Raw genomic sequence first — 57671 nt, 5'->3', positions numbered from 1 at the left:
CGGACGTCGTCGGCATCAGAAATCCCCACGTCTCGGAGAAGCGTTCCGATAGTGTCGTCCGTCAACAACTCCTTCGAATCCATCGAGACGACTGGGTTCGCCTCGACGCCAGCAACAGACGCGGATGGCGTGGAGAGTACGGCTAGGTCGAATACGGCACCGCCGAGCGCGGCGGGTCGACCGTTTTCGAAGAGAACGCCATATCCGTCGGGGAACTCCCAGTTGAAAAGCGAATTACCGACGCTTGCAACGGTCAAGGTTTTCGTGTCAAACGTTTCTCCTGGCTCGACTGAGCGTCCGCTGACGGCGTCGAGACCCTTACCGAAGACGTCGGCGAACGACTGGCCCTCGGGCACTAATACCAGTGTCGGCGCAGTTGTCGGTTCCTCCTCGGCCGAAGAGCCAGACGACCCATTCTGTGACCGAGGGACCCAGGTGCGACCGGGGTACCATCCAGTCTCTGCGACCCACATACTCCCGGGGTACCACATGCTCCCGGGGTACCACATGCTCCCCGGATACAATTCTTCGTCAGTCAGCCACATACTTCCCGGATAGAAGGTTTGACCTGGGACTTCGAACGCGTTCACTCCCTCGGTCTCTCCGAGAGTGAGTGTCTCCCGTTCGAGCGCAGCGCCGCTGAATACCGAAATCGGTACGCCGCTATCGTGCGTTCGCAATCCTGCAGGCGCCAGTAGCGTAATCGCCGCCGGGTCGATCTCATCGTCCATTTCGAAAACAGCGAGAGGCAGACTCCCTGAGGTGAGCCTCATTCCCGACGTGAGCGTTGCGCCCTCCTGGAGTCGACCCTGGTTCAGTTCCTTGGTGTATTGTCCAAGTGCCGTTCGTATGACGCCGTACTCAGACACGCCCTTCGTCCTGCTGTAAGACGAGAAGTGGCTGGTGACGGTGATCTCTAGATCGCCGTTCGGCCCTGTTCGAGAAACACTAGTGGAATCCCGCAGTGTTTCACTCAACAACAGCCCTTCTTGCTCACCTGGTGGCAACGTGACGGCAGTCGCCTCAAACTGCTGGCTTGTCACGTCAGAACAACCTGCTATCGACGTGGCTCCCAGAACGGAGAGGCCATAGAGAAAGTCGCGTCTACGGGACTCGTTTCGATTGAACATATGAAACTTTAGTTTGTCACTTGATTTAAAATAGGGTGATATATGTTTTTAAGTTCACACTTTTATTCGATGATTTACACTGTATTCACCGAAACTGGCGTATCCTGTTGGGTTGATTCGTCGCAGAAGGGCTGGACGAAACAAAGCTCTATGCTGCATCCACCCTCTATATTCAGGACGCCGTTTGTATCAACTTCCGAGGATTTCAACAAAGCCATATATTTTAATTTCCGATTCGTCGTGGACGTCAGGCAACTGCTCGAGCCAACTGGACTATCCTCATGAGAAAGCTCCGGTTCTCCGTGTGCGACGTGGTGCATGCCCACTCTGTATTCAGCAGCCCCTTCATCGACCACGCAATAGGTAGCAGTAACGGCGTGACCGATACGGAGTAGTGTCTACAGCAACACTGTTGGCAGATGCCAGAGGTACCAAGTCAGTAAGTCGTGCGGCGTCAACGATCAGTAGTAGCTCTCACAGTCAGCCACGCTGACTTACGGTTCGTTTCTGACTAGTCGTTCGTGGTCCCGTCACAACACATCTCGCGGTCGGCAATCCGATCGATACCGCGATGAGCAAGCTCGAGCGTTTCCATCGCGACGGATGGCCGGTCTGCAATGAGCGTCGGTCCGACCCACCGCACGGGAATCGCAGCCCGGCAGCTCCAGCCCGCAACCGGCGTTCCCCGGTCGTTGAGCAGGCAAATCCGCACATCTTGTGGGGTGACCGTCCCGGCGAGCCAGTCGTGCAACCACGTCCAGAGGGACTGGTCGTCTGTCACACCGCGGCACAGTTCAAGTCTCGGCGAGTCCGTCTCCCGCTGCTCGGGTGTACTCGCCGCCATCGAGGCGGCCACTGGACGGCGGTCATTCGTTGCCTCATCCTGCGCTGATCGCGAGGCGGTCTCCGTCGCAATTGTGACGTCTACCGAGAGCCCACGGACCTCGGTGAATCCCAGCGCTGGAAGCGCTTTGCAGGAGACACAGAAGTGATTGGCGCGATAGGGATCACTGCCGCGAGCGTTCACGTCTCCTCTTGTTCCTTGTCACGCACTTGCTTCTCCTGTCGACGCGTGCCGAACAGCGAGTCGATTCCCTGAGGAACGCCCACGCCACGTGGAAGTGTCCCGGTTGGAACCGCCTCCACCCCGCCAGTAGGTTCGGAGTCCGCCTCACTCTCCTCGTCGGATTCCGCAAAAGCGATTCTGCCAAAGCCTTCGTTCACGATGACGAGTCGTTCGATAGCGACCTCGTCCGCTTCGGCGGACAGCTGCGGTCCTTCGTACTGGGACGGCCACGCCTCCCGAAACTTCCAGCGAGCTGCTGGTTGGCCTGTCGCATCTAGCAAGACGACTGCGGCGGCCCGACGAGCCTCGTCCATTTTCCCCTGCTCGACGAGCGTCCGCCACTCGTACAGTTCGATCGAACTGTCGGTAATCCCTGTCTCCAAAATCAGGGGTCCGTACTCGTTCAGACCAGGAAGCTTCCGTGGTGTCGGGAGTTCGTTCCCCTCCCGGTACGTGATCACGCCCGACGAAGCGGTCGGAACCCGACAGTGGCTGAACCCTGCTTTGACGATGCCGTCGATTTCGAGGATGAAACGAAGTTGCCGGTACGGGTCCACTCTCTCTGCCATGGTTAGGCCCCACCCGAGCGGTGGTTAGCGGCTCCCGTTTCGGAATTCCTAGGGATAGTCTGAAAATACATCTGAGGTACACTCGCTGGGAGGTATGATGAATGTTTGCTCTGTGAATGCATCTCACACGTAGGGCAACCAGTGCAATATTTGCGCGCTCTATGCAACACGGCCTCAACAGACTGTTCGCGGTCGAGCAATGCAATACGACCAGTGTTCGATTTTCGTCTGTAGCACAGAGTACTGAATGCGCCACAGTCCATCGCCCGCGAAACCGTCGTCGATGACGTCCTCAATCCGGGCGTTCAGATGGGGTTCGATACCGGCTAAGGAGTACCCACCCACCGATAGCCATCACGACGCACGGATTCATCTGCTGATCGCCGAGGAGGCGCTGGCGACCAAGAGCCACCAGTATGATGTGTGCCCGAGTTACGTATTAACAACCGTTTTGCATGCCGTCGACCGACGATCGAACAGTAGATGTTACACACAGAAGCACTGGGCTTGTTCGTCGGGGCGGTCGCTCTCGGAGCCATCCACGGTATCGAGCCGGGGCACGGCTGGCCGGTCGCGGCGTCGTACGCCCTCGACCAGACGAACAAGTGGCTCTACGGGTTCGCCGCGAGCTTCATCCTGGGCATCGGCCACCTCATCAGCAGTATCGCCATGGTCGCGGTGTTCTTCTACGCGAAGCGTTACTTCAGCCTCACACAAGTTAACGAGCCGATCGAGCTGGGGAGTGGCGTGTTCCTCGGCGGGCCGGTGAGCGTCGTCGCCGGGCTCCTACTCATCCTACTTGGCATCCGAGAGTACCGCAACAGCCACTCGCACTCCAGACACGGGCACGAGGCCAGTTACGACCACGGTGACCACAGTCACAGCGATGCAGCGCCCCACGAGAGCGTGCTGAGCGACGTGGGCCACCACAGCCACGGGGACGGCCACGATCACGGTCTTCAAGAGCACACGCACGACCACAGCCACGACCACAGCACTGGACTCCTCGCACGACTGAAGAGGTACGTTCCGCTCATCGGGGGCCACTCCCACTCACATGGGCGTCTCGACGAAGCGACCGAGCGAGGACTCCTCGGCATCGCATGGTTCGCGTTCCTGCTCGGATTCGCGCATGAGGAGGAGTTTGAGATTATCGCATTGTGTGCTGGGTCGACCTATTGTCTGGAGTTGATGAGCGCCTACGCGCTGACTGTCATCGCCGGTATCGTGGGGCTGACGATGCTGCTCATCGCGGGATACGAACACTACGAGGAGACGGTTGAGCAGTACACCCCGTATCTTCCCGCGTTCTCCGCGACTGTTCTCATCGTCATGGGAGTCGGTTTCGTTATTGGGGTGTTCTAACCAGTCCAGTCGCTTCACGCGCTGTATGCAAAGCGGCCACAACCACCGGCTCAGATTTCGGTAGAACCGAGATGCGTGATACGGAGTGCGCGTGACTCAGCGAGGAGGACTTTCGAAGAAAGCTTACCAGGAATACTTTCGCATTGGAATGATGCCCTGCCGACGAGCCGTTCTCGGGACACTCGGTGTCACACCAGCCAGTACCCTCACGGGCTGTCCGTGACTCCAGTCTAGTGGTGGAAACGTCGACTTGACCGGCTTCAACCAAATAAATGCGTCCGACACTGTCGAGATCGGATTCTTCGAGGATGGTACGTCGGAGGAAGTAGCGAAAGCATGCAATTCGCCTCTGGAGGTCGAACCCGATCGTGAGATGACGCGCAAGGCAGTCGTCGAGAGCGGATTCGGTATCGCGCGTGCGAGGGAAACTCCGGAATGACCAACCAGACCCATGTTCACTTCATCACATCCGGGCCGGTACAGAGATACTCACCTTCGACAGCCGAGAAACAGACGAACTGACTCTGCGGTAACTGCATCCGTTGTTCGTGTCACCTCTCTTCTGGCAACATGCCGGTAGGTTTCTAGCGCCGCGAAATGCCTGAGAACAACTCTCAGGAACACATCGATAGAGGGGTGTGGTGGCCCCTGTATGGAGATTCACACACCGAAAGTATTGCAGTATGACAGCAGTGGTGTTTTCTCAACCAGTATCGATATGTCCAGTTCCTACTCTCATTCTTCTGCAAAATATTGTTTGAGGGGCTCTGTAGGGTATTTCTCGATAGGACCATATCGATAGGGGTGTGTCGGTGCAGCCAAGAGAGGAGTTAGTGTTCGATAGCAAATAGTTCTCAGTAGGGAGCTGTTCTAGTCCCAGTCGTACCCCCACTCGCGAAGCTCGTCCACGACGAGGTCTGGATTGTCCATAGCAACGACGAGTGCCGCTTCGAGTGCATCGGTTTTGTAGACGTCCTCTCCCAATTCGTCCTCTAGCGTTCGGAGGAACGCTGATTCACGCTCTTCGATATGTGGCCTGAGGAAGATCGGTCGCTGTTTCCGGTCCTCCTTAACCGAACTCCGACGGAACTTGTACGGTATCGTTTGGCCGCTTGACGCCTCCGACCCGGCCACGGTGTCTTCGAGATCGCTCTCAGTTTCGAGCCGTGGGGTGCTATGGTCGTTCTCTGTCGTCGATTCGTCTGCTGTATCGTCGGTCTCTGCGAAGGGGTCGTCCCCAGTGCCAGATTTCATGCTGTGACCTCCGTCTCCGTGACCGTGTGTAGCTGCTGTGCGAGTGTTTCGAATTGCTCGAGCGTCTCGAGTTCGTAGTCGCGCTCCCGCGTTCGATGCTCTTCGACGTACCGGAACGCAGAGCACTGCTTTCGCCAGCATCCTTCGAGAAGTGAGGACCGGTCTCTCAATACAACCGGGATATCGTACCCGGACTCTTCGAGACGGGACAGCATCTCCTCCTGGTCGTTGGTCCCTTTGAAGCGGTTCGGAACGGCAGCCAGCACACCAACGTTGATACCGAGCGTCTCTTCGAGCCCGTCGACGAGGTCTGCGAGCCCAGTTACGGACTGTTGTCCCTTTCCACTCGGCTCGAATGGAATGACCAAGTTCCGCGTGGAGTGAATCGCGTTGTAGAGCTTGACGTCTGCCGTTGCAGGGGGGTCGATGATGACCGTGTCGTAGTTCGACGGGATGTCCGCATCCTTCAATACCCGGAGCAGCTGGACGTTCGGGTTCCAGTTCTCACCGAAATCTGCTGCTTCTTCTTCACGACGACGCAGGTGCTTCGAGAGTACCTCGAGCGAATTGTGTGCCGGGACGATATCGACGCCCTCTGACTCCTCAATCAGGTTCTCGAACGGACCGCGTGGCCGCTCGACCAGGTGACGAACCAGACTGTCGGAGTTCGAGTCCGTTCGCGACCCCGCGACGTCGAAGAGATACGAGAGGCTCCCCTCCTGGGGATCCATATCTATCGTGAGTACGTCGTTTCCGGCTCGGGCATCTGCCACCGCTAGGTTGGCGGCGAGTGTGGTCTTGCCCACACCGCCCGCCTCGCTGTACACGGTATAGGTCAGCATACTCGGTCAATTGTGGCGGGAGGGTATAAAGATAAGTCAGACGGTATAGCCATATAGAATAACTATACTATGATATCAGGCACTTTCTCGACCGTTTAGTTCTCGTAACACGTGCACGTCGGTTGCTGGTTCGAGGGTTGAAAGTCGTCTACACCGATCACTTGTGTTCAAGCCCCCTTTCCAGTATACTGCTGAAGTCCGTATCGCCGTGTATCGACAGAAGACTCGGGCAAATCAACCATCAAAGTACACATTATATTGGTGACAGCACAAACAGCGTTCCCGGATGCAGTATTTCGAGTGTATCGAATGAAGAGGGCCGTTGGTCGGCGTATATCAGCGACGCAGAATGCACACCAGGTCTCTATTTGTCTGAATCAACCGGCCCTTTGTACTTCGACTTCACTTTGTCGCCGTCTCTCCATTGCCAGTAATAATAGCGATTGTCGTTGATCTCCTTTATTGTGACCGTCGCCTTCGATGGAACGTCGGGTGGCAGCTCATCTGGCCGTTCCTCGAACCGGTCATCGTCCGAAGTCTCGTCGAGACGGTCATCGCGCGTCTTATATTCAGCTAACGCCTCGGCGTATCTGGCAACCTCACGGAGGCGTTCGGGCGTGGATTCGTTGAGCGTGTTTACCAGCTCTGTCGGTAGACTTCCATGAGGGGTCGGTGGTTCGTAAGCCATCGATATGCTCCTGTTTAACCAACATGGCGGCGATTTTCTAAGTTTTGTGGGTTAAGAACCGTATCGACCTACCTCGAGAATACACATCGATAGAGGTGTGTGGCTGGTTGTGCCAGCACCATTATATTCGAAATCTCAGAGGCCGTAACCAATACCGAAGCTGGCAACGTTGAAATTCTAAACCCCATCTTCAGTTGGAGATTCATATGCTGAAAGTGCGCATATTAGCGGCTCTATCGAACGATTACACATCGATAGAGGGGTGTGAGAAGTAGTTGTATGGATTGCGGAAACTACTCGCGACACTCAACGCTATCTAGCGCTCGTTTCGTAATTGTGCGTGAACGACAGTCTGGACTTCGTCCGGAGAGAGCATCTCGACCCTGGAGTCCTCGCGGAGCGTCTCGAGAATCGTCTGGGGCCGTTCACCGAACTGGAACTCGAGGAACATTCCGGAGGTAGGCCCGTGACTGCGACGCTCGAAATCGACCAGGGAGTATGTCGTCATCTCCTTCATCTTGTTGACGTACGTCTCCTGGTGGTACTGGTCAGCGTCGATAGACTCTGTCAGGAACTGATACACTCGGTAACCAGTCGTACTCCGTGCGGTTTCGTCATCGGATTCTGCTGCGACGGCAGCGGTAGCGTAGAGGCAGAGTTTCTTCTGGGTGCTGATTCCACGGACGACCTCGAGCACACGGTTCTTCTCGACCTTGTCTTGAGCCTTCCGAACGTGCTCTTCGCTGACGCGTGTCGACCCCTCCCTTTCGGCGAGATTCCCTGCAACCCGGACGAGATCGATTGCCTTCCTGGCGTCTCCGTGAGTCTGAGCTGCAAACGCAGCGGCGAGTGGGATGACGCTTTCATCGAGGACGCCGTCGTAGAACGCGTCCTTACGACGGTGGAGTATATCTTTGAGCTGGTTAGCGTCGTAATCAGTGAAGTGGACGTCTTCCGGCGTGAACGAACTCAAGGCACGGCTGCCGACTGACTCCATCATCTTGGTGTCGTTCGAGATGGCGACGACCGAGATGTGTGTCGAGATATCCTCGTCACCGCTGGCACGGGAGAGCTGATAGAGGAGGCGGGAGAACGCAGGCTCTTGTTTATCACGACGTCCGACCAGCATATCCAGTTCGTCGAGGACGATAACGACCGAATCGAAGTTCTCGTTGATGATGCGATACAGCTCGTCCCATTTTTCTTTCGTTGCGACGCCGTGTTTCGCGACTTCCAGTTCCACATCTGCCTCCTTAGCGGCCTGTGTCGCGAGTTCGTAGACGCCGATTCCGAGCGTATCGAGGTCCTGGCAGTTGATCTCGACCGTGCCGAATCGGATGTCCCGTGTGCGGCAGATTTGGCTGATGTTCTTGCAGACGGCTTTGGTAATCAATGATTTGCCCGTGCCCGATGGACCGTACAGGAACAGATTGGGTGGCCGGTTGTCACCAAGCGCAACACGGAGCATCTTGGTGATCTCCTGCAGCTGTTCGTCTCGACCGACGATTCGGTCTTCTTCGACGACGTGGTTGGGGTCTAGCAACTCCCGATCGCGGATTACCCCGTCCTGTTCGTCGAATTCGAGGAGCATCTCCTCGATAGACGTCTTACCGGTACTGACGTCGTCCGCTGTGGATGGAACGTCGGTTTCATAGCCGTCGGTTTCAGAGTCCGGAATATCGACTGGGGTTCCCAAATCAGACACGTCTTCTGAAGCGCGAAAATCATCCGTTTGCGATTTTCCCTCTTCGGATGTAGATTCCTCACGACTTCCAGTAGAGAGGTCTACCTGGGTCGATGATGAGGAATCCGCCTGCGGGGAGCCATCATCCGAGGTGGGGTCCTCAGAGACCATATCGGAACACATACAGGCGATGACCAAAAGTGTTCGCACCTCTATCGATGTGTGATTCGCGGACAGAGTTTCCGATAAGTGGGTTCCACCGCAGTGAGAGGGAAAGAGATACGGAAAGTAGCGAAGGTGTAACGATGTGTATGAACGAGTGCGAACCGGCCGTCGAGTGATTCCGTTACCTAGCGATGAGTCGCCGTGAATGATCTATATGAGGACCCACACCCCTCTATCGATGTGTTCGAGAGGGGGGGAGTAGGGGGCTCTCACGAGGTGACTCGACTGATTGTTACCGACAGAAGAGCCGGTTTGAAGGAGTTATAGGTTCTTTACGACTGTCTCCACGTTTATTTCTTGTGTGATGGTCTGGTGATTTCGCAGTTTCTCTTCTCTTCTTCTAGCTTTCTAGACTAGAACACTCACACACACACCTCTATCGATGTGTTCGATGTGTAGATTCAGTCGATGTCACTGATCGCCTGCTTTCGCTCGAGTTGCTGGATAGGCGCTCGGACCAATCATCGGTTATCGTCCGTTATTACGCCTCTATCATCTGTTTCTTCGCGTGTTCGTCGCCCGAGGGTGAAATCTCTCGCGTTGTTCCGGACGTACACGTTCAAACCGAACACATCGATAGAGGTGTGTCTGTCCAGGTCCTCTCTACATCTCGATCGTTTCACCTCGCTCCTTACCTCCTTTTTTGTCAAAACCTACACTGTCTCCGTAATCTGGGGTTACAGCTCGCCGAACTGCGACTGATCTACGAAGCAAAACACATCGATAGAGGTGTCTATCGCATATAGTTCCCGTCCCAAGCACGTCCGACGGAAAAGTAATCAAGCAGTGGTCATCGAAACGCTACCCGCACAGTGGTTGTTGTGTCGATCTCCTCAATGTCTGTGCTCTCAACTCGCTCCGACTCGCTTCAAATCTTAACCAACAAACATCGTCAACCGACGCTACTGTAGTTAATCCTGTAATCGACGTCTCGCTCTCTCTTTGAACGAAGTGACTCTCAGCATCGGACCAACGTAATTAGAGCAAGCAACCATGAAGGAACGAGGTATTGCTGAATCAACCATCCGACTGAAGATGTCGAATCGGATAACTGATTACTTACGGGAAACTATCGAGTTTATACAGATATTTGAAAGGATTGAAACTCGTTCGGGTTCGTTCTGCAGACGACTTACAGCGGATAGAAGATGGAATATCTTGGGTTCCGTCACTGGGAACTACGCACTATCTCTACATTTACCAAACTTATAAGCAATGTCACAGAAAAGCAGTGATTTCGGGTTGCCAGCCCGGCACTATGCCAAGCAACCGTGTGGTGGCTCGGATAGGTCCCTTGTGGGACAATATGTTCGACGAATCCATCGGGTCTATGTTTTGTGGTTTCGTCAAAATCCGTGCAGGCTCCGCTCTGCCTGGAAATATCAAGGGAATAGCTCAGAACAAACCGGATTCGAAGCCTTCCTGGGTAAATCAAACCTACATTCATCTGGAGTCGATTGGGTGGAGTGTAATATACTGGTGGAATCAAACAATGCGGTTCGCTTCGTTCCAGACCTTGTCAGTGGGAGGTGAATAACACGATTGAGTGCGGTGACGTGAGACACGATTGAGTGCGGTGATGTGAGGATTGTGGGTATTGCTAGGTCGTGCGTTAGTGTTCGGCTATAATCGAATCAGCGAACGTCGTCATTGCGCTCTCTGGCTCGTCGGTGACCAGACTCACGATGACGTGATCGAGGCCGTACTCCTCGAGACGGCGAAAGTACCGACGGAACCAATCGATGCCTGCCCGATAGCCGAGGTGAAGCGGCTCGGGTTCCGCACCAACATCGTCCGCGAACCCGACACGAACGGCGATTACGAACGGTTTGTCGGTCGTGAGCTCGCGCCACTCCTCGAGATAACTCTGGAGTGTCCCGTCGGGAAGATGGTAGAACAGCCAGCCGTCACCGTGTTCAGCGATCCACTCGAGTGACTGGCGGGCGTAGCCTGTCGGGATGAGTGGCAGCGTGTCTGTCGTCGGTTTCGGGAGCACGTCGAGTTCCCCGTCGAGTCGTCCCCAGGGGCCATCGATTACCGGATATTCCTCGCGCCAGAGCGTGCGAAGCACCTCTACACTATCACGGACTGCCTGACCACGGCCGTCCGGGTCGACGCCGAAGGCCGGATACTCCGGGTCACGGTCACCGGATGCGATACCGAGGACGAGCCGTCCATCGGACAAGCGGTCAACCGTCGCCGCAGTCTTCGCGACGTGAATCGGGTGCCGTAACGGCAACACGACGCTCGCTGTGCCCAATGCAATGCCCTCCGTGTGCGCAGCGAGATACGATAACAGAGGCCACGGGTCGAATGCCCCACCAGCGTCACCGAACCGTGGCCAATACGTCGGGACGTCTCGCGCCCAGATCCCATCGAATCCGACCGATTCAGCGTGTTTCGCGAGTCGGAGTTCGTCTTCGACGACCGGCGTGGACTCTCGTTCGCCAGTGAGCGGAAATCCGATACCGAACGAGAGTCCATCCCCACCGAATAATCGCCGGTAGCCGGCGTTTTCGTAGGCTAACTCACTCATCGGTCAGTCTATGTCGCTGCGACATAACTACGCTGGGATGGCGATTTTCGAGACAGCCCCGTCCTCATCGCGCACCGATCTAGCCACGATGAATGACTCGGTCAGATTGTACCGAAAACAGTGAATACATGCTTCCATAACCCACACGTGACAGCGTACTCGTCGTCAACAAACGCGTACCCTGCAGCGTGAATTCAGCATAATGGACATCGCCGACGCTCATTCAGAATCCGACGCCGTACTAACAGCGGTCGAACAAGCGGTCATCGCCGACCGAACGTTTCTCGAGACCGTTCTGCTCGGTGTCCTCGCCCAAGGACACGTCTTGCTTGAGGACGTCCCCGGAACGGGCAAGACGTTGACCGCTCGGAGCCTCGCGACGGCACTTGGGCTGTCGTTCTCGCGGATCCAATTTACGCCCGACCTGCTTCCGTCGGACGTCACCGGAACGCACGTCTTCGATGAGCGTGATCGAACCTTCGAGTTCAACGAGGGGCCGATCTTTGCACACGTAGTGTTGGCCGACGAGATCAACCGGGCGCCCCCGAAAACCCAGAGCGCACTTCTGGAGGCGATGGAAGAGCAGCAGGTAACTGTCGACGGGGAGACCCACGAGTTACCGGATCCGTTCTTCGTCATCGCGACGCAGAATCCGGTCGAGCAAGAGGGGACATTTTCGCTCCCCGAGGCGCAAATCGATCGGTTCGCGGTCAAAGCGAAGATGGGCTATCCAAGTTACGAGGGCGAGGCCGAACTCCTCCGTCGACGGGAGAATCGGGAGGACCGGAGCCCATCCGTCGAATCGGTCCTCTCGGTCGACGAGGTGCGAGAGCTCCAGCACGTTCCGGAGACAGTTCGCGTCGACCAGGACATCCATTCGTACATCCTGGATATCTGCCGCGCGACGCGAAACGACCCGAGAGTGTCCATCGGCGTCTCGCCACGCGGAACGCAACGCCTGTACGAGACCGCTCGGGCCCGTGCGGTCATCTCGGGACGTGAGTACGTGACCCCGGACGCAGTGAAATCGATCGCGGTTCCGGTGCTCGCCCATCGACTAGTGTTGACACCAGACGCTCGCGTCGAGGGAGTCGAGAAGAGTGCTGTAATCGAGGACGTGCTTGACGATACGCCGGTCCCGACCGTGGATTAACGGAGCGTCTCGACCAACAGGAACGCTGCGACCAGCAGGAACCCGAGAGCGACGACCGGTTGGCCGCTTGTTCCAGAGCGATAGAGTCCGTACCCGACACCCGCGGTGAGGACTCCGACGGTAATGCTCGTAGCGACGCGGACAGTTTCGAGACGGGTCGTATCGGCTGCTCGGCCGAGCTGGTTCCCGATGCTGATCGAACTGTTCCCGATATCCCCGGCGAGCACCGCACACGTAACGCCAAGGAGCACCGGGAGGACCGGGGCTCCCTGGATGCCGGCGGCAATCGCACCGATGAACAGTCCGAACGTGCCAAGCGGGACGGCGGCACGCAGTCCGCGCAGGAGTGCAATCACGAGGAGGAGGAGCCCGGCTGTTCCGACGGCGAGTGCGGCCCAGGAGTACAGGCCACTCGTTGCCCAGGCGACGACTGCGACACCCAACGATACGGAGCGACTGAGCGGGGCCGGTCCCCGGTCGACTCTCGTCATTTCGACCACCGCCCGATGAAGCGAGCGAGCGCACCTTCGAGATGCGTGTCGGTTTCCCAGTCGATGACTGGAATCCCCGCACCCCGGAGCCGCGAGAGACGGAGGGCCCGTGCGATGCGAGCGAGCCGGTGGCCCGGCGTGCGGTCGGCAGTCGGATCCGGGGTGACGATAGAGACGGGATACCCGTATTCGTCCAGTCGTCGAGCCAACCCAGCGCTGTGTTCGTCACAGAGCGGCGAGAAGAACATGACCTGCGTCCCGGCGGAGAGTCGCTTGCGGAGGCGGTTCTCCCACGGCACTGAACTCGGTCGAGATTCCTTGGGAACCGGCGAGAAGGCATCGTGAGTCGCGAGCATCTCGCGGGCGGCGGCAGTGTGGCCGGCGCCAGAGCTCGGAGAGAGCCAGCACGAATCGGAGCCATATGCAGCAATACCGACTCGGTTGCCCGTATCGACGAGCGTCGCGAAGACCTGCCCGGCGGCGTCGACCGCGCGGTCGACGGCATGGGCTGTGTGAGGGGCTGCAGAGCGGTACGCTGCTTCCCGCACGTCGACTAGAAGGAGGACACTCGTCGAGCGCTCCTCGCGAAAATCGATGGTGGTCAGTTCGCCCGTCCGGGCGCGACGGTTCCAGTCGATACGGCTCAACGGGTCGCCGGAACGGTAGTCGCGTGTCGAGTGGAACTCGACGCCTGGGCCGCCACCCGCTGTTTCCACCTGGCCGACGTACTGCGTCGCGCGGTCGCGAAGCGGCACCCGAACGTTCAACGGTCTCAGCGCAGGGATACACGTTATCGTGGACTCGAAGTGATGTGCCTGCTCCTGTTCCAACTCGGCTGCGAGGTCCCGGCCCGCGACAACCGTGTCTCCGAAATCGTGGACCCCTCGTCTGGCCGTAACTTCGTACTCGAACGTCGCGCTGGATTCCGGGCTGAGTGCCGTCCCGAACCGCGGTGAGCCGTCGGTGACTTCCAGTGCCTCCGGCACACCGTCGACGATGCGGAGGTCGGCCAAGGTTCCGCCGCTCTCGTTCGAAACGGTCACCGACACGGCGACTGTGTCTCCGGGATCTGGTCGGTGGTCGCTGAGCGTCCGCTCGACCGTCACGCGACCCGGCTCCAGAGCGCCGGAACGAGCGAATGCGGCATAGGCGATTCCCACGACGCCGGCGAGTAGGACAGCCGGTTGTTCGACCAGCATGCCCGCTCCGATTCCGACGAGAGCGATGACACTCACTCCCTGCCAGTGACCGGTCGGATGAATGTCACGCGTGACGACACCGTCGCCGTCACCGGTGGGCTTCGATGCTGAAAAACCGGTAGACGAAGATTCCGGGGAGGATTCTGACTCGTCGACACTGCGCTGGTCGGTCCCTGTGCTGGCGTCAGGACTGGACGTGACCCCAGTGACGGCGGCTATCGCGTCCACTGTGTGTCTGATGTTTCGCTGTAAGGTGATCTCCCCCCGGGCCACGTTTCGAAGTCGGGCGCTTATCGACTGTTTCGGGGTATCTTCGTCGGCAAGAAACGCGCCAGCGTAGACGTCGTCTGTCCACGACTTTGCGTTCAGCTGCTCTCTGGCTTCTGCTTCCGAATAGCCACTGTACTGCGTCAAGGCGGCGATTGCGGCCATGGAGAGTCCTTCCCGAATACGGCTCCGGACTGCGTAGAAGTTCTTCAAGCCCAAAAACTGGTTCAGCGCGGACTCGAACTCCTCGCCGGGCGCTTGTGTCGCGACGGGCAGTTCTGGGGTCGGAAATTCCGCTTCGTCCAGCCGGGTCAGCGCGCTGGCCCGAATGACTCGCAGCGCCTGTAGAAGCGGTAGCACGCCGAGTGCAGAGATGACGATTCTGTCGGGGCTGGCCGGAATCGTTCCCGGCGAGACGATGGCGATACCCGCGAGAACGAGCGAGACGACACCGGCGACGAATGCTGTGTCGCGGTAGTTCATGCGTCGTCTGTCTCCTTCGCTTCAGCGTATCTCGCTTCGATCCGTCTGAAGATGGCGACGGCGCTCCGTTCCCGGTCCGTGGACGGCTCCAGGTCGCCGTATCGGACGTCTTCGAACAGTCGAGTCAGCGCGTCGACGTCCTCGCGACCCAGTCCTGCATCGACTGCTGCCTCGGCAAATTCCCCTGGAGTGCTGGTCTCGGGGGCGGCGACGTCGAGCAGGTCGGTCATCTCCTGCCATGCGCGATACACCTCGTTCTTGGTGTCTGTTTCCGCTTCGATGCGGTCGGCAGCCCGCCCCGCTGCTCGTCCCACGGCGGCGGCGTCTCGGTCACTTGCTTCGACCACCTCCGCCCCGCTGTCGGTCTCGGCCGGCTCGATACCTCTCCGAGCGAGGATGACGGCGACGCTCCCGATGACGAGCCCGAGGGCCAGAAGCGCCAGGAGCAGTGGGGGCTGCGGGCTCGTTGACTCCGTCCCACCACCCGACCCACCACCCCAGAATCCACTGCCCGGGTCCAGTGCGGGCAGACTGGGTGCGAGTGACGACGTCGTCAGGAAATTGAGCACGATGATGACCAGCCCGACCAGGAGCACGCTGACGGCGACGAATCCGATGGCTTGGCGCCAGAACAACAGGATGTAGGCGATACTTATGATAATCGCGAGGACGGCGAGTGCGGTAGATAGCTCCGTGAGAAACGGGATCTGGAACGACCCACCGGCGGTCAGGTTCGTCGGCGGCGGTATCAATCCTCCGGGATTGCCACCGCCCCCATCACCGCCAGCGATACCGCTCGAACCAGCCGTCTCGAACGAGGTTGTCGTATCGAGTGTCGCTGCAGCGAGCGCGACAGCGACGGTCGCCAAGATTGCAACTACCGCAGACCGCACCGAGTCTTTCATCTCAGGGCCCTCCGACGGCCCTCGGGAACTGCCGGCACCGACTGTCCGGGACGTACCGGGCAGTCCCATCCGCAATCGATGACTGCAGGCGGATCGCTTTGTGTTCCACCACCGTGATGACCTATACAATGTTGGTTCAGTCAGACGCAAGAACATTTCCATTTCTCGCACCCTGCCCAGCGTTCGAGTACCGAAACGATACTTCGAGGTTAACCAACAAAACGTGACGCTGGTAGGTGTTGTTGGTTAAGGTTTGGAGACTGAGCAGATGCCACCCTCGTGCGCGAAGTGAACTACGGTGGGCTGTGTGATGGGTCACCCATCATCTACCATCACATTTAACTCTGAATCACTCAGTTGTCATACCATGAGGGACGACTACGACTTCGACAGAGATTGGCAGCTGCTCGTTGACGGCGCGTTTCGAGACGCCGACGACGGGGAACGCCTGCAGGTAGCTGACCCGGCGACTGGCGAGGTCTTCGCCACAGCACCCGATGGAACCGAAGCGGACGTCGACGACGCTGTCGACGCTGCGAACGCCGCAAGTGACGAGTGGAAGTGGACGGACCCCGCAGACCGCGCGTCCGCGCTCTACGAGATTGCAGACACCATCGAGGACCATCACGACGAGCTCGTCGCGCTCGAGACACGTGAGAACGGGAAGCCACTCGATCAGTCTGTCAACGACGTCGTGGCTGCGGCCAAGACGTTCCGGTACTACGCCGGCGGGGCAGACAAGTTCTTCAGCGACACCGTCGAGCACAGCCCCGAGCAGGTCCGCCAGAAGGTGTTCGAACCCTACGGTGTCGTCGGCGTCATCGTCCCGTGGAACTGGCCGCCGATGCACACGGCGGACTTCGTCGCACCGGCGCTGGCAGCGGGCAACACGGTCGTCCTCAAGCCCGCCCCGGACACGCCGCTGTCGTCGCTTCGCATCGCCGAACTGGCCGCCGACAGCCTTCCCGATGGCGCACTCAACGTCGTCAGTGGCGGCATCGACCCGGGCATCCGGCTCACCAGTCACGAGGACGTCGACATGCTGACGTTCACCGGGAGCGACAAGAACGGCGAGAAGGTGCTCGCTGCCGCGGCCGAGAACATCACGCCGACGATGATGGAGCTTGGCGGGAAGAACCCGGCCATCGTCTTCGAGGACGCCGACATGGACAAGACCATCGGCGGTGTCATCGCCAGCACGTTCTACAACAGTGGACAGGCCTGCTCGGACGCCGAACGGATTCTCGTTCAGGAGAGCGTCTACGAAGAGGTCACGTCGAAGCTGGCTGACGCGCTCGAAGCGCTGGTCGTCGGTGACGGCTTCGACGAGGCCACACAGATCGGTCCGATGGCCAACGAGGCCCAGGTCGAGAAGTTCGAACAGTACCTCGACATTGCGCAGGGTGAGGGCGCAACCATCCTCGCACAGGCCGAGCCACCGTCCGATGCTGCCCTCGACGGTGGGAACTGGGTCGCACCGACGCTCCTCGACGACGTCGTCCAGGACTCGCGGTTCGCGTGCGAGGAAGTGTTCGGTCCGGTGGCCGGCATCATCCCATTCAGCGACGAAGCGGAGGCAATCGAGATCGCCAACGCCGTCGACTACGGCCTTACGGCGACCATCTGGACGGACGACGTGAGCAAGGCCCACCGCGTTGCGAGTCACGTCGAAGCCGGTCAGGTGGCCGTCAACGCCACGGGCGGCGGCGGGCTCGGGCTCCCCTTCGGCGGGTACAAGCGCTCCGGCGTCGGCCGGAAGAAGGACTTCACCGAGACGATGCGGGAGTTCTCGACGGTGAAGGCCATCCGCATCGACACGACGGACGACCGGCCGTCGCTGTAACACCCAGATTCTTTTCTGCTATTCCACTTCCGAAGCCGAGGACGCGTCGCCGCCGACACGGTAATCGACGTCTTCGAGAATCCCCAGCGCCTCTGAGATATCGTCGGCACACGCGGCTGCCACCCGCTCGACGAACTCTGCGGCCAGTTCCGCGTCGTCGGCACCCTCCAGGTCGCCGTACCAGCCGGACTCGTACATGATGCGGACGTCCGGGATGATGGGATAGGCGCGTCGGTTGCGGCGGAGGTCGTCCATCTGTGAGGCGTGCTCTTCATCCGCGGCATCGGTCGCCCGTTCCAAGTGGACGGTGTCGGGCCGCCGTGCGAGTACTGGTAGCACTTCCAGCGGGCCGCCGTGAGTCAGGTCGTGGTAGTCCTCGTACAGCTCCTGTGCGGCATAGGAGGCCTGTGAGATGACGAATCGGACGTCCGGGAACTCCTCCTGGAGCCGGCCAGCGGCGGTCTCGATGGACGACGTGTTCCCCTCGTGCCAGTTCACGACGACCACCTTGTCGGCGCCGTGCTGGATGAGACTCTCACAGACGTCACGGAACAGCGCCATGAACGTCTCGGACTTGAGATGGATCGCCCCCGCCATATCGGCATGGAACGGGGTGACGCCCAGCGAACCGAACGGAACGAGGAGGCCGTCCAGCTGGGTCGCGACGCGTTCCGCGATCTCTCGGACCGCGTAGGCGTCCGTTCCGACCGGGAGGTGCCCGCCGTGCTGTTCGACGCTTCCGGTGGGGATGATAACCAGTCCGTTCTCCTCGAGGTGGTCCTCGATCTCGTACCGGGTCATCGCTTCGAAATCGTTCGTCCGCTCGAACGCTGAGTTGGTGTCTTCGGTCATGTCAGTTTCCTCTATGACTCCTGTCAGCAACTCTCAGCACCGGGGCGCAAAAAGCTACCTATGGTCGCAGTCCACTGATTCGGGGACGGTGGCCGGATTGTCGGGGCCGAAGCCCCATCCGACGACCACCGTGGCCGTCGCCTGACTGGTGTCGCCCACCAACGCTGGACCTACCACTCGGCGACCAGTAGTTCGTGCGGGCAGTCCGTCAGGCGCTCCGCTCCGTCGTCCGTGATGACGTACGTGTGCCCGTAGAACTGGCCGAGGAGCCCGTCGTCGGTGATCGGGTTCGGTTCCAGCATCACCACCGCACCGGGCTGGAGCGATTGCTCGTAGTCGTAGGCGCGGATGTGGTCGGGCCCGACGTGCGGGGAGTTGCTCACGAGGTCGATGCCGTGGAGGTGGGTCGGCCGGGACTGGTAACCGTTGTCCCGGAAGAACTCCCCGGCCTCTTTGATGGCTTCGAGGTCGTTCCCGGGTTCGAGCTCGGCGGCCATCCGCTTGTATCCCGGCAGCGTAATCTCGTCGAACATCTCCCTGACCTGGTCGGTCGGCTCGCCGACGCAGATGGGCGCGCCGATCTGTGCGGTGTATCCCTCGTATCCGATGGCGAGTTCGTTCAGGATGATGTCGCCAGCCGCCAGTTCACGCTGGGACGGTCGTGGGTTCCCGAACACCTGTGCCGGGTCGTCCATCGGGGTCGACCCGATGATGAGGAAGTCAATCTGCCCGCCGCCCTCCAGCGCTGCAGATGCGGCGGCGGCTTCGAGTTCTTTCTCCGTCACGCCGGGTTCGGCCCGGTCGCGGATGGCGTACAGCGCGTCGACGCACAGTTCGCCGGCCTTGCGGTGGTACTCGACTTCCTCGTCGCTCTTCCGGTACATGAGCTCGTGGAAGAAGTCCGTCACGAGGTCGACCGACCCGTCGGTCAACGTATCGCGAATCGTCTCGACGTGGTTCACCGGGGGGTAGTCGTCGAACTTCCAGTCGGCCTTCGCGATGCCGACCTGTCCGTCGGCACAGTCGCGGTCCGCGAGGATGTCACAGACTACGTCGCCGAACGCCCCGCTTTGGGACGGGCGGACGTCCTCCGGGTAGACTGCCTGCCGGACGGCCTCGGCGTGGGTGCCGCCGAACGAGTAGACGAGCGCCGGGTCGCCCTCTAGCGGGACGACCACGTACTCGACCATCGAGTGCCAGTTCCAGTGGCCGGTGAGCCACAGCATCGCGCCGCCGTGGCTCCAGTGGTACGGACCGCCGGGAACTACCAACGCGTCGAGGCCGCGGTCGGCCATCTTCTCGCGCGTGATGCGGTAACGTCGCTCATACTCGTCGTCGGAGAACGACGGATAGACCGCGTCCTCGTAGTACGGCGTGTTTCGCATGTCCCCGAACGCCTCGCTGTCGTCCAGGCGGTGTCGCGCGTCCTCGAAGTCGGTGCCTTGTTGTCTGTCGTCGGTGTCGCGTGTCATGTGTTCGAGATCCCCATTTGGGTCGCCGATTGCTCGTCTCGTCTCGGCCCGTAGTCGTCTGTCTCCGACCCTGACGGTACTACAGACCGCTCCCTCTTAGTTACCAGTTCCAGGGTGCCTTCGTGGGCGGGTCGACCACGCGACGAGTGCGGTCGATGGCGTCGACCCGTTCGAGGGTGGCCTGGTCGACCTCGATCTCCGACGCCGCGAAGTTCTCACGGAGATGCGCTTCGCCGGTCGCCTTCGGAATCGGAATCACGTGGTCCTTGCTACAGAGCCACGCCAGCGACAGCTCCGAGGGGCTTATGCCCGCGTCGTCTGCGATCTCCGACAGCTCCGGGACGTCGAAGATTTCGCCACGCATCAGCGGACAGTACGCCACGAGGTACATGTCGTGTTCCTGGACGTACTCGTGGAGTTCGGGCTGCTGGCAGAGCGGATGCATCTCCACCTGGACCGCGAGTGGCTCAACATCGAGGATCTCGCGGGCCTCGTCGAGCAGGTCGGGCGAGAAGTTGGCCAGCCCGACGTGTCGCATGGCGTCCTGGCCGAGTAGTTCGTTGAACGCCGACAACGTCTCCTCGGCGTCGTACTTCGGGGCTGGCCAGTGGACGTACAGCATGTCCACCTGGTCGACCGCGAGTTTGTCGAGGCTCTCCTCGACGCTGTCGAGGACGTCATCGTGTGCGAGATTGGGTTCGGCGACTTTCGTCGCCAGGAAGACGTCGGAGCGCGGGACGTCAGACTCCGCGATGCCCTGTCCGACCTCCGCTTCGTTCTCGTATTTCTGTGCCGTGTCGATATGTCGGTACCCCATCTCGAGTGCGGTCTGGACGCTCTGAACGCAGTCGTCCGAAGTCTCGTAGCGCATCGTCCCGAGACCGACCGGTGGTAGTTGTTCCGTCGGCATGCTGGTACGTACAGATGGGAGCTACATCAACGTTCGTGCGGGACTCGCTCCACAGGTGGCTCGTCCCATCGACGGCCAGGAGCGAGCTACCAACCGAAGTCGTATCCGAAGTGTATCAGAGACCGCCAGCGCCAAGTCAGCACCGCCGGAAGAATCGATCAACTACCGTCCGGTCACCGACGAACTGATGGCTGTCCCGGTGGTGTACTCCGCGTCGTCGGATACCATCATGTGGGTGTCACCTGTAGTCTGTCGAGACACGCCCAGGTGACGTTGAGTCTTCGGGTGGTCTGCCCGACGCTGTGGCGACAGGTCTATATCCCATCTTTCCCTCTATCAACTCATGCGACGGTGTCCAGAGTGTCAGACTGCCGTGTCACAGACTGAGACGTGTCCGGCATGTGGTGCGGAACTGGACGGCGCGGCGGCCGAGACCCCAGTCCACGACGCGGAGCCCGTGCCCGACGTCGATTCGGACCCCACGGGTGGCCCAGATATCGCCGACGCCGATGCGAACCCGGTGGCCGGCGGGGATATCACCGATGCCGACTACGACCCGGAAGCCGAGCGAGAACGGTTCCAGCGCCGGTTCGGAATCGACATCGGAGACCGAACGGTCGACGAGTACCTCGACCATCTCGACCAGCAGGATTATTCGCCGACGCCGTGGTTCTGGCTGCTCATCGTGACGGAGATCGCCGGCATCATACTCGCTGCAGCCACCTTGTTCGACGTGATCGAACTCGGTGTCGAGGGTGGCATCGTGTTCGCCATCATCTCGGTGGCGCTCGCAGCGCTGGTCTTCGCCGACACGCGTGTAGTCGGGCAGTTCGAACGGTGGGCCAAGATCCGCTGGACGTACATCTTGATGTCCGCCATCCCCGTCATCGCACACCTCACCGGGATCTTCTACCTGCTCCTCCGACGGCTGAAACACGAGCAGGCAGTCGAGTACCGCCGTCGCCTGATGAACGCTGGCTTCGATATCGGATTCGAATCCGCCGACGACTGACGCTGCTGGCGTCGAGTGCTGTTCTAGACTGTTTCCAACATGCCGAGCAAACCGCGTCTACTTCGGCGCGGTCAGCGGTTCGAGGTGTGGACGGCCTGCCCGAGCGCGTGCTCGGCGGCCTCCATGACAGACTCAGAAAGCGTGGGGTGTGAGTGGATTGTCGAGGCTACGTCGGTAAGCGTCAGCCCTTGCTCGACGGCCAGTCCGATCTCCGCGATAACCTCCGAAGCCTCAGGACCGACCATCCGGCCGCCGAGTATCTGTCCGGACGCATCGTCGGCGACCAGTTCGACGAACCCCTCGGCCTGGTTCGTCGTCAACGCGCGACCGGACGACTGGAGCGGGAACTTGCCCACGGTCGTCTCGTACCCCGCTTCCGCCGCCTCGTCGGCCGTGAGCCCCGCCGTGGCAATCTCCGGGTCGGTGAAGACGACTGCCGGGACCATCCGCGGGTCGTAGGTCACGTCCTCGCCGGCGATGACTTCCGCCGCCGTGATTCCCTCGGCACTGGCTTTGTGTGCGAGCATCGGTTCGCCGGCGACGTCACCGACCGCATAGATGTGGTCTGCCTCGGTACGACACTGGTCGTCGGTCTCCAGGAACCCGTTCTCTTCGGGCTCCAGACCGATGGCGTCCAGTCCGAGGGTGTCGGTGACCGGCTCGCGGCCGACCGCGACGAGTACCCGGTCTGTCAGGTATCGCGACGTCTCGCCCTCGGCCGTCTCCGTCTCGACCTGCATGCGGTCCTTCGTTGGCCACCACTCGGTCGCGGCCTCGCCGAACTGGAAGGTGACGCCACGCTCTTCGAGCGAGTCGGTCACTGGGTCGGTGAGGTCACTCGGATACCCCGGCAGCGCTTCGTCGAGCATCTCGACGATCGTCACTTCGGTACCGAGGTCTGCGAAGACCCCGGCGAGTTCGAGGCCGATGTAGCCCGCGCCACAGATGACGATCGACTCGGGGATCGACGAGAGTGATAACGCGTCTCGGGACCCGAGGACCGGGAAATCGTCGAAGTCGAACCCCGGAATCTCGATCGGCCGCGACCCCGTGGCAATAATACAGTCGCTGAACGTCAGCTTCGTTTCGTCCCCGTCCGGCCCTCTGATCGAGACTTCGTGGGTATCGACGAAGTTGGCGAGCCCATCGACGACCGTCACACCGTTCGTCTCACACAGTGCCTCGACCCCGCCGGTCAGTCGGTCGACGACACCGTCCTTCCAGGACACCATCTGTTCGACGTCGATCTCGGGGTCCGCCCGGACACCCATCGTCTCGGCGTCGCCCGCGTCACGGGCGATGCCCGTCGCGGTGATCAATGCCTTCGACGGGATACAGCCGTAGTTGAGACACGTCCCACCTACAGCGTCCCGTTCGACTAGCGTCACGTCGAGTCCACGCTGGGCTGCCCGAATCGCCGCGACGTATCCGCCCGGGCCGCCTCCGATGACTAGCACGTCTGTCTCTGTCGGGATGTCCTGAAGCTCCATCGTCGTCTGGCACGGTATTCCTGGTCAGGACAGATAAGTATGCCCCTCTCCCGGTCCGAAACGACTGGGAAATGGCGACCGTCCGTACTCAGCCAGTCAGGGAGATCTGATAGTCGTCTCGATATCCCTGTCGATATCGTCGTCGATTACCTGGTTGACGTAGCAGGCGCGTTCTGCCATCTGGACGACCCGCTCGACGTCCTCGGCGCTCTCGGCCGAGACGACGTCGATATCGGTCTCGATTCGTTCGATGCGTCCCTCCGGCGGAGACGCCTGAGAGGTCACGTTGACTTCCTCGATGTCCACACCACGTCGGTCGGCCATGTGGCCGATCATCAGTGTCAGACACGAGGAGAGGCTCCCGACGAACTGCTCGACCGGCGAGGGTGCGGTGTCCTCACCGCCAGCCTCCTCGGGCTCGTCCGCGCGCCACTCGAAGTGTCGCGAACGGACGGTCGCCTGCATCCCACCAGTCGACTCCGCCGTCGCGGTCCGGTCGCCCTCGGGGCCCGCATCTGTCTCGAGGAACGGCCCGTCGGAGGTGGGCTGTGGCTGTCGACCGAAGGAGACCAGTCGGAGCGGATGGCCCAGCGCGTCGGCCAGCGAATCCAGGAACCGGGCGCCGTCCGCCCCGTCGACCGCTCGGTGGTCGAAGGTCAGCGAGAGGCCGATCTCCCGCACGGTCTCCTCCGTCTCCGGGTCGTACCGCGAGCTGATGTCACAGACACCCAGGATACCGACCTGTGGCGGGTTCAGAATCGGGTCGAAGGATTCGACGCCGAAGTGGCCGAGGTTCGTGACGGTGAACGTCCCGTCAGAGAGGTCGTCCATCGTGTACTCGCCCGACTGAGCGAGCGAGACGAGGCGCTGTCGCTCCTCTCGGAGTTCCGTCATCGTTCGGCGGCCTGCGCCCTTGATGACCGGCGTCACCAGCCCGTCCTCGATGTCGATTGCGATGCCGACGTTCACGTTCCTGGCGAGTTTGTGGACGCCGTCCTCGTAGATGCCGTTGAGTTCGGGATGTTCGCCCAGCGCCTCGGTGACCGCCGCGAGGACGAAGTCGGTCACCGAGAGGTCCAGGTCCCGGTCCTCGGCGAGTTGCTCTTTGATGTCGAGGAGTGAATCGACCGGGACGCGTCGGTTCAGCGTCACCTGTGGGCTCTTCGCGGACTCGGTCATCCGCTGTGCGATGGTCCGACGAAGGCCCGCCCCGCCTCGCTCCTCGTAGATGTCGCGGCCCGATACGGACGTGACGTCGCCGGATAGCGCGCCTTGTTGTGGTATCGCCGTCTGTGACGCGGCGGTGCCGCCGGTGAGACTGTCCGCCGCTGCGACGACGTCTGCCTCGATGACAGCCCCGTCCGGTCCGGACCCCGTGAGGCCGGCGAGACGGGCTTCGTCGATATCGTTCTCGCGTGCGTACGAACGTGCCCGCGGCGAAATTTTTGCGTCTTCGACGGACCCAGCAGCTGCAGTCGTCGCCTCCGACGTGGTGGCCGACGCTGCTGTCTCGTCGTCGGCTGTTGTCTCTTCAGCCCCTTCGTCTTCGGCTGCCTCGCTGCCGTCGCCCTCGTCGCTTTCGACCTCGAGGTCGTCGGGGACGCTCTCGCCCGGCTCACCGACGTACGCGATGGGGTCGCCGGGGCCGACCGCTTCGTCGAGGTCGACGAACCGCTCGAGGATACAGCCGTCCTCTCTGGCCTCGACGTCGTTGGTCGTCTTCTCGGATTCGACGATCGCGATGACGTCTCCCTCCGCGAACTCCTCGTCGTCGCCGACTGGCCACTCGACCACGACACCTTCCTCCATGGTCATGCCCAACTGTGGCATCCGAACTATGTAACCCATGTTCGGTTGTTCCGAGGAAAGCATATAACCCTTCGGGGCTGCGACGGACCGCTACCGACCACCGAATTGAAACGCACTAAGTTCGTTTCAACACCGCGGGACACTCACGCGGAGACGACAGACGGGGTGACGTCGACGTCGAAATCGACGGAGTCGAGGATGAAGCAGTGGTTCTGCGTCCGCTCGAGTAGTATCTCGGCTTTCTTGTCCGGGTCGGTCACGTAGAGGTCGACGTCGAGGTGGAACGATTCCACGACTGTGGTACCGTCCTTCGGCCGGAGTTGCAGCCGTCCGTCGGCCTCGAGGCGCTCGAAGGCGACGTCCGAGTTCCCGGCGATCACTTTGAACGTCGCCACGAAGCAGTTCGTCAGCGCGACGGCGTAGTAGTTCTCCGGCGCAGGGCCGTCGAAGTCGCCGCCGAACTCCGGTGGGATACCCACCTCGAAGTCCCCACGGGACTCGGTCTCCCAGCTGTCCCCGTCGTCGGTCGCTGTCGCGCTCGCGTGGTAATCCTCCGAATATTCGACCATAGTATCGGTATGGACCGGAACCGTATATGTCTAGTCACGACAGCTAGGGATGGACTCTTGTCACCCTTCTGTCGGACGGCGGGGGCCAGCTGCTCGGTACCGCCACAATCGTTATATGATAGTGGCTTACACCCACACGTACAGGCGGCAATTCAACCATCGACTCAGGCTCGCCAGCTATAGTCGCGCAACAGTGAGCGTACGGAATGTCCCGGCGCTCGTCACACTGCCGCCTGTGCACTTTCAGTTGCCCGAGTGGCGGGCACCAGTCCCGTCACTCACCTTCTTCTCGAACGTCGACCACGAGTAGTCGCGAGTCCAACCTCCGGCTTCGGGCGACCGTCCCAGTCGAGCCACCTCCTAGTCTGTCGCCGGCTCGGTGTCGGCTGCCTGGGAGTCGGTTTCGCCGTCGTCGAGCGAAACCACTCCGGCCTTCATGATACGGGTGTTCTCGACCTGTTCGACCCGAATCTCGACCCCGTCGTACGAGATGACCTCGCCGGCCTCGACGAGACGGCCCGCGCGGTTGAAAATGAAGCCCGCGATGGTCTCGAACTCCTCCCCTTCCGGCAACTCGAGGCCGAGTGCCTCGTTGACCTCTTCGACGTTGACTTCGCCCTTGACCACGACGGAGTCCTCCCCGACGTACTCGATGGGCTCTTCTTCTTCTCCTTCGAGGATCTCTCCGACGATCTCCTCGGTGAGGTCTTCCATCGTCACCAGACCTTCGGTCGTCCCGAACTCGTCGATGACGATGACCATATGCAGACGTTCGGCGCGCATCTCGGTCAGCAGGTCGTCGACGTTCTTCGACTCGGGGACGTGCAGCGTCGGCTGGATAAGGTCCTCGAGCATCACGTCCTCGGGGACGGCCTCACCGTAGTTGAGGTCGCGAACGAGGTCACGGATGTGCACGACGCCGATGACGTTGTCCAGACTCCCTTCGTAGACTGGTACCCTGGCGTGGCCGCTGTGGATGCAGGTCTCTATGGCTTCCTCGACGGTGTCCTCCTTCGCGACGGCGGTCATATCCAGCCGGGGTGTCATCACCTCTTTGGCAATGGTGTCGTTGAAGCGCAGGGTGCGCTGGAGCATCTGGCGCTCCTCTTCGTCCAGGACGCCCTCGCGTTCGCCCGTCTCGATGATATCCCGTATCTCCTCGCGGGTGACATACGAGGTCTCGATGGCGGACCGACCGCCCGTAATCCGGTTGACCTGCCGGGAGAGGTAGTCGAACAGCACGACGAGCGGAATGAGTACCTTCTCGGCGAGTTTCAGTGGCCGGGCGATGGTCAGCGCCCACGACTCCGTGTTCTCGACAGCGTAGCTCTTCGGCGCGCTCTCGCCGAACAACAGCACCAGGGCGGTGATACCGAAGGTGGCGATGGCGACCGCCTCGCCTTGCGTGAAGTATATCGCGAGCAATCCCGTCGCAATCGAGGACATCGCGATGTTGACCAGGTTGTTCCCGACCAGGATTGTCACGAGCAAGCGGTGTGGGTCGGCTTTCAGTTCCTTGAGCGTCTCCGCACCGGGGATGCCGTCTTCGACCAGCGCCTCGGTACGGTGGGCCGGTAGCGAGAACATCGCGATCTCCGAGGAGGAGAAAAACGCCGAGAGCAGGGTGAGTACAACGATCATGACTGCTCCGGCAACGAGGATGGCACTATCGGGGACGACACCGATGCCTGGGACGGACTGGAGTGTCGGCAACGACACTAGTGGGTCGAAGACCATCGACGTACTCAGTTCTGAAGGCCGCGGAATAAGGTTTGTCATGGGGGCGAACTGGACTGTTCCGCCGTCACGGCGTCCGTTGCTCGAACAGCCGGTCGCCGGACGACGTACAGACGGCGGCGACGACGTCGTAACTCGTACAGCACGACGATACGGTTTCGGTGCGGAGTTCGACGGCGCCGCCGTCGGGACACTCAGGCAGGAACAGCCTGAGCCCCGAGAGGACCGCCGCGCGTTCGTCACTCGACAGTCGGTCCCACGCCGGCAGCCAGTCGTCGAGGACCCGACCGGCGGCGACGTCCACCCGCATCGCAGTCTGGGAGGGCCAGCGGCCGAGCTCGTAGCCGTTGGTCCGGAGGGCGACCGCCTCGTCGAACCGCTCGACCGTGACGGACCCGTCGTTCATTCGTAGCGTCGACAGGACAGTGTCGGTGTCGACGTCTGTCTCCAGGTCGTCGATCGCCGTCGACCAGGCACGGTCGAACCGCTCGGTCAGACAGAGGTCGTCGATGTCCTCGCAGGGCTCGAGTACCCCGGCGTCGAGGAACAGCGCTTCGATATCGACGTCGGTGTCGGTCTCGCCGGTCTCGCTGTGCTCGCCAGCCGGCGCTTTGCCGAACCACGCGAGGAGCCACGGCGGCATATACCGCTTGGTCAGTTCCGGCGTTCCGGGGACCAGATAGCCGCGGAGCCAGATGAGCGCCACCGCGATCAGGAACACTACCGAGGCGCTCACGGCGCCAACGGTGGACGACACGGTCCAGAGAACGGCGCCGAGGGCGACACTCAGCAGCACCGCGAGGACGAGATTGACGACGGTACACGGGGTACAGCGGTTCGAACCCGTATATTCAGGCCGTCGGAGCGAAGCGAGTGGACGCATAGACGTGTCTCGTAGATTGCGGCCGCGCATACGTATAGATTGGTGTGGTGGCTGCGGTGGTCGACCCGAACGAGGGGAACCGGGCCGACCGCGACTACCCGTCGCGATGACGCGTCCGATTACTGGTCCGGCATGAAGTCGTGTTCGACGGTCCCCTCGAACTCGCTCGCGACGACGTCGTGTTCGAGCACGCCGATGCCCTCGATCTCGACTTCGACGGTGTCGCCGTCCGAGAGAGGGCTGACGCCGGCGGGCGTCCCCGTCGCGATGACGTCGCCCTCTTCGAGCGTGATGAGCGACGTCACTTCGGCGATGAGCTCCTCGATGCCGAAGATGAGGTTGTCGATAGTCGACTCCTGCTTGGTCTCGCCGTTCACGCGGAGCTCGATGGCCGCGTCGTCAGCGACGTGCTCCGGGTCTGCGACCACGGGGCCGATGGGCGCCGCGTTGTCGAAGGACTTCCCTCGGACCCAGTTCTGCTCGTTCCGCTGGTCGTCACGGTTCGAGATGTCGTTGACGCAGGTGAATCCGGCGACGACGTCCATCGCGTCGTCGGGCTGGACGTGCCGGCACTGTTCACCGATGACCACGCCGAGCTCCGCTTCGTGGTCGATTCGCTCCTTCTCTGGCGGAAGCGTGACCTCCGCGCTGTGGTGCGAGAGCGTGTTGGGTGTCTTCAGGAACAGGAGCGGCCGGTCCGGAACGTCGGAGTCTGTCTCTTCGGCGTGGTCCGAGTAGTTGAGGCCGACACAGACGATCTTCGACGGTTCGACGGGAGGCAGGACAGTGACCTCGTCAGCGTCGTACGTCTCGCCGCTGAAGGTGATTTCGCCGTCGTCCCACTCGCCGGTTCGGACTGTACCCGCGGGGTCCATGAATCGTGCTTTTCGCATAGGCGATTCGATGACGAACGGGTGTAAAAAACTTTGGGACGCGCCGGTCCTCGCGGGCCGGGGACTTTTTAGTAGTTGCCGGGGAAAGTCCTTGTATGCGCAAAGCACTGGTGGTAGTCGATGCGGCAGATGGCGTAGACCGAATCATGCGAGAAGCGGCCGAACACGCGGTCGGGGTCGACGGCTCGCTCGTCCTGTTGCACGTCACGACCGACGACGAGTTCGAGGACAACCAGGACGCGATGACAGAGGTCACCGGGATGGAAGGCGGTACGTACGACGTCTCACAGGCCTCGGAAGGCGCTCGACAGTTCGCCGACGACCTCGCGGACAAGGTGCTCCGGAACATCGACGTCGAGTACGAGACCGTCGGGAAGGTCGGTAACAAGTTCGAGAACATCATGCAGGCCGCGCAGGACTACGACTGCGACCACATCTACATGGCTGGGCGAAAGCGCTCGCCGAGTGGAAAGGCCATCTTCGGCGACACGGCACAGCGGGTCATCCTCAACTTCGACAACCCCGTGACCGTCCTGACGCGAGACCAGTAGGCCTCGCTCAGAAGTACTCCGATTCCAGCACGAACAGCCCCTGCTGGGGGTCCGTACAGTAGATGTAGCCGCGGTCGTCGACCACGACGTCCTCGAATGTCGAGACGAGTCCCGTCCCCGGTCGCGGCGTGCCGACGCGCGACTCGGGGTTTGCTGCGACGTAGTGACCGACCTCGGACGGCTGGAGCGGGTCCGAGATGTCGAACAGCCGGAGGCCGGCGTTGAAGTAGGACATGACGACGTACTCGTCTGTCTGCAATCGGGCCGACTCACCGCGGGCGTGGTGCTGGTTGTGGGGTCCGAAGCGACCGGGGCGCTCGTAGTACGAGTCGTAGGGCGCGTCCGACTCAGGCGTCGGTAGCGGGAACGAACTGACGATTCTCGGCCCGACCTGACGCTTCCCGTCGAAGTGCGGGTCCTCGACCTCGGAGATGTCCACGAGGACGACGTAGTTCACCGGTTCACCGCCCTCGCGCTCGAACGGCGTCCCCTCGTTGATCGCCTCGGTGTTGACGACCATGAGGTCCCGGCCCGGGACTGGAATCGCGGAGTGCGTCCCGAGCCAGCTTCCGAAGTCGCCGAAGTCGAGCCGCCCGAGCAACTCGGGGTCGGTCTCGTCAGAGATGTCGAGAATCAGTGCCCCGACGCTGCCGTAACTCAGATAGAGCCGGTCACCGCGACGGTAGGCGGGACCGTGGGCGTAGTAGCGCTCGTCGGCCGTCTCGTGTGGCGCCTGTCCTGGCCACCACCACTGCGCGACCTCCTCGGGCTTGGTCGGGTCCGAGATGTCGACGACGGTGAGACACTTCCCCTCGAACCCGTCGAGGCCGGCACACATGTACATGTAGTCCCCGCCGGTGTAGAAATTCCGATGGGTCCCGTCCCCGTCGAGTTCGTACTGTCCGAGGAGCGTCGGGTCAGTCGGGTCAGACTCGACGTCCCACACGTAGGCCCCTGCCTCGTAGGGGTCTGCGGGGTCGTAGTCCGGCAGTCCGTACTCCGTCGTATTGACGGGGTCGCGAATCCGCGGCGATTCGAGCGACGTCACCATCAACCCGTCGGCCACCTGGACCTGCAGCGTGAAGGTGTTCTTCGGCCCCTCGATGTGCCGGACAAATTCCGGGTCCGTCGGGTCGGTCACGTCGAGAATCGACCAGCCGCTGGTCCAGAAGTCGGCCAGATAGAGGTACCGTCGGTCGCCGACGACCTGCTGTGCGATTTTGAACGCCGGTCGGCCGTCGAGGTCGTGGAACCCCACGAACGACACTCCGCGCTGTTCGATCGGTTCGCCTACCATGGCACTTCGTAGCGGGAACGAGCACATAAATGTGTGTGCGGACCGTCGGGTCGTGTCAACGCGGGGTATCGGCGTGTGACCGACGGGGGGGTCCCGCAGTCGGGGACGAGCGATTACCTGACGCGGTGGACCGGTTCGTCGCCTTCGAAGACGTTCCGGATGTTGCGAGCGGTGAGCGAACTGATCTCTCCCATCGCTTCCTCGGTCTTTCCACCGATGTGCGGCGTGAACGTCACCCGGTCGTCCGAGAGCAGCGTGTCGTACGGCTCCCCGGCAGACGGTGGTTCCGACTCGAGCACGTCGAGCGCGGCGCCGCCAATCTCGTCGGCCGCGAGCGCGTCGGCCAGGGCGGCTTCGTCGACGATGCCACCGCGCGCGGTGTTGATGATGCAGGCGTCAGAATTCATCGCTTCCAGCTCCGACTCGCCGATGAGGCCGCGCGTCCCCTCCGTAAGCGGGAGGTGCACCGTGACGAAGTCAGAGCGCGACAGGAGGTCGTCGAGGTCGGCCACGTCCTCGACCCCGTACTCCTCCTCGAACGCCGAACGGTCGGCCATGTCGTGGGACAGATAGGTGAGGTCGAACCCCTGGGTCCGTTTCACGACCGTCTGGCCGATCTCCCCGAGCCCGATGATACCGATAGTCTTCTCGGCGAGCTCGCGGCCGATGTCGCCGCCCCACTGCCGGTCTCTGACAGTGGCATCGCCGGCAACGAGGTCCCGGTAGTAGTTGAGCATGTGCAGGACGACGAGTTCGGCGACGCCGTTGGCGTTCGCCCCCGGTGCGTTGGCGACGACGACGTCGCGCTCCTCTGCGACGTCGAGGTCGATGTTGTCCACGCCGGTTCCGTGCTTGGCGATAATCTCGAGGTTCGGCGCGCGGTCGAACACCGCCTCGTCGATCTCGGTGTAGCCGACGATCCACGCGTTGACGTCCTCGAGGTGGTCGAACAGGACGTCTCTGTCGGCGGCTTCGTCACGGCTCAACTCGACGAACTCACAGCCGCAGTCGCGGAGGAGCTGCTTGCTCGCTTCAGAGTACCGTCCGAACATCGGCGTCGAGACGAGTACAGTCTTGTCTGAATCCATGTGATGACTCATCGGCCCCCTTCTCGGTGATTCGACTTAGTGACACTGGTTCCCTCGGCCGTCCGAACCCCCTCGTGACAGGTACCTTTATTACTCGATTTCGCGCATAACAGACCATTGCCATGCCAACACACGACATCGTAGTGGCCGGTGGTGGACACAACAGTCTGACGACCGCGGCGTACGCCGCTCGTGCTGGGTACGACGTCGCCGTCGTCGAGGCCAACGAGGTCGTCGGCGGGAACACTCGAACCCAGGAACACACCGTTCCGGGGCTGAAACAGGACACCTGCTCGACCGCCCACAACCTTATCCAGGCGAGTCCGACCCTCAAGGAGGACGAATTGGGGCTGTTGAGCGACTACGGGTTGACGTACCTGCACCCGGACCCGGTGCTGACGGTCCCGTTCGACGACGGGACAAGTATCACCATGTGGCAGGACCGGGAGAAGACGGCCGAGCAGTTCGCGAAGTTCTCCGAGGCCGACGCCGAGGCGTATCTCCAGTTGCTCGACGACTACAAGGAGGTCGCGCCACACTACACCCGCGCTCGATACCAGGCGCCAAAGGAGGGGAGCGTGCAGGACGAAATCGCGAACGCACCGAACGGCGACGAGTGGGTCCGCCGGAGTCTCGAGAGCCCGAAGGATATCATCGAGCGTCGCTTCGAGCACGAGAAGAGCCGGGCGTTCATCGCGTACCTGGCCGCACTGACCGTCCAGCCAATAGAACGTGTCGGCGGAGGCCTGCGGGCGTTCTCGCTGGCCTACGGCCGCCAGAAGAACTCCTGGGTCCTCCCCGAGGGCGGCTCCGGCGAACTTCCGCGGGCGCTGATGGACTGCATCGAGGACCACGGCGGGACGATATACGCCGGCCACCCGGTCGAGGAGATCGAGGTCACCGACGGCCGGGCGACGGCGGTGAAGACTGCAGACGGGACCCGCTTCGAGGCGCGCGACGCGCTCGTCTCGACCATCCACGTCAAACACCTGGTCAAGGTGCTCCCCGACGAGGCCGTCCCGGATGACTTCCGGCGGGGCGTCGAGAACTGGAAGGCCGGAATCGCTTTCTTCGCGGCCCACTTCGCTGTCGAGGAACCACCCGCGTACGAGACCGAAGAGGGCCCACAGCAGTGTGTGGCGATGGGGACTGCCAGCAGCGTCGAGAGTCTCATCGAAGGCAGTCGCGCGTTCCACCGCGGTGAACTGCCACTCGACGACCCCTTTATCCTCTCGCTTTCGCCTACTATCGCCGACGAGACCCGACGGGCGGAGGGACTCCACTCGTACAAGCTGGTGAGCGAACTGCCCTACGAGCTCGCGCGGGACGAGTCGTGGGACGATATCAAGGAGGACGTCACCGAGCAACTGCTCGACCGAGTCCGGGAGTTCGCGCCGAACCTCACGGAGGACAAGGTCGTCGACGTCAGTATCCACTCGCCGGTCGACTACGAGCGGTTGAACCCCCACTGCTGGCACGGGACCTGCCACGGCGGCGACTACACGCCCGAGCAGTACGGTGACCGCCGCCCAGTGAAGGGGTACGAGAACTATCGCGGGCCGGTCGAGGGGCTCTACATGACCGGTGCCTGCACGTGGCCGGGCGGCAGTGTGAGTGCCGCTCCGGGTCGGAACTGCGCGGTTGCACTCTTAGAAGACCTCGGCCCCGGTATCGAGGCCGGCATCCGCTCCGACTGATCCGTCTCTCGAACCGGTGACGGGCAGTGGCCCTGTCCGTCCCGCGGTTTCTCCGTTGCCCAACCCCTGACTGCCTGGACGGACGCGCGAAACGTTTACACTCTCCGCGGCGCTCTGTACTGTATGGAAATCCTGCAGATCATTTCTCTGGTCGGCTCGATAGTGCTCCTGGTCGGACTGTTCAGGGCACACAAGTACGTCGTCCGAACGCGCCTGCTCCCCAACCTCGAAGAGGAGCACTTCGACGACGAGGAGTAACGAGCGGCCAGGGAGTACGCGACCGACTGGTCGACGTGTTCGAACTGGAAAAACGGAACTGCGTGACCGAACGAAACGTTTTCTCGCGTTATTCGACCTGCGTACGCGGGTCCAGGACGTCCCGGAGGCCGTCGCCGATGATGTTCCACCCGAACGCCCACAGGAAGATGGCGAAGCCGGGGAAGAACGAACCCCACCAGCGACCGGCGAGCAGCCCCTGCTGGCCCTGCGAGACGAGCACGCCCCACTCGGCCAGGCCAGGCGGTGCGAGTCCGATGAACGAGACGGACGCGGCGATGAGGACGACTTTCCCGAAGTACAGCGTCGACTGGACGAAGATCGGCGGGATGGCGTTGGGGATGACCTCCCGGAGGAAGATGACCCGGTGTCCGTCACCGACGACTTTCGCCGCCTCGATGTACTCCTCGTTTTTCACGTGGATGACCTCGCCGCGCATGATGCGGGCGTAGGTCCCCCACAGCATCGTCGAGAGCCCGATGATGATGTTCGGAATCGACGGGCCGAGCGCCGTGACGACGGCGATAGCCCAGACGAGGGCGGGGATGGAGATCATCGCGTCGACGACGCGCATGATGACTTCGTCGACCCAGCCGCCGACGTAGCCGGCGATGCCGCCGAGGGCGCAGCCGACGATGGTGGTCGAGAGGACGACGGTGAGGGAGATCGCGATGGTCAGTCGCGACCCCCACACGATGCCGTACAGCAGGTCGCCACCGGTCTCAGTCGTCCCGAGGAGGTAGCCGTCTGTCAACGGCGGCTGGCGCAGCGCCTCGAAGTTCCGGGGCATCTGGTACGGGTCGTTCCCGGTGGCCGGTTCGAGGATCGGCGCCAGTATCGCCAGCAGGAAGAACGAGAAGACGATGATCATCCCGGCCACCGTCAACGGGTTCTCCAGCATGTCGAGCAGGACGCGCCGGAACCGCTCGTAACGCATCCGGGCTTTGCGTTCGTTCGGGAAGACGTTCCAAACCGCCGATGGGATATCTGGTGCTGACATGATTCTTACTCACCTAATTCGATCCGCGGGTCGAGGTATGCGTACAGTACGTCCACAGAGAGGTTCAACGATAGCGTGACGAAGGATATCAACAGGATGAACCCCATAATCGACGCGAAGTCCCCGGAGGTAGCGGCCTGCGCCACCCAGTTGCCGAGTCCAGGCCAACCGAAGACCAGCTCGACGACGATGATCCCCCGCATCAGGAAGATGAAGCTGAGGCCGGCGACGGTTATCGTCGGAATCAACGCGTTGCGGCGGATGTGCTTCGCGAACACGGTCCCCTCGCGGAGGCCGCGCGACCGAGCCGCGTTGACGTACTCCTCGTCTTTCTTCTCGATGATTTCAGACCGGAGGTGACGGGTGATCACGGCGGACTCCGCGTACCCGATGACGAGCGCCGGGAGTATGAGGTGCCACAGCGCGTCCTGAAGCGCCGCGACGTTCATCGCGATTATCGCGTCGAGGACGTAGAACCCCGTCGGGTGGGGGATGCTGGTCCAGATCTCCGTCGTCGCCCGGCCGATGGGGAACAGGCCGAGCGTGACGTAGCCGAAGAAGATCAGGAGCAGCGCGGCCCAGAACTGGGGCGTCGACATCCCACCGACCGCCAGCCCGCGCGAGATGTGGTCGACCCACGTGTCGGAGTAGCGGCCGGCGAGGGTGCCCAGCGTCAGGCTGATCGCCAGCGCGAAGACGATTCCGACGAGGGCCAGTTCGAAGCTGGCCGCCGCCCGGGTGATCATCGCGTCGAGCACCGGCGACCCGGCGGCGCTCGACCAGCCCAGATCACCGCGGAGTACGCCCTGTACCCAGTAGAAGTACTGGACGTACAGCGGATCGTTGAGGTGGTACAGCTCTCGGAGCGTCTCGATCTGCTCCTGTGAGCTGAGCCGGGACGCGTACATGGCAATCGGCGACCCTGCGATCCGGGTCAGCGCGAAGGTCACGATACTGATGAGGATGATCGTCGGGACGAAGATAATCAGCCTCCGTATCGCGTAGTCTTTTATCTCCATGATTATAGTCCACAAACCGCATTGAATTAAAATTGACGCCTTTGTCCGGCCATTTTTGGGGTCGAACGGGGGTCGAGTGGTGACCGACTCAGTCGTAGAGGTAGCAGGAGACCTCGTGTCCGGGGTCGTCCTCCGTGAGCGTCGGCGGATCGATCTGGGTGAACGACACGTCGACGCTGTTTCCGTTCTGTCTGAGGTCGGTCATCGCCTCGAACAGCACGGGCTGGTGCGGTCCGAGCGCGTCGGTCTCACCTCGAAGGTGCGAGAGGAACTCGTCCGGCGACTTGCTGAACTTGAACGTCGTGTCGAATCCGTCGTTCTCGATGTCGTCGAGTGCCTCCCAGATGGCGCCCACGGCATCGTGTTGCTCTTTGCGCCGCTTGATGAGGTTGTACAGGTCCCGACCGCTCCAGCCACAGAACTTCTCTGCCTTGTGGCATCGGGTGTGGAACCGGCACCCGGTCGGCGGCTCTTCCGGGTCAGGGACGTCGCCGGCGAGCTCTATCGTCTGGTCGGACTCGATGGACGGGCTCGAGGAGAGGAGCGCCTCCGTGTACGGGTGTTTCGCCCGCTCGAACAGGTCATCGTTGTTCGCTTTCTCGGCGATGCGGCCGAGATACATCACGTACACCCGGTCCGACAGGTGCCTGATGACCGAGAGGTCGTGCGAGATACAGAGGTACGTGAGTTCCAGTTCGTCCTGCAGACGGTTGAGCAGGTTGAGGATCTGGGCCTGGACGCTCACGTCCAGCGCGCTCGTCGGTTCGTCGAGCACGACGAACTCCGGGTTGGTGGCGATGGCGCGCGCGATGGCGACGCGCTGTTTCTGTCCGCCCGAGAGCTGGTGGGGGTACCGATACAGGAAGTCCGCACCCAGCCCGACGCGTTCGAGCAGTTCGACCACTTCCTCGTCCAGCTCGTCGCCTTTGAGGTCGGTGTGGAGTTCGAGCGGCCGGCTCACCGTGTCCCGGATGAGCTTCCGCGGGTTCAGCGACCCGCTCGGGTTCTGGAAGACGAACTGCGCGTTGCGTCGGAACTCTTTCGCGGTCTTGCCCTTCATCCGCCCGACGGCGTACTCCGATCGGAGCGATTCGAGTCGGTTCTCTTCCTCGGACGTCCGCTCGTCGGCCGATTTCGCCTCCAGGTCCGCGACTTCGTCTGCGTCCTCCCGTGGGACGTCGAAGTAGAGCGTCCCGTCGGTCGGTTCGTCGAGCCCCACGAGGAGTCGACCGAGCGTCGACTTCCCACAGCCCGACTCCCCGACGAGTCCCAGGGTCTCGCCCCGCGTGATGCGGAAGTCGACCCCGTCGACGGCTCTCACGTCGCCCACGTGGCGCTTCAGCGCCCCACCCGTGATCGGGTAGTACCGTCTGATTCCGTGCCCTTGCATGACGACGTGCTCGGTCCCGTCGCGTTCGGCGAGGAGCCCCTCCGTCGTCACGACTTCTTCTGCCTTACTCATCGGACTCACCTCCGTTGGGCCGCTCTAGGGTCCCCCTTCGGGCGCCCTCGAGGTTCTCGCCGTCCGGTGGATAGAGGTGGCAGGCGACCTTGTGGCCGGGCGTCTCCTCGACCAGCTCCGGTTCGACGTCGGCGCAGTGGTCGAGCACCTCGGGACAGCGGGTACAGAACCGACATCCCTCCGGCGGGTTCGTCAGGTCCGGGATGGACCCTTCGATCCCCGTGAGGTCCTTGCCGACCTTCTCCTTGGTCGGGATGGATTCGATGAGTCCCCACGTGTACGGGTGGAGTGGGTCTTCGTACATCGACTCGACGGGCCCGGTTTCCGCGACTTCGCCGGCGTACATCACGACGACCCGGTCGGCGATGTCCTCGACGAGCGAGAGGTCGTGGGTGATGTAGAGGAAACTCGTGTTGAACGTCTCCTGGAGGTCCTCCATCAGGCTCAGGATGCGGGTCTGGATGGTCACGTCGAGCGCCGTCGTCGGCTCGTCGGCTATCAGCAGGTCGGGTTCGGCGACGAGCGCCATCGCGATCATGATGCGCTGTTGCTGGCCGCCGGACAGCTCGTGCGGGTAGTTCTTGAGGACGTCCTCGGGATTCGGAATCTGGGTCTGTTCGAGGATGTCGACGATCCGTTCGTGGACCAGCTCGTCGATCCGGTCGCGGTACTTCCGCAGCGGGGGAATCGAGGCGATAATCCGCTCGAAGCGTGCGAGTGACGGCGAGGCGTAGGCTTTGAAGATGCGGTTCATCAGCCGGCCGGTCTCCTCCGGTGGGAGGCCCGCCTCCACCAGAATCTCCTTGCCGTGGTTGACGAGGACGCTCTCGGCGATCTGGGTCTTGATCCGAAGCGACGGGTTCAGCCCCTCCGCCGGGTCCTGGAACACCATCGCGATCCGGTCGCTCCGGATGTGGTGCATCTCTTCGGTGTTCATCGAGAGCAGGTCCTGGAAGGCGTTCCCCGTCTCGTAGCAGTCGGAGCAGCCACTTCCGCCACACGACGAACACGTCTGCTCGGACCGGAGCAGTACCTGGCCGTTGACGTACCGGCCGGGCGGCGTCGGCACCAGTTTCGTGAACGAGCGGGCTGTCACCGACTTGCCACACCCCGTCTCGCCGACCAGCGCGACCGTCTCTCCCTCGTAGATGTCGAACGAGACACCGTCGAGTGCTTTCACGGTTCCCCTGTCAGTGTCGAAGTGGAGTTGGAGGTTCTCCACCCGCGCCAACAGCGGCTTCTCCTCTTCGCTTGTGTCGGGCACCTCTTGTGACCCGACCTGTGATCCGGAGCTCATAGTATACTTAGGTTTATTGATGATCGATTATCGCGTACGTCCGATTCAAGACCGGTCGACAAAGTAGTTTTGATGTGGTATCTCATACCGCGCGTCACCGCAAGAACATTTTTGATGCGTTTCTGCGTCGATTATCTCCTCCCACGAACGGGTGGGGTGAGGGCCTGCCAGCGCCGGGGCTTAGCAGTTAGAGTTGTCCCAGTGCTTGAAGTGCGGACGGGTCCACGCGTTGACCCAGGTCGTCTCGAGGCAGGACCGGTGCGGGAAGACTTCCTGTGGCGCGTAGCCGAAGGCGTTCGGGGCCTCCTCGTACCAGAGCGTCTGGAGCTCGGAGAACTGCTCGATACGAGCGTCCTGGTCGGTCTCGGTCTCCGTCATGTCGATGAGCTCGGGGATCCGCGAGCTGATAGCCTCGGGGATGCCCGTCCGCGACCCCATGTCGCCTTCGGGGTGGGCGAAGAACTTGTAGTACGGCGTCGGGTCGGTCCCGATGGGCAGCAGGCCGTGGACCTCAGCTGGCCAGCCCGGCGGGTCCGCGGAGTGGCGCTCGACGGCCCGGCTCTCGGGCTCGCTGATGGTGTTGATGTTGATGCGGTTGTTCAGGCCCTCGAGGGTGTCCTTGATGAGGAGGTTGAGGCGCTCGAACTCCGAGATGTTCTCGTTGTGGAGCGTGACGGTGAACCCTTCCTCCCAGTAGCCGGCCTCGCGGAAGAGCTCCTCGACCATCGCTTCGTCGTAGTTGAACTGCGGTGCTTCGGGGTCGAAGCCGAACGTCCCCGGAACGTGGGGACCGTTCGTCCGGCCACCGTACCCGCCGAGGACGTTCTCGATGTGGACGTCCCACGGGATGGCGTGGGCGAAGGCTTTCCGGACGTTGGTGTCCGCGAAGAAGTCATCCGGAATCGTGTCGTCGCCGGCGATCTGCTGGACGTCGTCACGGCCGTACGGGATGTTGGCGTTGAAGTTGATTCCGCCGGGGTTGATCTGGGTCCCGCTCAGAATCTCGACGTTGTCGAGCCCCTCGACTTCGGTCTGGTCACCAACGCTGATGTAGATGTAGTCGACGTCACCACGCGAGAGCTGGGAGACGCGTGAGGAGGTGTCGCCGACGAACTCCTGTCGGACGCTGGGGACGCCGGACTCGCCCCAGTACTCGGTGTGCTCGTTCCACGCGATCGAGTTCGGCGTGCTCTCGCCGAGCACGTACGGCCCGCTCCCGGCGCTGTTCTGGGCGACCCACTCGTTGGGCTGGCCCTCGGAGACGCCGCCGTTGGCCTCGACGGCCGCCTGGCTCATGATGGCCGCTGCCGGGTTCGTGACGACACTGCTCAGGAAGATCGGCGTCGTCGGCCGGTTGAGCGTCACCCGGAAGGTGTAGTCGTCGACGACCTCCATCGAATCGATGGTGCCGCTGAGGGAGCTTGCACCCGGTGCCAGCCCCATCGTCATCGACCGTTCCCACGAGAACATGACGTCCTCGGCGGTCATCTCCTCGCCGTCGTGGAACATCACGCCCTCGCGCAGCGGGAACTCGATGGTCTGACCGCCGTTGGTGATTAGCCCGTTCTCGCTCGAGGGGACCTCTGTGGCGAGCGCTGGGCCGAGTGCGACGGGTTCACTCCCGACGTCGTAGTAGACGAGCGTCTCGTACCCCTGCTCGGGATATGCGTACGACGCGTTGGTGTTTGTCGGGTCGATGGCGTGCGGGTCCAGCGTCGGTGGGCGTTCGGGGTCCGCGAACACCATCGTGTTGCCGCCGGAGCCGCCATCACCGCCGTCGCCACCGTCGCCGCCGTCCCCGCCGTCGCCACCGGAACCGCCGTCCCCGCCGGAACCGCCGTCCCCGCCGGAACCGCCGTCCCCGGAGCCGCCGTCTCCACCGGAGCCGCCGTCCCCGCCACAGCCAGCGAGGAACGTTGCGCCAGCGGTACCCATTGCACCGAGCACCGACCGTCGGCGTAATTTGCGGTTGGAGTCGCCTGTGTTGTTCGATTCGCCGCGATGGTTGTTGTCACCGTCTGACATAGAGTACTGGTATCGCCCATAATATATAAGGTTTTATTATTATGAGGTACTGTCCGGCTTCGCCGTCACCGATTTACGGGTTCACCAGGCTCTATTCCCTCTCAGAACTGACATTGGGTCCCCCGGTTGGGCGAGTGTCCCGCGAACTACCCAAACCTATTTTTTCTCGCGCGCTGTCGGGGAAGCCATGTCCGATAGACAGAGCCAGCAGTACCCGTGGGATGGGCCGGAGGACGACGTAATCGCGGAGGAGGGCGACGAACTGTCCGAGGGACCGCGAGCGACGATGCTGGCATCGAACGACCGGACGAACTTCGTCCGGACGCAGAATCGCGAATACAACCACACGATGTTCACGGACGAGCCGCCGGACCTCGGGCACTCGTTCAAGAAAGGCGGCCGCGGCGAGGCCCCGAGCGCGTTCGACTACCTCATCGCCGCCGGCATGGGATGCCAGGTGAACACGCTCGAACAGATGCTCCACAAGGCCCGCATCGAGGACTACGAGATCGAGGCCGAGTGTACGGGCTTCACCGTCCTCCGGGACAACGTCAAGCGCATCCAGAAACTCGAACTCGCGATAACGCTCCGGGTCCCCGAGGCCAAGGAGTCCCAGGGGAGCCGCTGCCTCGACGTGTACGAACAGGGGTGTGTGGTCGGTGAGACGCTCAAGCGCGGGATGGACTTCCAGGTCGAGAAGGAACTCGAGCTCGACGACTCGGTCGCCTGAACGCCGCGGTTCTCAGCGCCCGTCGTGTTCTACCATCGCTCTTGTTGGAACAGTATAGTACGCATCCGGCCACTAAGCATGGTTGATCGGTCCGAACCGTTGCGCTTCGGACCACGCCTTGACACTCACCAAATTTCCAGCGTCCACGATAACGCGCTCCTTAGTCGTCGGATTCCGCCGCGCTGACGAGTCGTTCGCCTGACGCGACGAGGTCGTCGAGGCGCTCTGCAAACAGTGATGTGGTAAGCTCACCGTCGGCCTTGAGCAGCTCGCCGTCGACGAAAACGTTATCGACGTTCGCTGGTTCGGCGTGGAGGACCACTGTCGCGAAGGGGTCGTGAACAGGTGCTGTGTTGACATCGTCGGTCCGGATTGTGATGACGTCAGCTCGCTTGCCCGGCGTGAGGGACCCGACCTCTTCGTGGAGGCGGAGGGCGCGTGCCCCTTCGATAGTGGCCGCCTCAAGGACATCTCGGCAGTCCATCGGGAGTGACTCGAGCGGTTCCCCACGGTCGATAGCTTCGGCGTTGTCGAGGCCGCGTTGCGTCTGGAGCGCGAACCGCATCGGCGTGAACATGTCGCTCCCGATGTCTGAGACGACGTCCGAACCGAGGACGAGACGACCACCCGCCTCGAACATCTTTCCAGTCGCGGGCAGGCCGTGCCCCATCTGCATCTCCACTTCCGGCGTCGTCGAGAGAGAGACGCCTTCCTCCGCGAGGATGTCGTACATATCCTCGGAGAGATGGTTCGCGTGGACGAAGTTGACGTCTGGACCGAGGAGTCCATCGTCGGCCATCTTTGGAACGTCGTGGTCAGATGGTCCCTCGTATGCTGCGACCCCGATGTGCATCGATACCGGGACTCCAAGTTCACGGGCGAGCTCGATGTCGTGGGTCGTCACCTCGTACGTCGACTGGTCGGGACCGCGGATTGCCAGTCCCATGGTGACGCGGCCGTCGTTCGCCGGCATCCGCTCTTCGTGCATCCGCTGGGCGTCCTCGGGATGGGTCAGTGTACTGTTCCCGAACCACTCGTCCCCGTTTATTCCGGGGGTCCCGTAGCAGTATACGCCACGAATCCCAGAGTCGATAAGCGCGTCGACGGCTCGGTCTGCGTGGTCGGGTGTGTTGATAACGTGGCACCAGTCCAAGACCGACGTGACGCCGGCATTCAGCTGTTCGAGGGCCCCGAACAGGTTTCCGAGGTAGACGTCTTCGGGCTCGTAGTACTCTCGGTACGTCCCCAGCATCTTCGCGAAGTAGTCACCGAGCGTCCAGTCGCCGGCAACCCCACGGACGCCGGTCTGAAAGAGATGCGCATGTGAGTTGACGAGGCCCGGCAGCACGAGCCGGTCGCTGGCATCGATTACCTCGGCACCAGACCGGTCAAGGTCGTGCCCAACAGCGGCAATTGTTCCGTCTTCGATCAGGAGGTCTGCGTCCTCCAGGACCCCGTGGTCGGGGTCCATCGTGAGTATCGTTCCGTCAGTGAGTAGTGTTCGTGTCATCGGATATCGTCTTGATAGTGAGGTCGTTTGTCTCTCGATTCGGTGTGTCGTGTGGGTCTGCCTCGTAGTCAAAGCCGTCCACAGGGGGACGACGCAGGCGACCTACGAGAGTCTTGCTACAGTTTCGCGTAGGTCACGAGGTCCTGCCAGTTCTCGGGCGCCTGGCCCACCTCCACAGCGTTGTTCATGAACTGCTCGTTCATCGCGAGCCACTCGTCGTCTATGTACGGGTCGTCGTGGTATATCGGCGTGTCCGTCTCGTATGCCGAGGGGATGTCCTTGTAATCCGCGGTGAGGTGCCACTTTGTGATGTACTCGGCCACCTCGGGGTCTTCGACTCCGAATTGCTCCATGTACGTCGAGTTCCCGGGGATGTCATCAACACCGGATTCGTAGAACCAGTCTGTACCCCGGTTCCACGCGCGTACAGCGGCCTCGACGGCCGGACGGTGGTTCTCCATGAACTCGTCCGTCACGACGGTGTTGATGAGCGGAGCGATCCCGAGATCTCGCTTCGAAATCTCATCTGAGCCGTAGAACAAATCAACGAATTCGCCGCTCATCAGCTCCTCACCGCTCCCGTGAGCAGGCGAGTTCGCGGCCATGACAATCTCGCCTTCTTTCATCAGCTCGGGGAGCGCACCCGGATTCGCCTCGACGACGTTGAAATCCCCGTCCTCCGGCTGGAGGGCCTTCCCCCAGATCTCGCTCATCAGGATCTGATCGATCGGGATGTGTCCAGCCGACCACCCGAGGATGCCGATTCTGGCATCGTCTTCGACGATTTTATCGAGCGTCTCCTGCTGGCCGCCGGTCTGGCTCGGCGCGTACTCACTGTCCGCCGGCAGTACCATCCCGATGTTGTCCGTCATCATCTTCGCGGCGACAGTCAAATTCATATCCCGCTGATTCGCCAGGCGAGCCGCCTCGATTGTCGACACGTCGAAGGCGATCTGCGTCTGTCCGGATGCGAAGAGGGCGGGCCCTTCGAACGTCCACTGTACGTTGTATTCGTAGCCTGCCGCGCTCATCTCTTCCTCGATGATTCCTTCTTCTTCCGCGTAGGCCAATGGTGGAATGTTGACAGGGAATGACGTGATACCCACCGTCTCCAGTGACTCACCCGAACTGCCACTCGATGCTCCATCTCCCCCGTCACTGTCTCCGCCACCATCCCCGCCACTATCCCCACCTCCGCTACCGCCACCGTCGCTACTCGCTCCATCGCTTTGACCTCCACTACCGCCGTCTGATTCGTTGCTTGAACAGCCCGCGAGTAGCCCTGCGATGCCGGCAGCCCCTGCTCCTTTGAGGTATTGTCGTCGTTTCATTGTCGGAACGGTAAGTATATCGATAAGATTACATAATAAACATTTCGGTGAAATATGGTCCTAACCGCTGAATCGAACGATTGAGTCAGGCCAAGAGCTGGAAGTCTGCGTCTTGGCGGTACTCGAAGACCTTGCGTTCGAGCGGTTTGAAGAAGCCGTATTCGATGATGAGGATGACTATCAGGAACAGCACCGCCCAGGCCCACGCTTCCTCGAACCGGTAGAGCTGGTAGGTCTGCATAATCTTGTAGCCGACTCCCTTGCTGCCGGCGAAGATCTCGACAACGGTGACGACTTTCCACGAGAGGGCGAGCCCGAACCGCATCGCAGTGAAGAGCGACGGAGCCGCGTTCGGGATAACGACTCGTCGGAGGATTCGGAACACACTGACGTCGAACGCCTTACTCATCTCGATGTAGTCGGATTCGAGGCTCTCGACGCCTTTCCAGACGTTGATAGCGACGAACGGGAACACCGCGATTACCGTCGCGACGACGGGTGCGGTCGACCCGAAGCCGAAGATGAGCGTCGCCGCGGCCGCCAGTGCAACCGCCGGAACCGATAGCCCGGCGATGATGTAGGGGGTGCCGAACCGTTTGCTATAGTGGTTCACTCCCATTGCGACGCCGATGGCCCCGCCGACGATCATTGTCCCGACGAAGCTCAACAGCGTCAGCCAGAGAGTCCAGCCGATATGTGTGAACGCGGCCCCGGAAACCGTGATGTCCCACGCGAGCGAGAGTGTCTCTAGCGGGAACGGCATCAGGCGGTTCGGGAAGACCGACGCGAGCCATATCCAGGCACCCAGCCCGATGAGTATCCCGAACAGGCGGGCAGCCCAGCCTTGGTCTACCAGCCAGCCGATAGCCGGGACGTCGTCGATGATTCGTCGGCCCCGTTCAGTTGCCATCGTTCTCCACCGAGTAGAAGTGGTCGATCGCCTTTTGTCGGAACCGAAGGAACTCGTCGGAGTCGACCTCCCGTGGTCGCTCGAGCGGTACCTCCAGGTCACCGTACAGTTCGCCGCCACCGAGCATCAACATCCGGTCGGAGAGCTGAATCGCCTCCGTGATGTCGTGGGTGACGAAGAACACCGTCTTATTGAGCTGCTTCCAGATGTCGAGGAGCAGGTCTCTGAGTTCCTCGGCCGTAATCTCGTCGAGGGCGCTAAACGGCTCGTCCATCAGCAAAATCTCGGGGTCGATCGACAGCGCCCGAGCAATACCGACACGCTGGTTCTGTCCACCAGACAGCTGTGTCGGGTACTTGTCGTAGTGGTCAGACAGCCCGACGAGGTCAAGGTAGCGCTCAGCGAGTTCGCGACTGTAGTCCGGGTTGTTCTCGTGAACGAGCTCGATATTCTGGACGCACGTGTTCCACGGCAGCAGCCGCGGCGACTGGAACACGTGTCCCAGGGTGGCTTCGCCGGACCCGTCCTGTTTCTCGAAGCGGACCTGGCCTTCGGTCGGTTCGAGGACGTTGCTGATGATGTTGAGCATCGTGGACTTCCCCGAGCCGGAGCGACCGAGGAGGGTCACGAAGCTCCCCGGTTCGATGTCGACGTTGACGTTCTCGAAGACGCGCTCGCGACCCGCGCGGGTCTCGAACACTTTGCCGAGTTCCTCGATGTGTATCCAGCCGGCATCTCCTGTCTCTACGTCCAGTCTGTCGATTTGTGATTTTGAGGATGACATAATTACTCCCACCCGAGTGTCGCGTCCTGCCGCCATTCGAATACCCGTCGCTCTATCTGCCGTAAGACGCCGTACTCGAGGATTAGCATCAGAATGGTGAACATGATCGTCCACGCGAAGACGTCCGTCAACGACAACCGGTCCATCGCGAACCCGATCATGAAGCCGATACCCGACTCGGCGGCGACCAGTTCAGCCAGCGTCGTGATCTTCCAGGTCAACGAGAAGGAGTACCGAGCGCCACCGAACCACTGCGGGAGTACCGACTGAACGATTATCCGTCGGATTGACCGCTGTCGGGAGACTTCGAACGACGAAGCCATCTGCAGGAGGTCGTTGTCGATGTTCTTCACGCCCTCGTATACCTCTTGGGCCAGGTACGGGAACGAGATAGCGGCCGCGGCGACTGTCGGCGTAAGATCACTCACTCCGAACCACATCGCAGCGAAGATGACAACGAACAGGGACGGGAGCGCGAGACCGACGGTCACGTAATCTTGCAACGCCTTCTCCCAGAACCGATTCATTCCCGTCGCGACACCGACGACAGTTCCCACGACGAGGGTCAGCGCGAATCCGTACATCACCCTTGGAAGTGTCGCCGAGAGGTGCGTCCACCACAGCCCCGTCTCGTAGAGTTCGACGAGTGAGGCTGCGACCAGCGACGGCGACGAGACGGTTTCTGAGAGTCCGAAGACGTTGGCCAGGATGCTCCACAGGAGGAGGATGGCGACCATCGACTCGATAAATACGACCAGCCGGTTCTCCACCAGCGGCCGTGTCAGCCGCTCCAACCCGTACGATCGAGACGTACTCATGAGTGGTCACTCCCGTGGCCAGTACCCTGCTGACCGGTTATGTCGGGGTGTCTAAATTTGGTAGTCGCTCTCATGTCCTACACTCCCCACTCTTTCCCAGTCGTTAATAATTTACGATGAGGACGGTATTCGTGGACTCTCAGCCCCCAAGATACGCTACTAGCTGTTCGCATACAGCTTGTCGTCCACCGACCAGGCATACACACTGAGCGGCTGTAGTCGTCGACAGTCTTCGCCGGGGTCTTTATTTAAAAACAGTACACTTAGGGCGATATGTCATGTTAGAGAAACCCAAACATTTATGATTAATTACGAACGTTGAAGTTCTATGTCTCGAGACAGAGCAACGCAGTCCCGTAGGCGATTCCTCAAAGCAGCGGGTGTCAGCGCGGTAGCTATGAGCGCGGCCGGATGTTCCGGCTCCGACGGTGGAAGCGGTGACGGTGGCAGTGGTGGCGATGGAGGGAGTGGCGGCGATGGTGGAAGTAGCGGTGACGGTGGGAGCACGGGCGGCGGCGGCATGCAAGATATTACGGTCGGGATGGCGCCCGGTGGGTTCCAGGGAATGGTCGCCGACCACATCCTCGAGGACACCGATATCCTCCAGACCGAGATGGAGGAACGGGGGTACTCGGCGGAGATTCTCCGGTCGTGGGAGGAGACTGCGCTGTTCGCGTCGGGCGGCCCAGACTTCTCGTTCATGAGCGTCCTCGAGGCCACGCGGCTCTCGAGCGAGCGTGGAATGGACCTCGCCGCGTTCGGTCGCATCGCACCGATGTTCATGGGTTGGTGGGTCGAGAAAGGCGGTCCCTACGACCCTGTCGACATCGGTGGCGCACAAGCGACGATGGACAAGATAGTCAACGACGGCGCGAACGTCGGCATCGGGTCGTGGGCTGGCGGGCACGTCCCGGTCGACCAGATCGGAATCGGTGAAGCATACGATTACACGTTCTCCGAGGACGAGAACGAGTTCGAAACCGTGACTGCGGACTACATCGCCATCCCACAACTGGTACTCCAGGGCGACCTCGACGTCGGCAGCACCGCACCTATCTTCGGGGTGGCACTCCACCTCGACGACAACGGCGAACCACGCCACCGTGAGGTGTTCAACGGGGCCGGACTGCTCGACGAACTCGGTATTGGTGTGCCGCCGTTCAACAACTTCATCACGACCCAGGGGTTCATGGACGAGAACGAGGGCGCTGCCGAGGCGCTGCTCCACGCCTGGCATCAGGGGATGTCTTGGCTCAACGACGACCCGATGGGGCGCGTGATGGAGGACGAACAGGACCACTTCGAGCAAATCGGGGTCGAGAACGAAGCCCAAGCGCAGTACGTCATCGACTGGGGGGTCGACATGAACATGGACAACGACTACCCCTACAACTACGTCGACGTGGAGTACACCGACGATCGAGTCGAAGGCGAACGGAACTTCCTCGACCAGGCACAACAGCGCGGCTTCGTCCCCGAAGGTTGGGGCGACCGTCTCACGCACGTCCAGGTCCCACAAGAGTAACTCAGTCGACGTTCCGTTTTTTCGACCCACACTGTCCCGGAGCCACTGTTAAGTCATCACACTGTGACGGGCTAACTGGTGTCATACACATGAGCGACACAGCGGACGAAGACGTCCCGGACGAACTCATCGGTCACGACCACGCGATTCAACTCAGCCTCGAACACGGCGACCGTCCCGTGGACGGGCGGGTTCGCGACCACACGTTCAAGGTCGACGACTCGGAGACACTGCCGTACGGCGGGCACGACCTGGCGCCGTCAGCAGTCGACTACATGGTTATCGGGCTCGCCGGGTGCCAGCTCGCGGTCCTCTCGCAGGCGCTCCGGAAGGCCCGAATCGAGGACTTCGAGATAGAGATCGCCGCCATCCCGGACGCGTGGTGGCGCGAGGAGATTCCCGAAGACCTGCCGGAGAACCAGGTCAAGCGCATCGAGCACATCGAGGTGTCCGTCGACGTGACGGTCCCCGAAGAGTACGAGTCGCGCGCACAGCGGTGCCTCGACGTGTACGACGAGGGCTGTATCGTCGGGCAGAGCTTCAGGGCCGGTGTCGAGTACACACCCAACACGTCGCTGAGCCTGAAAGAGGACTAGTCGCGAGATTCGACTACGCGACCCTGGAGTGCTGTCGGCGACCTCGTGCGCAGCCGCAGCCAGGTAACCCCCACGTTCAGTGGGTTTTAAGTTGATGACCGGTGAATAATTATGACGTATGTCAGAGTCAAACGAGGTCATCGCCCACAGTGACCTGTCGAAATCGAAGCTCGACGCCGAGGACCTCGAACTCGGTGGCGAGGGAACGCGCGTCTACCACGAGTCCGACGTCGGCGAGATGGATAGCCTCCACGACGGCCGTCGCAAGACGGTCCTCATCAACGAGGGGCTCGTCCCCGCCGCCGGTGACCTCCTCATCGACGTCGTCGACTACGACCCAGGTGTCTCCTGCCCGGTCCACTATCACGACGGGACCGACCACTTCTTCTACATCCTCGAAGGCGAGGGTGTCCTCGAAGTAGAGGGCGAGGAGATCGAACTGTCGCAGGGCTCGGTCGCCTGGATCGGCGAGGGCGACAGCCATCGCCTGTTCGCGCGCGAGGGGCAGGAGGGCATGCGCGTGTTCGAGTACTTCTCGAACGGCGACCACGAGTCGGTGTTCGAAGACGAGGAGTGCAGCTGGTCGCCCGACAGCGTCGACGAGTAATCGCTTACTAGCAGTAAACATTTTATAATTGGCCGGTGTCGGCCGACCTGTTGGTTGATTCCACATGACAGACACAGTATCCGTCGCAGCGGTCGGACTTGGCCGCTGGGCGAACGTGCTAGCAGAGCAGTACACGAAACTTGACAATATCGACCTCGTTACGTGCTTCACGCGGACGGCAGAGACGCGCGAGGAGTTCGCCGAGGAGTGGGGGTGCGACGCTGAGGAGTCGCTCGACGCGGTGCTCGACCGCGACGACATCGACGCGCTCGTCATCACGGTCCCGAACGACTTCCACGCGGACGTCATCGAACAGGCCGCCGACGCCGGCAAGCACTGTTTCGTCGAGAAGCCGATCTCGATCAACGTCGCCGACGCCAAGCGGATCGAGGACGCCGTCGACCGGAACGACATCACCTTCCTCTGTGGACACAGCTGCCGTCGGGTCGGCGGCATCCGGAAGATGAAAGAGCTCATCGACGAGGAGGACGTGGGCCAGGTCTCGCACATCGAGGCCGAATGGGCGAACGAACGCGGCCTGGAGATCGGCCCGGACAACTGGCGCGGCGACCCCGAGAAGGCGCCCGGTGGCCCGCTCATCCAGCTCGGCGTCCACCAGATCGACAACCTCCAGTACCTGCTGGGCCCGGTCAAGCAGGTCTTCACCTTCGGCAAGCCGATGTACACCGAGGTCGAGAACATGACGATGACCCAGACGGTGCTGGAGTTCGAGGACGGCAAACAGGCGTACCTCGGCGCGAACTGGACCTCCCCTGGCGTCTTCTTCATCAACGTCTACGGCACCGAGGGCGTGATGTTCTACGACATGGACTTCAGCAACTGGTCGAACTCCGAGGACACCGACAAGAACTCCACGCTGGTCAAACGGGAGTTCGAGGAGTGGACCGACGACCCGGACAACCGGCAGCTCCGTGACGTCGACATCGAGATGCCCATCAACAACCACCTCCGCGACGAGTTCGACGAGTTCGCGCGTGCTATCACCGAAGACGACGTCGAACCGGAGATCGGAGCGCGCGCGGCGATGCGGAACGTGGCCGTCGTCAAGGCAGCCCAGACGTCTGCCCGCGAGAACCGCCCCGTGACCGTCGAGGAAATCATCGAGAACGCCTGATCCACCGATGCCGAAAGTCTCCCTCGATGACGTCACGGTCGACGACGCCCCATCACGGACCATCCAGGAAGTGGCGTCCGGGAAGGTGATGGACACCGACGAGACGACAGTCCGCATCGTCGAGAGTTATCCGTACAGCGAGACCGGCCCGCGCCACCCCCACAAACACGAGCACATGGAGGAGGTCATCCACGTCCTCTCGGGGAGCGGTCGCGCCTACGACGACGGGGAGATCTTCGACGTCGAGGCGGGCGATACGATTCTCTTCGAGTCCGGCCACTACCACATGATCGCAAACAACACCGACGAGATTCTGCGACTCGTCTGCGTATTCCCGCGAGCCGATATCACGCAGGACTTCGTCTACGACGACGAGAACACGTTCCCCGAAGACGAGCTGTAGGACGAAGGCAGACACCGTCCGTTTCGTCGCCTCTCCTATTCTTTCACACAACACGCGCGCTCACGTTCGCGTGACCACCCACTCCGTCTACCGGAGCGTCCGATTGTCGTCAGTCGGCCTCGGCGGGCTCTACGGGCGCTGCGGGACCGACGTCGTAGACGCGAACAACGGCGAGGACGATAGCGATGGCGAGTATCCCGAACCCACCGATCAGGTAGAACGCGGCCCAGAAGCCCGCGTGATCGATGAGCGCGCCGAACAGCGGCGGTGCGATGCTGCCCCCGAGCGTCACCCCGACGGTGATGATGGCGAAGTTCACCCCGAGGTCGGCCCGCTCGGAGAGGTTGTCGAGGAGCTTGTTGCTCGGTGGGTTGCCCATGCTTTGGGCGCTCGCCGCGAACACGATGCCGAGCGCCGCGAGCAGCGGCGGAATCGAGAGTGATCCAGCGACCACTGCACCGACCCCGAGCGCGAGGTACGCGGGCACGATGATCGTGGTTGCCGAGAGCCGGTCGGTGAGGAGTCCGCTGATGAGTGTGGCGACGGCGCTCCCGACGAACATCAGCGTCAGCACGGTGTTCGCCGTCGTCAGGTCGTAGCTGTACCCGTCAGTGAGCAACACGACGCTGAACGAACGGAGCCCCCAACCCGACATCGAGGCGACCAGGGCGAGTAGGGTGAGTGCGAGTACCGCCGGCGACTGGACCAGCGAGCGAAGCTGGGTTCGGACGCGCTGGCCGAGCGGCTTCTTCTCGGTCGACTCCGTGGAGTCGCCGCTTCGGCCGCCGGCAGACACCTCTTTGGAGACGCCGCGTGAGAGCACTACCACGGCGATGAGCGCGTACACGACACTGACGACCGCCACGAGCATGAACACGTCCCGCCAGGTCCGTCCGGCGATAGCCGAGACCGTGACGATGAGCGCCGGGGCAGCCCCGTATCCGAGATGGCCTGCGGTGTCGTGGACACTGAACGCCCACGCCCGGTTGTCCTCGCTCGTCGCGTCGGCCATCAGGGGATAGTGTGCGGGGTGGTGTGCGCCGATACCGACGCCCACGAGCGCCTGGCCGGCGAGTAACACGGTGAACGTCCCGGCGATGGCGATGACGAAGACACCGACGGCGGCCGATCCAAGGCCGATGAACAGCGTGAGCGTCCGGCTGTAGTTGTCCGAGAGGTAGCCGAAGGGCAGCTGGAACGCGGTGCTGGTGATGCTCATCACGCTGACCGCCAGGCCGAGCTCTGCCAGCGACGCGTCGAACTCGGTCACGAGGATGCCGAATATCGGCGGCAGGAGGACCAGAAACATGTGGTTCAGGAAGTGAGAGCCGCTGACGACGCCGACGACCCGCCGACCTTCCGAGGAGAGAGCCCGCTGACGGACTGCTTGGCGCCACGACATGAGCGGAGCGTTCTCTGGAGGTGGTTATAATCGTTGCGTCTCTACCACCGAATCGCCCGCCGGAACTGCCAGTGGTACGGATTCGTGTTCGCGTCGCGACTCCCTGCGGTCCGCCAGAAGAGAATAAAATAACGTGGTCCGGCGGTCCGCCGGCCGACTGAACCGTCTCCGGTCCTGTCCTTACAGGTCCTTGAACGCGACTGTGCGACAGAACGCCGCCTCGCCTTTGTCCCACTTCCACGGGAACGAGCCGAGGTGGACGCGTTCGTTGAGAATCGCGGGGTTGTCGATGTCCCCGCCGAGGTTCTCGACCATCATGAGGTTCTCCGGCAGCGCGTTCTTGTGCGCGTAGAGCCAGTCCTCTTCGGGCAGTACCTCCTCAATGGGTTCCCCGAGGGCGTCCTCGAGTTCACCGGGCAGGTCGAGGTCCTGTCGGTAGTTTCGGATGGCGGTGTTGAGCGGGTGCTCGATGGCCGGTGTGTCGTTGCCGACCCACGGGAAGTCCATCTCGATCCACCAGTCCGTGAACTCCTTGTGCGGGCCAGGGTGGCGCGCGAAGTACGTGAGTTCGTTCGCCTTGTCGCCGGTCTGGAAGTACTCCTTCCAGCCGGTGTGCAGGACGAGCATGTCGCCTTTCTTGATTTCGAGGTCGGCCTCGGCGGCGGCCTCCTTACACATCTCGGGCGTGATGACGCTGTACTCGTCGACCTTGTCGGAGATGTCCAGCACTAGGCCGGTACCGAACAGGCGGTCGAGGGGCATCTCTGCGATGTCCCACCCTTCCGGGGCGAAGTGCAGCGGGGCGTCGATGTGCGTCCCGATGTGGATCGCCGTGTTGATCTTCAGTGAATGATTGACGTCTTTGCTGAACCTGTGGACTGACTGTACCTCCGGGTCGTCGAAGTACGGCCAGGGCCACGTGTTCGCTCCCCACGGTTGATTGAGGTCGTATAATTCGACCATGCAAAACCCTCAGTTGGCCATGTATTAAAGATTGTGACAGGCGGCACGGGGGTCCGATTGCGTCAGTTCAGATGTCGAATAGTTCCGCTGCAGTCCCACCCATGATGGCCTCCTGCTCGTCGGCCGACAGGTCGAGCGCGTCGATGCTGTCGAGCGTGCCCTCGATGTTTTCCATCCCGAACGGGTAGTCGGTCCCGAACAGGAGGCGGTCACTACCGACCGTATCGATGGCCGCCTGCATCGCCGGTGGGTGGAACGAGATGGTGTCGTAGTAGAACTCCTCGACGTACTCCGAGATGGGGCGCTCGGGGGTCGACTCGTCATCGGAACGGAACTGGTCGTAGCCCCGTTCGAGTCGGCCGACGAGGTGCGTGAGCGCCCCGCCCATGTGCGAGAGCACGAGGTCGAGGTCGTCGTGGCGGTCGAAGAACCCGTCGAAGATGAGCCGGGCTATCTGGTGGGTCGTCTCGGTCGGGAACACGGTCATCGGCGTGAAGATCCACTCGTCGTCGTCCAGCTGCTGGCTCAACTGGTTGCGCCCTGGGTGGACGAACACGGGGAGTCCCGTCTCCTCGAGCTTATCGAAGACCGGGGTCAGTTCGGGGTCGGACAGCTTGCGGTCGCGAACCGTCGTCGGGAGCATGACGCCCTTGAGCCCCATCTCGACGATACGGTCGAGCTCCTCGACTGCTGCCTCGGGGTCCCGGAGCGGCAGCGGGCCGAGCCCGCCAAAGCGGTCGGGGTACTCTTCCTGGATATCGGCGTACCCGTCGTTGATCGATTGGATAAGTTCCGTCGACTGTTCGACCGAGAACGGTCCCTCGTTGGGGTTCGGCGTCGACGGTGAGAGGAGCATGTAGTCGATGTCGTTCTCGTCCATCCACTCGACTCGGGCCTCTGGGTCGCGGAACCCGGGGAACAGCGGGAACGAACCCGTAGTGTGGACGACGAACGGCATCCCGTCGCGGTCTTCGATACGAACTGACATGTCCCACTCGCGGAGTCGGCGCCGGAACGGTTCCGGCAGGTAGTGCGTGTGCACTTCGATGCGCATGTGGCACGCTTCGGCAGGGGGGGACTAAAAGGTATAGGCGTCGTCCTTCGAGGTGAGCGCAGTCTTCGGGGACCGCGTGGGGTGTGTCCGTTAGACCAGCGACTCGATCTCTGCCTTGATGTCGTCCTTGTCCGGGATGACTTCCTGTTCCAGCGGCGGGCTGAACGGGATCGGGACGTTCTCGACGCCGAGGCGCTTGATGGGCGCATCGAGCCGCCAGAACGCCGCCTCGTTGATCTGTGCGACGATTTCCGACTGCGCACTCGCGCTAAGCGTCGGTTCGTCGACGACGAGCGCGCGCCCGGTCTTGTCGACGCTGTCGGAGATGGTGTCGATGTCGAGCGGGTCGAGCGTCCGGGGGCTGATGATCTCGACGTCGACGGTACCCTCCAGCTCCTCGGCCGCGTCGATGGCCTCGTACAGCATGGCCTGCGTCGCGACCACGGTCACGTCCGAGCCCTGACGGACGACGGCCGCCTCACCCAGCGGCAGGGTGTACTCCTCCGTGGGCACCTCGCCCTTGCGGTTGAAGATGTTCGCGTGTTCGAAGAAGAACACGGGGTCGTCGTGGCGGATCGACGACTTCAGCAGCCCCTTCGCGTCGTACGGCGTCGACGCACAGACGACACGGATACCCGGCAGATGCATCGCCAGCGAGTGGAGCGTCTTCGAGTGCTGTGCGGCTGCCGCGAACCCGCCACCGTCGACCGTCCGGATGGTGAGCGGGAGCGAGAGCTTCCCGCCGAACATGTACCGCATCAGGCCGACGTTGTTCATGATCTGGTCGAACGAGACGCCCATGAAGTCCGAGTACATGATCTCGACGACTGGGCGCAGGCCGGCCGCCGCCGCGCCCAGCCCTGTGCCGACGATCGCGGCCTCGCTGATGGGCGTGTCACGCACGCGTGTCTCGCCGAACTTGTCGAGGAGTCCTTCGGAGACGCTGAACGAGCCACCGCGGTCGGCCACGTCGATACCCTGGAGGAACACGTCCTCGTCCCGCTCCATCTCCTCGTGCATCGCCTGCCGCAGCGACTCGGTGACGCTCTGTTCTACTGTTTCGGTCTCGACGTCCGGTATCGGTGTCGACATCTTAGAGTTCCTCCGCGTACAGCCCGTTGTAGGCTTCCTCGACGTCCGGGTAGGGGGAGTCCCTGCCGAACTCGACGGCGGCCTCGAGGGCCTCGTCTATCTCCGCTGTCAGTTCGTCGTACTCGTCTTCGGTGAGGACGTCGTCGTCGAGGAGCGTATCGCGGTAGGTCTCGACGGGGTCGGCGGTCCGCCACTCTGGGAGGTCCTCGTTCTCCTTGTACCACTGCGGGTCGCCCTCGTAGTGACCCTTGTAGCGGTAGGTCTTGGCCTCGATGACTGTCGGGCCGTCACCGGCGCGGGCGCGCTCGATGGCTTCGACGGTGGCATCGCGAACTTCCTCGACGTCCTGCCCGTTGACGATAACGCCGGGAATCCCGTAGGCGTCGGATTGCTTGACGAGGTCGCTGACCGGGTGCTGGACCTCGGTGTTCGTCATCTCCCCGTAGTGGTTGTTCTCGATGACGTAGATCTGTGGGAGATCCCACGTCGCCGCGAGGTGCAGTGCTTCGTGGTACGGTCCCTGCGCGGTCGCGCCGTCGCCGAGGTACGAGACGGCGACGTTGTCCTCGCCGCGGATCTGTGAGGCCAGCGCGGCGCCGCCGCCGATAGGCGTCGACGACGCGGTGATGCCGTTCGCGCCCAGCATCCCCTGCTCGACGTCCGCGATGTGCATGCTGCCGCCCTTCCCTTTGCAGTACCCCGTCTCCTTGCCGTACAGTTCGGCCATCATTGGGTCGAAGTCCAGCCCTTTCGCGATACAGTGGCCGTGACCTCGGTGGGTACTGGTGATGTAGTCGTCGTTGCGCAGGGGCGCACAGGTCCCCACAGCGACGGCTTCCATCCCGATGTAGAGGTGGACGAATCCCGGGAGTTCGTTGTCGGCGAACAGTTCACCGACGCGTGTCTCGAACCGGCGAATCCGTTCCATCCGCCTGAGCAGTTCTACTTGACTAGTCTCTGCGCTTGATTCCGCCATGTACCCTATCCCATTCCCCCCACCATATTATAATTCACGACTATGATACTCTATTACCGGCGGATACTACCGTATCGAGGCACGGAATCCTCGTGAAAAATGACAGTCTGCCAGCGGGTGCCTACTCTTGAATCGGCGTCCGCTCGATCTCGGCTGCGTCTTTCCCGGGGTAGAGCATCACGCGGAACGCGCCGCCTTCCCGTTCTTCGAACGCTTCGAGGGCATCTGTGAACTCCGAGAGTGTGAACCGATGGGTGACCAGCGGGTCCGTCTCGATGGTTCCGCGCTCGACCATCGACAGGGCACGCTCGCAGATCCACTCGGGGTTGGCAACGCTGCCGAAGATGTTCTTGTGCCCGACGACGATCTCTCGGAGGTCGACCGTGAGCTTCCGGCCCGGACTCGTCGACCCCGCGAGCACGACGTCGCCACCGCGGCGGGCCATCTCGACGGCCTGGCGGGCGGCTGTCTCCGTGCCGGCCAGTTCGACGACGAGGTCTGGTCGGCTCCCGCCGAGCAGTTCGGTGACGTGGTCGACCACGTCGTCGACTTCGTAGACGTTGACCGTGTGGTCCGCGCCGAAGTCGATAGCGGGTGCCAGGCGCTCCTCGCGAGTACCCGTCAGAATGACGTTGTCGGCCCCGCCGTGCCGGGCGATCTGCACCGCGCAATGACCGATGGCACCGGGACCGATGACGACGACGTCGTCGCCACCGTCGATACCGGCTCGCTCGATCGCGTGGAGCGCGACGCCGGCCGCTTCACAGAACGCCCCCTGGTCGTAGGTCATCGACCC

51 protein-coding genes and 2 pseudogenes (2 of these 53 running past the window's edge) are annotated in these 57671 nt (G+C 61.8%); 14 read left to right on the top strand and 39 right to left on the bottom strand.

Annotated features, from left to right (window positions below):
* The 4 genes and pseudogenes from P1L41_RS17650 to P1L41_RS17635 all read right to left on the bottom strand — a co-directional run.
* On the bottom strand, positions 1-1043 hold the 5' portion of the coding sequence (locus P1L41_RS17650) for a DUF6517 family protein (protein WP_336399970.1). It extends 385 nt beyond the left edge of the window; only the first 1043 of its 1428 coding nucleotides appear in the window; the start codon lies at positions 1041-1043; its stop codon lies beyond the left edge, outside the window.
* Positions 1044-1641: 598 nt separating this feature from the next.
* Entirely contained in the window at positions 1642-2157 is a 516-nt protein-coding gene (locus P1L41_RS17645) for a phage tail protein (RefSeq protein WP_276298490.1), read from the bottom strand.
* On the bottom strand, positions 2154-2765 hold the full coding sequence (locus P1L41_RS17640; RefSeq protein WP_276298489.1) for a phage tail protein: 612 nt from the start codon (positions 2763-2765) through the stop codon (positions 2154-2156). Before P1L41_RS17640 ends, P1L41_RS17645 begins: the two co-directional genes overlap by 4 nt.
* Before the next feature lie 267 nt (positions 2766-3032).
* A pseudogene (locus P1L41_RS17635) lies at positions 3033-3162 on the bottom strand (site-specific integrase); the annotation flags it as partial.
* An 86-nt stretch (positions 3163-3248) separates the two neighbouring features.
* On the opposite strand from P1L41_RS17635, the gene P1L41_RS17630 reads away from it, so the two are divergent.
* Positions 3249-4130 (top strand): HoxN/HupN/NixA family nickel/cobalt transporter, encoded by an 882-nt coding sequence (locus P1L41_RS17630; protein ID WP_276298488.1) that lies wholly within the window; start codon positions 3249-3251, stop codon positions 4128-4130.
* Positions 4131-5000: 870 nt separating this feature from the next.
* Here the strand turns inward: P1L41_RS17630 and P1L41_RS17625 are convergent.
* The 5 genes from P1L41_RS17625 to P1L41_RS17605 form a co-directional block, all read right to left on the bottom strand.
* Complete coding sequence (locus P1L41_RS17625; RefSeq protein ID WP_276298759.1) at positions 5001-5384, bottom strand: DUF7970 domain-containing protein; 384 nt, start codon at positions 5382-5384, stop codon at positions 5001-5003.
* Positions 5381-6226, bottom strand: coding sequence for a ParA family protein (locus tag P1L41_RS17620; RefSeq protein ID WP_276298758.1), 846 nt, complete (start codon positions 6224-6226; stop codon positions 5381-5383). The genes P1L41_RS17625 and P1L41_RS17620 overlap by 4 nt, the downstream gene beginning before the upstream one ends.
* Positions 6227-6590: 364 nt before the next feature.
* Positions 6591-6914: a DUF6788 family protein gene (locus tag P1L41_RS17615; protein WP_276298757.1), complete on the bottom strand. Its 324-nt coding sequence runs from the start codon at positions 6912-6914 to the stop codon at positions 6591-6593.
* A gap of 316 nt (positions 6915-7230) precedes the next feature.
* On the bottom strand, positions 7231-8505 hold the full coding sequence (locus tag P1L41_RS17610; protein ID WP_276298764.1) for an orc1/cdc6 family replication initiation protein: 1275 nt from the start codon (positions 8503-8505) through the stop codon (positions 7231-7233).
* A 1930-nt stretch (positions 8506-10435) separates the two neighbouring features.
* Complete coding sequence (locus P1L41_RS17605) at positions 10436-11359, bottom strand: LLM class oxidoreductase (protein WP_276298756.1); 924 nt, start codon at positions 11357-11359, stop codon at positions 10436-10438.
* 202 nt (positions 11360-11561) lie between these two features.
* Between P1L41_RS17605 and P1L41_RS17600 the strand changes: the two genes are divergently transcribed.
* Complete coding sequence (locus P1L41_RS17600) at positions 11562-12512, top strand: AAA family ATPase (protein WP_276298755.1); 951 nt, start codon at positions 11562-11564, stop codon at positions 12510-12512.
* Here the strand turns inward: P1L41_RS17600 and P1L41_RS17595 are convergent.
* The 3 genes from P1L41_RS17595 to P1L41_RS17585 are packed head-to-tail and all read right to left on the bottom strand — an operon-like array spanning position 12509 to position 15857.
* On the bottom strand, positions 12509-13003 hold the full coding sequence (locus tag P1L41_RS17595) for a DUF7519 family protein (RefSeq protein WP_276298754.1): 495 nt from the start codon (positions 13001-13003) through the stop codon (positions 12509-12511). The genes P1L41_RS17600 and P1L41_RS17595 overlap by 4 nt on opposite strands.
* On the bottom strand, positions 13000-14952 hold the full coding sequence (locus P1L41_RS17590; RefSeq protein WP_276298753.1) for a DUF58 domain-containing protein: 1953 nt from the start codon (positions 14950-14952) through the stop codon (positions 13000-13002). Before P1L41_RS17590 ends, P1L41_RS17595 begins: the two co-directional genes overlap by 4 nt.
* On the bottom strand, positions 14949-15857 hold the full coding sequence (locus tag P1L41_RS17585; protein WP_276298752.1) for a DUF4129 domain-containing protein: 909 nt from the start codon (positions 15855-15857) through the stop codon (positions 14949-14951). The genes P1L41_RS17590 and P1L41_RS17585 overlap by 4 nt, the downstream gene beginning before the upstream one ends.
* Before the next feature lie 367 nt (positions 15858-16224).
* Here P1L41_RS17585 and P1L41_RS17580 point away from each other — a divergent pair, with 367 nt between their 5' ends.
* Positions 16225-17700: an aldehyde dehydrogenase family protein gene (locus P1L41_RS17580; protein ID WP_276298751.1), complete on the top strand. Its 1476-nt coding sequence runs from the start codon at positions 16225-16227 to the stop codon at positions 17698-17700.
* Between the two features lie 18 nt (positions 17701-17718).
* On the opposite strand, the gene P1L41_RS17575 is transcribed toward P1L41_RS17580, so the two are convergent.
* The 3 genes from P1L41_RS17575 to P1L41_RS17565 form a co-directional block, all read right to left on the bottom strand.
* Positions 17719-18552, bottom strand: coding sequence for a creatininase family protein (locus P1L41_RS17575; protein WP_276298750.1), 834 nt, complete (start codon positions 18550-18552; stop codon positions 17719-17721).
* Positions 18553-18722: 170 nt separating this feature from the next.
* On the bottom strand, positions 18723-20024 hold the full coding sequence (locus P1L41_RS17570) for a M24 family metallopeptidase (RefSeq protein WP_276298749.1): 1302 nt from the start codon (positions 20022-20024) through the stop codon (positions 18723-18725).
* Between the two features lie 100 nt (positions 20025-20124).
* On the bottom strand, positions 20125-20934 hold the full coding sequence (locus tag P1L41_RS17565) for an aldo/keto reductase (RefSeq protein ID WP_276298748.1): 810 nt from the start codon (positions 20932-20934) through the stop codon (positions 20125-20127).
* Between the two features lie 343 nt (positions 20935-21277).
* Here P1L41_RS17565 and P1L41_RS17560 point away from each other — a divergent pair, with 343 nt between their 5' ends.
* Positions 21278-21946, top strand: a complete 669-nt coding sequence (locus tag P1L41_RS17560; protein WP_276298747.1) for a hypothetical protein — start codon at positions 21278-21280, stop codon at positions 21944-21946.
* A 71-nt stretch (positions 21947-22017) separates the two neighbouring features.
* Here P1L41_RS17560 and lpdA read toward each other — a convergent pair whose 3' ends face one another.
* The 6 genes from lpdA to P1L41_RS17530 form a co-directional block, all read right to left on the bottom strand.
* Positions 22018-23436, bottom strand: coding sequence for a dihydrolipoyl dehydrogenase (gene lpdA, locus P1L41_RS17555; RefSeq protein ID WP_276298746.1), 1419 nt, complete (start codon positions 23434-23436; stop codon positions 22018-22020).
* Positions 23437-23532: 96 nt separating this feature from the next.
* Complete coding sequence (locus P1L41_RS17550) at positions 23533-25284, bottom strand: 2-oxo acid dehydrogenase subunit E2 (protein WP_276298745.1); 1752 nt, start codon at positions 25282-25284, stop codon at positions 23533-23535.
* Between the two features lie 104 nt (positions 25285-25388).
* On the bottom strand, positions 25389-25814 hold the full coding sequence (locus P1L41_RS17545; RefSeq protein ID WP_276298744.1) for an OsmC family protein: 426 nt from the start codon (positions 25812-25814) through the stop codon (positions 25389-25391).
* Between the two features lie 360 nt (positions 25815-26174).
* Positions 26175-27551, bottom strand: coding sequence for a hemolysin family protein (locus P1L41_RS17540; RefSeq protein ID WP_276298743.1), 1377 nt, complete (start codon positions 27549-27551; stop codon positions 26175-26177).
* Between the two features lie 67 nt (positions 27552-27618).
* Entirely contained in the window at positions 27619-28434 is an 816-nt protein-coding gene (locus P1L41_RS17535; RefSeq protein ID WP_465260861.1) for a DUF8054 domain-containing protein, read from the bottom strand.
* Positions 28435-28553: 119 nt separating this feature from the next.
* The gene (locus P1L41_RS17530) at positions 28554-29327 is read right to left on the bottom strand and encodes a fumarylacetoacetate hydrolase family protein (RefSeq protein WP_276298740.1); all 774 of its coding nucleotides are present in this window, start codon (positions 29325-29327) and stop codon (positions 28554-28556) included.
* 95 nt (positions 29328-29422) lie between these two features.
* On the opposite strand from P1L41_RS17530, the gene P1L41_RS17525 reads away from it, so the two are divergent.
* Positions 29423-29878, top strand: coding sequence for a universal stress protein (locus tag P1L41_RS17525; RefSeq protein ID WP_276298739.1), 456 nt, complete (start codon positions 29423-29425; stop codon positions 29876-29878).
* A gap of 7 nt (positions 29879-29885) precedes the next feature.
* Here the strand turns inward: P1L41_RS17525 and P1L41_RS17520 are convergent, their stop codons facing one another.
* Both P1L41_RS17520 and P1L41_RS17515 read right to left on the bottom strand, forming a co-directional pair.
* A complete protein-coding gene (locus tag P1L41_RS17520) occupies positions 29886-31175 on the bottom strand; it encodes an LVIVD repeat-containing protein (RefSeq protein WP_276298738.1) in 1290 nt (429 codons plus the stop codon).
* A gap of 113 nt (positions 31176-31288) precedes the next feature.
* Positions 31289-32263: an NAD(P)-dependent oxidoreductase gene (locus P1L41_RS17515; RefSeq protein ID WP_276298737.1), complete on the bottom strand. Its 975-nt coding sequence runs from the start codon at positions 32261-32263 to the stop codon at positions 31289-31291.
* A gap of 122 nt (positions 32264-32385) precedes the next feature.
* Here P1L41_RS17515 and P1L41_RS17510 point away from each other — a divergent pair, with 122 nt between their 5' ends.
* Positions 32386-33960: a phytoene desaturase family protein gene (locus P1L41_RS17510; protein ID WP_276298736.1), complete on the top strand. Its 1575-nt coding sequence runs from the start codon at positions 32386-32388 to the stop codon at positions 33958-33960.
* Positions 33961-34083: 123 nt separating this feature from the next.
* Positions 34084-34218 carry a hypothetical protein gene (locus P1L41_RS17505; RefSeq protein ID WP_276298735.1) on the top strand — a complete coding sequence of 45 codons (135 nt, stop codon included), beginning with the start codon at positions 34084-34086 and terminating at the stop codon, positions 34216-34218.
* 88 nt (positions 34219-34306) lie between these two features.
* Here the strand turns inward: P1L41_RS17505 and P1L41_RS17500 are convergent, their stop codons facing one another.
* The 5 genes from P1L41_RS17500 to P1L41_RS17480 form a co-directional block, all read right to left on the bottom strand.
* Entirely contained in the window at positions 34307-35236 is a 930-nt protein-coding gene (locus tag P1L41_RS17500) for an ABC transporter permease (protein ID WP_276298734.1), read from the bottom strand.
* A 5-nt stretch (positions 35237-35241) separates the two neighbouring features.
* Entirely contained in the window at positions 35242-36255 is a 1014-nt protein-coding gene (locus tag P1L41_RS17495; RefSeq protein ID WP_276298733.1) for an ABC transporter permease, read from the bottom strand.
* Positions 36256-36343: 88 nt separating this feature from the next.
* Positions 36344-37717, bottom strand: a complete 1374-nt coding sequence (locus P1L41_RS17490) for an ABC transporter ATP-binding protein (RefSeq protein ID WP_276298732.1) — start codon at positions 37715-37717, stop codon at positions 36344-36346.
* Positions 37710-39014 (bottom strand): ABC transporter ATP-binding protein, encoded by a 1305-nt coding sequence (locus tag P1L41_RS17485; protein WP_276298731.1) that lies wholly within the window; start codon positions 39012-39014, stop codon positions 37710-37712. The genes P1L41_RS17490 and P1L41_RS17485 overlap by 8 nt, the downstream gene beginning before the upstream one ends.
* A 180-nt stretch (positions 39015-39194) precedes the next feature.
* On the bottom strand, positions 39195-41039 hold the full coding sequence (locus P1L41_RS17480; protein ID WP_276298730.1) for an ABC transporter substrate-binding protein: 1845 nt from the start codon (positions 41037-41039) through the stop codon (positions 39195-39197).
* 187 nt (positions 41040-41226) lie between these two features.
* Between P1L41_RS17480 and P1L41_RS17475 the strand changes: the two genes are divergently transcribed.
* Complete coding sequence (locus P1L41_RS17475) at positions 41227-41769, top strand: OsmC family protein (protein WP_276298729.1); 543 nt, start codon at positions 41227-41229, stop codon at positions 41767-41769.
* Positions 41770-41929: 160 nt separating this feature from the next.
* Here the strand turns inward: P1L41_RS17475 and P1L41_RS17470 are convergent, their stop codons facing one another.
* The 5 genes from P1L41_RS17470 to P1L41_RS17450 form a co-directional block, all read right to left on the bottom strand.
* Positions 41930-43279, bottom strand: coding sequence for an amidohydrolase family protein (locus tag P1L41_RS17470; protein ID WP_276298728.1), 1350 nt, complete (start codon positions 43277-43279; stop codon positions 41930-41932).
* Positions 43280-43395: 116 nt separating this feature from the next.
* Positions 43396-44349: a substrate-binding domain-containing protein gene (locus tag P1L41_RS17465; RefSeq protein ID WP_276298727.1), complete on the bottom strand. Its 954-nt coding sequence runs from the start codon at positions 44347-44349 to the stop codon at positions 43396-43398.
* A gap of 346 nt (positions 44350-44695) precedes the next feature.
* Complete coding sequence (locus tag P1L41_RS17460) at positions 44696-45520, bottom strand: ABC transporter permease (RefSeq protein WP_276298726.1); 825 nt, start codon at positions 45518-45520, stop codon at positions 44696-44698.
* Positions 45510-46304 carry an ABC transporter ATP-binding protein gene (locus P1L41_RS17455; protein WP_276298725.1) on the bottom strand — a complete coding sequence of 265 codons (795 nt, stop codon included), beginning with the start codon at positions 46302-46304 and terminating at the stop codon, positions 45510-45512. The genes P1L41_RS17460 and P1L41_RS17455 overlap by 11 nt, the downstream gene beginning before the upstream one ends.
* Before the next feature lie 2 nt (positions 46305-46306).
* Entirely contained in the window at positions 46307-47122 is an 816-nt protein-coding gene (locus tag P1L41_RS17450; RefSeq protein WP_276298724.1) for an ABC transporter permease, read from the bottom strand.
* Positions 47123-47450: 328 nt separating this feature from the next.
* Between P1L41_RS17450 and P1L41_RS18700 the strand changes: the two are divergent.
* From P1L41_RS18700 to P1L41_RS17425, 6 genes and pseudogenes are all read left to right on the top strand, one after another.
* Positions 47451-47507, top strand: a pseudogene (locus tag P1L41_RS18700) (twin-arginine translocation signal domain-containing protein); the annotation flags it as partial.
* A gap of 12 nt (positions 47508-47519) precedes the next feature.
* The gene (locus P1L41_RS17445) at positions 47520-48647 is read left to right on the top strand and encodes a substrate-binding domain-containing protein (protein ID WP_419181094.1); all 1128 of its coding nucleotides are present in this window, start codon (positions 47520-47522) and stop codon (positions 48645-48647) included.
* Between the two features lie 89 nt (positions 48648-48736).
* Entirely contained in the window at positions 48737-49243 is a 507-nt protein-coding gene (locus tag P1L41_RS17440; RefSeq protein WP_276298722.1) for an OsmC family protein, read from the top strand.
* Positions 49244-49361: 118 nt separating this feature from the next.
* Positions 49362-49850 carry a cupin domain-containing protein gene (locus P1L41_RS17435; RefSeq protein ID WP_276298721.1) on the top strand — a complete coding sequence of 163 codons (489 nt, stop codon included), beginning with the start codon at positions 49362-49364 and terminating at the stop codon, positions 49848-49850.
* A gap of 64 nt (positions 49851-49914) precedes the next feature.
* Complete coding sequence (locus P1L41_RS17430; protein WP_276298720.1) at positions 49915-50985, top strand: Gfo/Idh/MocA family protein; 1071 nt, start codon at positions 49915-49917, stop codon at positions 50983-50985.
* Between the two features lie 7 nt (positions 50986-50992).
* A complete protein-coding gene (locus tag P1L41_RS17425) occupies positions 50993-51388 on the top strand; it encodes a cupin domain-containing protein (protein WP_276298719.1) in 396 nt (131 codons plus the stop codon).
* Between the two features lie 109 nt (positions 51389-51497).
* On the opposite strand, the gene P1L41_RS17420 is transcribed toward P1L41_RS17425, so the two are convergent.
* The 6 genes from P1L41_RS17420 to P1L41_RS17395 form a co-directional block, all read right to left on the bottom strand.
* A complete protein-coding gene (locus P1L41_RS17420) occupies positions 51498-52790 on the bottom strand; it encodes an MFS transporter (RefSeq protein ID WP_276298718.1) in 1293 nt (430 codons plus the stop codon).
* A 180-nt stretch (positions 52791-52970) separates the two neighbouring features.
* The gene (locus P1L41_RS17415) at positions 52971-53753 is read right to left on the bottom strand and encodes a cyclase family protein (RefSeq protein WP_276298717.1); all 783 of its coding nucleotides are present in this window, start codon (positions 53751-53753) and stop codon (positions 52971-52973) included.
* A 67-nt stretch (positions 53754-53820) separates the two neighbouring features.
* Entirely contained in the window at positions 53821-54807 is a 987-nt protein-coding gene (locus P1L41_RS17410; RefSeq protein ID WP_276298716.1) for an amidohydrolase family protein, read from the bottom strand.
* A 90-nt stretch (positions 54808-54897) separates the two neighbouring features.
* The gene (locus tag P1L41_RS17405) at positions 54898-55899 is read right to left on the bottom strand and encodes an alpha-ketoacid dehydrogenase subunit beta (protein WP_276298715.1); all 1002 of its coding nucleotides are present in this window, start codon (positions 55897-55899) and stop codon (positions 54898-54900) included.
* Position 55900: 1 nt separating this feature from the next.
* Positions 55901-56875, bottom strand: a complete 975-nt coding sequence (locus P1L41_RS17400; protein WP_276298714.1) for a thiamine pyrophosphate-dependent dehydrogenase E1 component subunit alpha — start codon at positions 56873-56875, stop codon at positions 55901-55903.
* A 121-nt stretch (positions 56876-56996) separates the two neighbouring features.
* Positions 56997-57671 carry the 3' portion of a zinc-dependent alcohol dehydrogenase gene (locus P1L41_RS17395; protein WP_276298713.1) on the bottom strand. It continues 414 nt past the right edge of the window, so only the last 675 of its 1089 coding nucleotides appear in the window; its start codon lies off the right edge, out of view; it ends in the stop codon at positions 56997-56999.

This window comes from Haloarcula ordinaria (assembly GCF_029338275.1).
Classification (GTDB): Archaea; Halobacteriota; Halobacteria; order Halobacteriales; family Haloarculaceae; genus Haloarcula; species Haloarcula ordinaria.
The sequence above is the reverse complement of the archived record's forward strand: the minus strand, read 5'-3'. Positions and strand labels throughout refer to the sequence as shown.

Bases quoted from the DNA above. Each gene is read 5' to 3' on its own strand.
- P1L41_RS17455 (WP_276298725.1), bottom strand. From the start codon at position 46,304: ATGTCATCCTCAAAATCACAAATCGACAGACTGGACGTAGAGACAGGA.
- P1L41_RS17535 (WP_465260861.1), bottom strand. From the start codon at position 28,434: ATGCGTCCACTCGCTTCGCTCCGACGGCCTGAATATACGGGTTCGAAC.
- P1L41_RS17625 (WP_276298759.1), bottom strand. From the start codon at position 5,384: ATGAAATCTGGCACTGGGGACGACCCCTTCGCAGAGACCGACGATACA.
- P1L41_RS17545 (WP_276298744.1), bottom strand. From the start codon at position 25,814: ATGGTCGAATATTCGGAGGATTACCACGCGAGCGCGACAGCGACCGAC.
- P1L41_RS17515 (WP_276298737.1), bottom strand. From the start codon at position 32,263: ATGGATTCAGACAAGACTGTACTCGTCTCGACGCCGATGTTCGGACGG.
- P1L41_RS17580 (WP_276298751.1), top strand. From the start codon at position 16,225: ATGAGGGACGACTACGACTTCGACAGAGATTGGCAGCTGCTCGTTGAC.
- P1L41_RS17490 (WP_276298732.1), bottom strand. From the start codon at position 37,717: ATGAGTAAGGCAGAAGAAGTCGTGACGACGGAGGGGCTCCTCGCCGAA.
- P1L41_RS17485 (WP_276298731.1), bottom strand. From the start codon at position 39,014: ATGAGCTCCGGATCACAGGTCGGGTCACAAGAGGTGCCCGACACAAGC.
- P1L41_RS17620 (WP_276298758.1), bottom strand. From the start codon at position 6,226: ATGCTGACCTATACCGTGTACAGCGAGGCGGGCGGTGTGGGCAAGACC.
- P1L41_RS17575 (WP_276298750.1), bottom strand. From the start codon at position 18,552: ATGACCGAAGACACCAACTCAGCGTTCGAGCGGACGAACGATTTCGAA.
- P1L41_RS17630 (WP_276298488.1), top strand. From the start codon at position 3,249: ATGTTACACACAGAAGCACTGGGCTTGTTCGTCGGGGCGGTCGCTCTC.
- P1L41_RS17565 (WP_276298748.1), bottom strand. From the start codon at position 20,934: ATGCCGACGGAACAACTACCACCGGTCGGTCTCGGGACGATGCGCTAC.
- P1L41_RS17450 (WP_276298724.1), bottom strand. From the start codon at position 47,122: ATGAGTACGTCTCGATCGTACGGGTTGGAGCGGCTGACACGGCCGCTG.
- P1L41_RS17505 (WP_276298735.1), top strand. From the start codon at position 34,084: ATGGAAATCCTGCAGATCATTTCTCTGGTCGGCTCGATAGTGCTCCTG.
- P1L41_RS17435 (WP_276298721.1), top strand. From the start codon at position 49,362: ATGTCAGAGTCAAACGAGGTCATCGCCCACAGTGACCTGTCGAAATCG.
- P1L41_RS17640 (WP_276298489.1), bottom strand. From the start codon at position 2,765: ATGGCAGAGAGAGTGGACCCGTACCGGCAACTTCGTTTCATCCTCGAA.
- P1L41_RS17415 (WP_276298717.1), bottom strand. From the start codon at position 53,753: ATGGTCGAATTATACGACCTCAATCAACCGTGGGGAGCGAACACGTGG.
- P1L41_RS17500 (WP_276298734.1), bottom strand. From the start codon at position 35,236: ATGTCAGCACCAGATATCCCATCGGCGGTTTGGAACGTCTTCCCGAAC.
- P1L41_RS17460 (WP_276298726.1), bottom strand. From the start codon at position 45,520: ATGGCAACTGAACGGGGCCGACGAATCATCGACGACGTCCCGGCTATC.
- P1L41_RS17410 (WP_276298716.1), bottom strand. From the start codon at position 54,807: ATGCGCATCGAAGTGCACACGCACTACCTGCCGGAACCGTTCCGGCGC.
- lpdA (WP_276298746.1), bottom strand. From the start codon at position 23,436: ATGGAGCTTCAGGACATCCCGACAGAGACAGACGTGCTAGTCATCGGA.
- P1L41_RS17495 (WP_276298733.1), bottom strand. From the start codon at position 36,255: ATGGAGATAAAAGACTACGCGATACGGAGGCTGATTATCTTCGTCCCG.
- P1L41_RS17445 (WP_419181094.1), top strand. From the start codon at position 47,520: ATGAGCGCGGCCGGATGTTCCGGCTCCGACGGTGGAAGCGGTGACGGT.
- P1L41_RS17600 (WP_276298755.1), top strand. From the start codon at position 11,562: ATGGACATCGCCGACGCTCATTCAGAATCCGACGCCGTACTAACAGCG.
- P1L41_RS17605 (WP_276298756.1), bottom strand. From the start codon at position 11,359: ATGAGTGAGTTAGCCTACGAAAACGCCGGCTACCGGCGATTATTCGGT.
- P1L41_RS17590 (WP_276298753.1), bottom strand. From the start codon at position 14,952: ATGAACTACCGCGACACAGCATTCGTCGCCGGTGTCGTCTCGCTCGTT.
- P1L41_RS17470 (WP_276298728.1), bottom strand. From the start codon at position 43,279: ATGACACGAACACTACTCACTGACGGAACGATACTCACGATGGACCCC.
- P1L41_RS17525 (WP_276298739.1), top strand. From the start codon at position 29,423: ATGCGCAAAGCACTGGTGGTAGTCGATGCGGCAGATGGCGTAGACCGA.
- P1L41_RS17540 (WP_276298743.1), bottom strand. From the start codon at position 27,551: ATGGTCTTCGACCCACTAGTGTCGTTGCCGACACTCCAGTCCGTCCCA.
- P1L41_RS17520 (WP_276298738.1), bottom strand. From the start codon at position 31,175: ATGGTAGGCGAACCGATCGAACAGCGCGGAGTGTCGTTCGTGGGGTTC.
- P1L41_RS17440 (WP_276298722.1), top strand. From the start codon at position 48,737: ATGAGCGACACAGCGGACGAAGACGTCCCGGACGAACTCATCGGTCAC.
- P1L41_RS17550 (WP_276298745.1), bottom strand. From the start codon at position 25,284: ATGGGTTACATAGTTCGGATGCCACAGTTGGGCATGACCATGGAGGAA.
- P1L41_RS17610 (WP_276298764.1), bottom strand. From the start codon at position 8,505: ATGCTCCTCGAATTCGACGAACAGGACGGGGTAATCCGCGATCGGGAG.
- P1L41_RS17430 (WP_276298720.1), top strand. From the start codon at position 49,915: ATGACAGACACAGTATCCGTCGCAGCGGTCGGACTTGGCCGCTGGGCG.
- P1L41_RS17405 (WP_276298715.1), bottom strand. From the start codon at position 55,899: ATGTCGACACCGATACCGGACGTCGAGACCGAAACAGTAGAACAGAGC.
- P1L41_RS17420 (WP_276298718.1), bottom strand. From the start codon at position 52,790: ATGTCGTGGCGCCAAGCAGTCCGTCAGCGGGCTCTCTCCTCGGAAGGT.
- P1L41_RS17425 (WP_276298719.1), top strand. From the start codon at position 50,993: ATGCCGAAAGTCTCCCTCGATGACGTCACGGTCGACGACGCCCCATCA.
- P1L41_RS17595 (WP_276298754.1), bottom strand. From the start codon at position 13,003: ATGACGAGAGTCGACCGGGGACCGGCCCCGCTCAGTCGCTCCGTATCG.
- P1L41_RS17530 (WP_276298740.1), bottom strand. From the start codon at position 29,327: ATGCGAAAAGCACGATTCATGGACCCCGCGGGTACAGTCCGAACCGGC.
- P1L41_RS17480 (WP_276298730.1), bottom strand. From the start codon at position 41,039: ATGTCAGACGGTGACAACAACCATCGCGGCGAATCGAACAACACAGGC.
- P1L41_RS17570 (WP_276298749.1), bottom strand. From the start codon at position 20,024: ATGACACGCGACACCGACGACAGACAACAAGGCACCGACTTCGAGGAC.
- P1L41_RS17560 (WP_276298747.1), top strand. From the start codon at position 21,278: ATGCGACGGTGTCCAGAGTGTCAGACTGCCGTGTCACAGACTGAGACG.
- P1L41_RS17400 (WP_276298714.1), bottom strand. From the start codon at position 56,875: ATGGCGGAATCAAGCGCAGAGACTAGTCAAGTAGAACTGCTCAGGCGG.
- P1L41_RS17615 (WP_276298757.1), bottom strand. From the start codon at position 6,914: ATGGCTTACGAACCACCGACCCCTCATGGAAGTCTACCGACAGAGCTG.
- P1L41_RS17510 (WP_276298736.1), top strand. From the start codon at position 32,386: ATGCCAACACACGACATCGTAGTGGCCGGTGGTGGACACAACAGTCTG.
- P1L41_RS17475 (WP_276298729.1), top strand. From the start codon at position 41,227: ATGTCCGATAGACAGAGCCAGCAGTACCCGTGGGATGGGCCGGAGGAC.
- P1L41_RS17585 (WP_276298752.1), bottom strand. From the start codon at position 15,857: ATGAAAGACTCGGTGCGGTCTGCGGTAGTTGCAATCTTGGCGACCGTC.